Origin of the sequence: Serratia sp. X10 (assembly GCF_017811775.1) — a bacterium.
Lineage (GTDB): Bacteria > Pseudomonadota > Gammaproteobacteria > Enterobacterales > Enterobacteriaceae > Serratia > Serratia ureilytica.
This window is the reverse complement of the sequence record NZ_JAEIOH010000003.1, coordinates 735101-790549: the sequence shown is the minus strand read 5'-3', so window position 1 is coordinate 790549 and position 55449 is coordinate 735101. Positions and strand designations below refer to the sequence as shown.

General features: G+C 61.2%; 57 protein-coding genes and 1 tRNA gene (2 of these 58 only partly in view). 41 read left to right on the top strand and 17 right to left on the bottom strand.

Annotated elements, in window-relative coordinates; translation table 11 throughout:
- On the bottom strand, positions 1-1020 hold the 5' portion of the coding sequence (locus J9788_RS14230; protein ID WP_046897635.1) for a gamma-glutamyltransferase family protein. The gene continues 567 nt to the left of window position 1, outside the view; only the first 1020 of its 1587 coding nucleotides appear in the window; its start codon is at positions 1018-1020; its stop codon lies beyond the left edge, outside the window.
- Positions 1021-1162: 142 nt separating this feature from the next.
- Here J9788_RS14230 and J9788_RS14225 point away from each other — a divergent pair, with 142 nt between their 5' ends.
- The 7 genes from J9788_RS14225 (at position 1163) to hpxK (ending at position 7599) form a co-directional block, all read left to right on the top strand.
- Positions 1163-2002, top strand: coding sequence for a MurR/RpiR family transcriptional regulator (locus J9788_RS14225; protein ID WP_182265134.1), 840 nt, complete (start codon positions 1163-1165; stop codon positions 2000-2002).
- Between the two features lie 215 nt (positions 2003-2217).
- Positions 2218-3009 (top strand): transporter substrate-binding domain-containing protein, encoded by a 792-nt coding sequence (locus J9788_RS14220; RefSeq protein ID WP_046897636.1) that lies wholly within the window; start codon positions 2218-2220, stop codon positions 3007-3009.
- Positions 3010-3021: 12 nt separating this feature from the next.
- Entirely contained in the window at positions 3022-3687 is a 666-nt protein-coding gene (locus J9788_RS14215) for an amino acid ABC transporter permease (protein ID WP_046897637.1), read from the top strand.
- Positions 3687-4343 carry an amino acid ABC transporter permease gene (locus J9788_RS14210; RefSeq protein WP_033634111.1) on the top strand — a complete coding sequence of 219 codons (657 nt, stop codon included), beginning with the start codon at positions 3687-3689 and terminating at the stop codon, positions 4341-4343. The genes J9788_RS14215 and J9788_RS14210 overlap by 1 nt, the downstream gene beginning before the upstream one ends.
- Complete coding sequence (locus tag J9788_RS14205; RefSeq protein WP_033641954.1) at positions 4324-5067, top strand: amino acid ABC transporter ATP-binding protein; 744 nt, start codon at positions 4324-4326, stop codon at positions 5065-5067. The genes J9788_RS14210 and J9788_RS14205 overlap by 20 nt, the downstream gene beginning before the upstream one ends.
- Positions 5068-5113: 46 nt before the next feature.
- On the top strand, positions 5114-6358 hold the full coding sequence (locus tag J9788_RS14200; protein WP_182265073.1) for an alanine--glyoxylate aminotransferase family protein: 1245 nt from the start codon (positions 5114-5116) through the stop codon (positions 6356-6358).
- Positions 6355-7599 carry an allantoate amidohydrolase gene (hpxK, locus tag J9788_RS14195; protein WP_099785087.1) on the top strand — a complete coding sequence of 415 codons (1245 nt, stop codon included), beginning with the start codon at positions 6355-6357 and terminating at the stop codon, positions 7597-7599. The genes J9788_RS14200 and hpxK overlap by 4 nt, the downstream gene beginning before the upstream one ends.
- Here hpxK and J9788_RS14190 read toward each other — a convergent pair whose 3' ends face one another.
- Together J9788_RS14190 and J9788_RS14185 are read right to left on the bottom strand one after the other, a co-directional pair.
- Positions 7600-8373 (bottom strand): amidohydrolase, encoded by a 774-nt coding sequence (locus tag J9788_RS14190; protein WP_182265072.1) that lies wholly within the window; start codon positions 8371-8373, stop codon positions 7600-7602. It lies immediately after the preceding gene.
- Positions 8361-9521, bottom strand: a complete 1161-nt coding sequence (locus J9788_RS14185; RefSeq protein ID WP_182265071.1) for a pyridoxal phosphate-dependent aminotransferase — start codon at positions 9519-9521, stop codon at positions 8361-8363. The genes J9788_RS14190 and J9788_RS14185 overlap by 13 nt, the downstream gene beginning before the upstream one ends.
- 164 nt (positions 9522-9685) lie before the next feature.
- Between J9788_RS14185 and J9788_RS14180 the strand changes: the two genes are divergently transcribed.
- The 3 genes from J9788_RS14180 to J9788_RS14170 are packed head-to-tail and all read left to right on the top strand — an operon-like array spanning position 9686 to position 11525.
- Positions 9686-10300, top strand: coding sequence for a methylthioribulose 1-phosphate dehydratase (locus J9788_RS14180; RefSeq protein WP_033651006.1), 615 nt, complete (start codon positions 9686-9688; stop codon positions 10298-10300).
- Positions 10297-10986, top strand: a complete 690-nt coding sequence (gene mtnC / locus J9788_RS14175) for an acireductone synthase (RefSeq protein ID WP_046688277.1) — start codon at positions 10297-10299, stop codon at positions 10984-10986. Before J9788_RS14180 ends, mtnC begins: the two co-directional genes overlap by 4 nt.
- Positions 10983-11525 (top strand): acireductone dioxygenase, encoded by a 543-nt coding sequence (locus J9788_RS14170; RefSeq protein ID WP_182265070.1) that lies wholly within the window; start codon positions 10983-10985, stop codon positions 11523-11525. The genes mtnC and J9788_RS14170 overlap by 4 nt, the downstream gene beginning before the upstream one ends.
- Positions 11526-11541: 16 nt before the next feature.
- On the opposite strand, the gene mtnA is transcribed toward J9788_RS14170, so the two are convergent.
- Positions 11542-12570: an S-methyl-5-thioribose-1-phosphate isomerase gene (mtnA, locus tag J9788_RS14165; protein ID WP_182265069.1), complete on the bottom strand. Its 1029-nt coding sequence runs from the start codon at positions 12568-12570 to the stop codon at positions 11542-11544.
- Positions 12571-12716: 146 nt separating this feature from the next.
- On the opposite strand from mtnA, the gene mtnK reads away from it, so the two are divergent.
- The 10 genes from mtnK (at position 12717) to J9788_RS14115 (ending at position 21916) form a co-directional block, all read left to right on the top strand.
- The gene (gene mtnK, locus J9788_RS14160) at positions 12717-13916 is read left to right on the top strand and encodes an S-methyl-5-thioribose kinase (protein WP_046897644.1); all 1200 of its coding nucleotides are present in this window, start codon (positions 12717-12719) and stop codon (positions 13914-13916) included.
- Between the two features lie 510 nt (positions 13917-14426).
- On the top strand, positions 14427-14729 hold the full coding sequence (locus tag J9788_RS14155) for an urease subunit gamma (protein ID WP_025160087.1): 303 nt from the start codon (positions 14427-14429) through the stop codon (positions 14727-14729).
- Between the two features lie 49 nt (positions 14730-14778).
- Positions 14779-15225, top strand: a complete 447-nt coding sequence (locus tag J9788_RS14150) for an urease subunit beta (protein WP_182265068.1) — start codon at positions 14779-14781, stop codon at positions 15223-15225.
- 3 nt (positions 15226-15228) lie between these two features.
- On the top strand, positions 15229-16944 hold the full coding sequence (locus J9788_RS14145; protein ID WP_042783732.1) for an urease subunit alpha: 1716 nt from the start codon (positions 15229-15231) through the stop codon (positions 16942-16944).
- Positions 16945-16956: 12 nt separating this feature from the next.
- Positions 16957-17553: a hypothetical protein gene (gene ureE, locus J9788_RS14140; RefSeq protein WP_049189018.1), complete on the top strand. Its 597-nt coding sequence runs from the start codon at positions 16957-16959 to the stop codon at positions 17551-17553.
- Positions 17550-18236 carry an urease accessory protein UreF gene (locus tag J9788_RS14135; RefSeq protein ID WP_182265067.1) on the top strand — a complete coding sequence of 229 codons (687 nt, stop codon included), beginning with the start codon at positions 17550-17552 and terminating at the stop codon, positions 18234-18236. Before ureE ends, J9788_RS14135 begins: the two co-directional genes overlap by 4 nt.
- A gap of 19 nt (positions 18237-18255) precedes the next feature.
- Positions 18256-18891 carry an urease accessory protein UreG gene (ureG, locus tag J9788_RS14130; protein ID WP_182265066.1) on the top strand — a complete coding sequence of 212 codons (636 nt, stop codon included), beginning with the start codon at positions 18256-18258 and terminating at the stop codon, positions 18889-18891.
- Complete coding sequence (locus J9788_RS14125) at positions 18888-19835, top strand: urease accessory protein UreD (RefSeq protein ID WP_182265065.1); 948 nt, start codon at positions 18888-18890, stop codon at positions 19833-19835. The genes ureG and J9788_RS14125 overlap by 4 nt, the downstream gene beginning before the upstream one ends.
- Before the next feature lie 19 nt (positions 19836-19854).
- Positions 19855-20832 (top strand): urea transporter, encoded by a 978-nt coding sequence (gene yut / locus J9788_RS14120; protein WP_182265064.1) that lies wholly within the window; start codon positions 19855-19857, stop codon positions 20830-20832.
- Positions 20833-20872: 40 nt separating this feature from the next.
- Complete coding sequence (locus J9788_RS14115; RefSeq protein WP_046897651.1) at positions 20873-21916, top strand: HoxN/HupN/NixA family nickel/cobalt transporter; 1044 nt, start codon at positions 20873-20875, stop codon at positions 21914-21916.
- 73 nt (positions 21917-21989) lie between these two features.
- On the opposite strand, the gene J9788_RS14110 is transcribed toward J9788_RS14115, so the two are convergent.
- Together J9788_RS14110 and fadE are read right to left on the bottom strand one after the other, a co-directional pair.
- The gene (locus J9788_RS14110) at positions 21990-22142 is read right to left on the bottom strand and encodes a Hok/Gef family protein (protein WP_004930217.1); all 153 of its coding nucleotides are present in this window, start codon (positions 22140-22142) and stop codon (positions 21990-21992) included.
- Between the two features lie 284 nt (positions 22143-22426).
- Positions 22427-24883 (bottom strand): acyl-CoA dehydrogenase FadE, encoded by a 2457-nt coding sequence (gene fadE / locus J9788_RS14105; protein ID WP_182265063.1) that lies wholly within the window; start codon positions 24881-24883, stop codon positions 22427-22429.
- A 246-nt stretch (positions 24884-25129) separates the two neighbouring features.
- Between fadE and lpcA the strand changes: the two genes are divergently transcribed.
- Together lpcA and J9788_RS14095 are read left to right on the top strand one after the other, a co-directional pair.
- The gene (lpcA, locus tag J9788_RS14100; RefSeq protein ID WP_004930220.1) at positions 25130-25711 is read left to right on the top strand and encodes a D-sedoheptulose 7-phosphate isomerase; all 582 of its coding nucleotides are present in this window, start codon (positions 25130-25132) and stop codon (positions 25709-25711) included.
- 102 nt (positions 25712-25813) lie between these two features.
- Positions 25814-26617 carry a class II glutamine amidotransferase gene (locus J9788_RS14095; RefSeq protein WP_019454310.1) on the top strand — a complete coding sequence of 268 codons (804 nt, stop codon included), beginning with the start codon at positions 25814-25816 and terminating at the stop codon, positions 26615-26617.
- On the opposite strand, the gene dpaA is transcribed toward J9788_RS14095, so the two are convergent.
- Positions 26552-27319 (bottom strand): peptidoglycan meso-diaminopimelic acid protein amidase, encoded by a 768-nt coding sequence (gene dpaA / locus J9788_RS14090; RefSeq protein ID WP_046897653.1) that lies wholly within the window; start codon positions 27317-27319, stop codon positions 26552-26554. The genes J9788_RS14095 and dpaA overlap by 66 nt on opposite strands.
- 553 nt (positions 27320-27872) lie before the next feature.
- Here dpaA and J9788_RS14085 point away from each other — a divergent pair.
- The 8 genes from J9788_RS14085 to nqrM are packed head-to-tail and all read left to right on the top strand — an operon-like array spanning position 27873 to position 34982.
- On the top strand, positions 27873-29222 hold the full coding sequence (locus J9788_RS14085; RefSeq protein ID WP_182265062.1) for a Na(+)-translocating NADH-quinone reductase subunit A: 1350 nt from the start codon (positions 27873-27875) through the stop codon (positions 29220-29222).
- 3 nt (positions 29223-29225) lie between these two features.
- On the top strand, positions 29226-30467 hold the full coding sequence (locus J9788_RS14080; protein WP_015376730.1) for an NADH:ubiquinone reductase (Na(+)-transporting) subunit B: 1242 nt from the start codon (positions 29226-29228) through the stop codon (positions 30465-30467).
- Positions 30457-31251 (top strand): Na(+)-translocating NADH-quinone reductase subunit C, encoded by a 795-nt coding sequence (locus J9788_RS14075; RefSeq protein WP_015376731.1) that lies wholly within the window; start codon positions 30457-30459, stop codon positions 31249-31251. Before J9788_RS14080 ends, J9788_RS14075 begins: the two co-directional genes overlap by 11 nt.
- On the top strand, positions 31244-31873 hold the full coding sequence (locus J9788_RS14070) for an NADH:ubiquinone reductase (Na(+)-transporting) subunit D (RefSeq protein ID WP_004930232.1): 630 nt from the start codon (positions 31244-31246) through the stop codon (positions 31871-31873). Before J9788_RS14075 ends, J9788_RS14070 begins: the two co-directional genes overlap by 8 nt.
- A gap of 6 nt (positions 31874-31879) precedes the next feature.
- A complete protein-coding gene (gene nqrE / locus J9788_RS14065) occupies positions 31880-32476 on the top strand; it encodes an NADH:ubiquinone reductase (Na(+)-transporting) subunit E (RefSeq protein WP_015376732.1) in 597 nt (198 codons plus the stop codon).
- Between the two features lie 15 nt (positions 32477-32491).
- Positions 32492-33715 carry an NADH:ubiquinone reductase (Na(+)-transporting) subunit F gene (nqrF, locus tag J9788_RS14060; RefSeq protein ID WP_033634097.1) on the top strand — a complete coding sequence of 408 codons (1224 nt, stop codon included), beginning with the start codon at positions 32492-32494 and terminating at the stop codon, positions 33713-33715.
- The gene (locus tag J9788_RS14055) at positions 33716-34747 is read left to right on the top strand and encodes an FAD:protein FMN transferase (protein WP_182265061.1); all 1032 of its coding nucleotides are present in this window, start codon (positions 33716-33718) and stop codon (positions 34745-34747) included.
- Between the two features lie 7 nt (positions 34748-34754).
- On the top strand, positions 34755-34982 hold the full coding sequence (gene nqrM, locus J9788_RS14050; RefSeq protein ID WP_004930244.1) for a (Na+)-NQR maturation NqrM: 228 nt from the start codon (positions 34755-34757) through the stop codon (positions 34980-34982).
- 32 nt (positions 34983-35014) lie between these two features.
- Here the strand turns inward: nqrM and J9788_RS14045 are convergent, their stop codons facing one another.
- Positions 35015-35911: a glycerophosphodiester phosphodiesterase family protein gene (locus J9788_RS14045; RefSeq protein ID WP_182265060.1), complete on the bottom strand. Its 897-nt coding sequence runs from the start codon at positions 35909-35911 to the stop codon at positions 35015-35017.
- A gap of 183 nt (positions 35912-36094) precedes the next feature.
- On the opposite strand from J9788_RS14045, the gene dinB reads away from it, so the two are divergent.
- Entirely contained in the window at positions 36095-37156 is a 1062-nt protein-coding gene (gene dinB / locus J9788_RS14040; protein ID WP_021505001.1) for a DNA polymerase IV, read from the top strand.
- A gap of 41 nt (positions 37157-37197) precedes the next feature.
- Here dinB and pepD read toward each other — a convergent pair whose 3' ends face one another.
- On the bottom strand, positions 37198-38658 hold the full coding sequence (gene pepD, locus J9788_RS14035) for a beta-Ala-His dipeptidase (RefSeq protein ID WP_046897657.1): 1461 nt from the start codon (positions 38656-38658) through the stop codon (positions 37198-37200).
- 339 nt (positions 38659-38997) lie between these two features.
- Here pepD and gpt point away from each other — a divergent pair, with 339 nt between their 5' ends.
- From gpt to J9788_RS14000, 7 genes are all read left to right on the top strand, one after another.
- A complete protein-coding gene (gpt, locus tag J9788_RS14030; RefSeq protein WP_033651025.1) occupies positions 38998-39456 on the top strand; it encodes a xanthine phosphoribosyltransferase in 459 nt (152 codons plus the stop codon).
- A gap of 141 nt (positions 39457-39597) precedes the next feature.
- The gene (gene frsA, locus J9788_RS14025) at positions 39598-40845 is read left to right on the top strand and encodes an esterase FrsA (protein ID WP_154871228.1); all 1248 of its coding nucleotides are present in this window, start codon (positions 39598-39600) and stop codon (positions 40843-40845) included.
- A 60-nt stretch (positions 40846-40905) separates the two neighbouring features.
- Positions 40906-41307 carry a sigma factor-binding protein Crl gene (crl, locus tag J9788_RS14020; protein WP_033651027.1) on the top strand — a complete coding sequence of 134 codons (402 nt, stop codon included), beginning with the start codon at positions 40906-40908 and terminating at the stop codon, positions 41305-41307.
- A gap of 116 nt (positions 41308-41423) precedes the next feature.
- Positions 41424-42527 carry a glutamate 5-kinase gene (gene proB, locus J9788_RS14015; RefSeq protein ID WP_033651028.1) on the top strand — a complete coding sequence of 368 codons (1104 nt, stop codon included), beginning with the start codon at positions 41424-41426 and terminating at the stop codon, positions 42525-42527.
- Positions 42528-42536: 9 nt separating this feature from the next.
- Positions 42537-43790 carry a glutamate-5-semialdehyde dehydrogenase gene (proA, locus tag J9788_RS14010; RefSeq protein WP_046897659.1) on the top strand — a complete coding sequence of 418 codons (1254 nt, stop codon included), beginning with the start codon at positions 42537-42539 and terminating at the stop codon, positions 43788-43790.
- A gap of 194 nt (positions 43791-43984) precedes the next feature.
- A tRNA-Thr gene (locus J9788_RS14005) sits at positions 43985-44060 on the top strand.
- 195 nt (positions 44061-44255) lie between these two features.
- Positions 44256-44474: a TM2 domain-containing protein gene (locus J9788_RS14000; RefSeq protein WP_046897597.1), complete on the top strand. Its 219-nt coding sequence runs from the start codon at positions 44256-44258 to the stop codon at positions 44472-44474.
- 50 nt (positions 44475-44524) lie between these two features.
- Here J9788_RS14000 and J9788_RS13995 read toward each other — a convergent pair whose 3' ends face one another.
- A complete protein-coding gene (locus J9788_RS13995; RefSeq protein WP_015376762.1) occupies positions 44525-45058 on the bottom strand; it encodes a hypothetical protein in 534 nt (177 codons plus the stop codon).
- 456 nt (positions 45059-45514) lie between these two features.
- Positions 45515-46435 (bottom strand): LysR substrate-binding domain-containing protein, encoded by a 921-nt coding sequence (locus tag J9788_RS13990; protein ID WP_046897596.1) that lies wholly within the window; start codon positions 46433-46435, stop codon positions 45515-45517.
- 115 nt (positions 46436-46550) lie between these two features.
- Between J9788_RS13990 and J9788_RS13985 the strand changes: the two genes are divergently transcribed.
- Together J9788_RS13985 and J9788_RS13980 are read left to right on the top strand one after the other, a co-directional pair.
- Positions 46551-47273 (top strand): isochorismatase family protein, encoded by a 723-nt coding sequence (locus J9788_RS13985; RefSeq protein WP_046897595.1) that lies wholly within the window; start codon positions 46551-46553, stop codon positions 47271-47273.
- Between the two features lie 67 nt (positions 47274-47340).
- The gene (locus J9788_RS13980; RefSeq protein WP_370576338.1) at positions 47341-48456 is read left to right on the top strand and encodes a hypothetical protein; all 1116 of its coding nucleotides are present in this window, start codon (positions 47341-47343) and stop codon (positions 48454-48456) included.
- A gap of 3 nt (positions 48457-48459) precedes the next feature.
- Here the strand turns inward: J9788_RS13980 and J9788_RS13975 are convergent, their stop codons facing one another.
- The 6 genes from J9788_RS13975 to J9788_RS13950 all read right to left on the bottom strand — a co-directional run bounded on the left by J9788_RS13975 (position 48460) and on the right by J9788_RS13950 (position 54605).
- Complete coding sequence (locus J9788_RS13975) at positions 48460-49164, bottom strand: hypothetical protein (RefSeq protein ID WP_094141548.1); 705 nt, start codon at positions 49162-49164, stop codon at positions 48460-48462.
- A 16-nt stretch (positions 49165-49180) separates the two neighbouring features.
- Positions 49181-50356 carry a hypothetical protein gene (locus tag J9788_RS13970; protein WP_182265059.1) on the bottom strand — a complete coding sequence of 392 codons (1176 nt, stop codon included), beginning with the start codon at positions 50354-50356 and terminating at the stop codon, positions 49181-49183.
- Positions 50353-51639, bottom strand: coding sequence for a hypothetical protein (locus tag J9788_RS13965; protein WP_182265058.1), 1287 nt, complete (start codon positions 51637-51639; stop codon positions 50353-50355). Before J9788_RS13965 ends, J9788_RS13970 begins: the two co-directional genes overlap by 4 nt.
- Before the next feature lie 53 nt (positions 51640-51692).
- Entirely contained in the window at positions 51693-52217 is a 525-nt protein-coding gene (cybB, locus tag J9788_RS13960; RefSeq protein WP_182265132.1) for a cytochrome b561, read from the bottom strand.
- 277 nt (positions 52218-52494) lie between these two features.
- Positions 52495-54096 (bottom strand): ABC transporter substrate-binding protein, encoded by a 1602-nt coding sequence (locus J9788_RS13955; RefSeq protein ID WP_182265057.1) that lies wholly within the window; start codon positions 54094-54096, stop codon positions 52495-52497.
- 128 nt (positions 54097-54224) lie between these two features.
- Entirely contained in the window at positions 54225-54605 is a 381-nt protein-coding gene (locus tag J9788_RS13950; protein ID WP_046897591.1) for a helix-turn-helix domain-containing protein, read from the bottom strand.
- A gap of 84 nt (positions 54606-54689) precedes the next feature.
- Between J9788_RS13950 and J9788_RS13945 the strand changes: the two genes are divergently transcribed.
- A protein-coding gene (locus tag J9788_RS13945) for an NAD(P)H-dependent oxidoreductase (RefSeq protein WP_182265056.1) crosses the window boundary here: on the top strand, positions 54690-55449 show its 5' portion. Its footprint extends 8 nt past the window's final position; 760 of the gene's 768 nt are visible here — the first part of the coding sequence; its start codon is at positions 54690-54692; the stop codon falls past the right edge of the window.

Sequence of the window (55449 nt, the reverse complement as noted above, 5' to 3'; positions counted from 1 at the left end):
GCCGGGTCCTTTGCCCTGGCCCCAGTCGGCCGCTTTTTGGCCGTCGATGCGCCCGGCCAGCCTATCCAAATGTTCGGCCGCCAGCAGCGCCTGCGGATCCTGCGTCATGTGGCGCGGATCGGTGATGAAACGGTCGCGCAGATCGAACGCCAGCTTGGTGGCCTCGACCACGGCGTGCACCACGGCGCCTTCGCTCTGTCCGACCAGCGGCAGACGGTCGGTCAGCCCGAGGATGGCAAGCGACACCAGCCCTTGGGTCGGGGGAGCCAGATTGAATATTTCACCTTTTTGGTGTTCCAGGCGCAGCGGAGGACGGCGGCATGGCCGATAACTCGCCAGATCCTGAGCGGTAAGCGGCATGCCCAACATCGCCATGTCCGCCGCCATGCTTTCAGCCAGCGGGCCGCGATAAAAACTGTCGAGCCCGTCCTCACTCAGTGCGATCAGCGTATCGGCCAGCTGCGGTTGGCAGAATCGTTGGCCGGCAAGCGGGATCTTTCCCTGCGGCAGGTAAATGCGGGCGAAGGGGGCGAACTCCTCCAGCTCGTGGCGTTTGCTGCGCGTCGCCGCCTCTTGGGAGGCGGTGACCGGAATGCCGTCGGCGGCGTAGCGTATGGCGTCGGCGAGCAACCGCGACAGCGGCAGCGGCGTTTCGCCCAGTTCGGCCGAATAGGCCAACGCCTCCTGCCAACCGCCGACGGTGCCGGCCACGGTCAACGCCGCTTTTGGGCCGCGCTGCGGGATGCGGCTTTCTCCGGCGTACAGCGCCGGCGTCGCCAGCGAGCCGGCGGCGCCGCTGGCGTCGATGGTCAGCGGCTCGCCCTGCGGCGGCACGATCAGCCAGAAACCGTCACCGCCGATGCCGTTCATGTGCGGATAGACCACGGCGATGGTCGCGGCGGCGGCCACCATCGCCTCAATGGCGTTGCCGCCTTCGCGCAGCACCGCCAGCGCGCTTTGGCTGGCGAGATGGTGTGGAGTGACCGCCATGCCCTGTGGCGCGGTATTGCTGTTAATCATGTTTCTGCCCTTGTCTGAGGTGAGCGTTCGGGTAACAGAAGCAAGAGGCGTTCCACTTTTAATCAGGACGATTAATTGCTTGTCAGAGAGGGGCCGGGGCGTGCTATGTTCCGGTGAAACAAAAGTTACAGCGAGAGTGATGATGCAGCCCTTCGATGAACGCCTGCGCAACGAATATCCGCAATTGGCGCCGCAGGAACAGCGCGTCGCCGACTTTATCCTCGATCATTTCGACGACCTGATCAGTTACAACAGCGCCGAGCTGGCGCGCTTGAGCGGGGTTTCTAAAGCCACGGTCAGCAGGCTGTTCAAGCGGTTGGGGTATCGCAGCTACAAGGACATGCGCGCTGAGCTGCGCACCCTGCGCCAGAGCGGCATGCCGGTGACCGACGAGAGGCATGCGGTGCAGGGCAATACGCTGCTGGCGCGGCATTACAAGCAGGAAATGGCTAACCTCTCGCACTGGGTGAGCCATCTCGATGTGGAGCAATTCGGCGCGGTGATCGCCGCGCTGGCGCGGGCGCGGCGGGTCGCGCTGCTGGGGTTTCGCAACAGCTATCCGATAGCCATGCATCTGCGTCAGCAGCTGATGCAGGTGCGGGAGCGGGTGATGCTGATGCCGCAGCCCGGCCAGACGCTGGCGGAGGAGCTGGTCGATCTCGCGCCGCAGGATATGGCGGTGGTGGTGGCGTTTCGGCGCCGGCCGCGTCAGCTCAAGGCGATACTGACGCAGCTGCAGACTCGCCGGGTGCCGACGCTGTTGATCTGCGAACCGCAGGCGCAGGCGCTGATCCCGCTGGCGGACTGGCATTTGGCCGCTTCGCTGGACAGCGTCTCCGCCTTCGACAGCTATTCAGCCGCCATGAGCTTATGCAACCTGCTCAGCAACGCCCTGCTGCATGAGATGTTGGAGCAGGGGCGATCGCGTATTCATCATATTGCCGGTCTGTATCAGGATTTGGACGAACTGGAACCGCGCTAACCGGCGCTTTTTGGTGCTGATGCACATTTTTGGTGCATCTCTGGCCTGCCTGCTTTCCCTTTCTCCGTCGCCGGCTCGCTGAGGTCGGCAGGTTTTTTCTCGTTAATCAGTGCCAGTTAAGGCATGGGTTCGACGTATTTTCGATTGGCACATTAGTTGCAGAGCTTGTGGTGTAAGAATCTTTTGTTTCATCTTTTCACCATCGGGGATACGCTATGAACATCAAAAAAACGCTGTGGACGGTTTTCACCGGGATCGCCTTGCTGGCGCAGGCCGCGCCGACCATGGCGGATCAATTGCAAGAGATCCGGCAGCGCGGCGTCCTGCGCGTGGCTGTGCCGCAGGATTTCCCGCCATTCGGCTCGGTGGGCACCGATCTGCAGCCCCAGGGTTATGACATCGATATGGCGCGTTATCTGGCCGATAAGATGAAACTTAAGTTGCAGTTGGTGCCGGTCACCAGCGCCAACCGGGTGCCCTATCTGCAGACCAATAAAGTGGATCTGGTGATCTCCAGCCTGGGCAAAAATCCGGAGCGTGAAAAGACCATCGCCTTCAGCCGCGCCTATGCGCCGTTCTTCCTGGGGGTCTTTGGTCCGAAAGACGGCGCGTTGGCGAACATGGCGCAGCTCGATGGCAAGACCGTCGGCGTCACGCGCGGTGCGGTGGAGGATATGGTGCTGAGCGACGGCGCGCCTAAAGGGGCGCAGATCAAGCGTTATGAGGATAACAACACAACGCTGTCGGCCTATCTCTCCGGGCAGGTGCAGTACATCGCCACCGGTAACATGGTGGTGAGCGCCCTGGCGCGCCAGAATCCGGGCAAGGCGCCGACCGCCAAGTTCATGTTGAAAGATTCGCCGTGTTTCGTGGGGTTGCGCCAGGGAGAACCGGCCTTGAAAGCGGCGGTGGATGCGCTGATTGGACAGGCGCTGGCGGACAAGACGCTGAATGGCCTGTCGGAGAAATGGTTGAAGGCGCCGCTGCCCGATGGTTTTGGCGCATAACGGGAGCGGCGGATGACCTATCAGCTGAATTTCTCCGCGCTCTGGCCCTACATGCCTGAGCTGTTGGCGGGGTTACTGACGACGATGGCGCTGACGGCGCTGGCGACGTTGATGGGGGTTGCGCTGGGCATTTGCGGCGCGGCGATCCGCAGCGGCCGGGTCGGCGCGCTGAGCCGCCTTTGGGGCGTTTACGTCGAAGTAGTGCGCAACACGCCGTTCGTCGTGCAGTTGTTCTTCATCGTGTTCGGCCTGCCGAGCCTGGGCTGGAAACTGACGGCCGGGCAGGCGGCGCTGCTGGCGATGGTGATCAACCTTGGCGCCTACAGCACCGAAATTATTCGCGCCGGCATTCAGGTCACGCCGAAGGGGCAGTGGGAAGCGGGACGCGTGTTGGGGCTCAGCCGCAGCCAGACCTTTTTACGCATCGTACTGCCGCCGTCGCTGCAGCGTATTTATCCGGCGTTGGTGAGCCAGTGCATCATTGTGATGCTGGGATCCTCGGTGGTGTCGCAGGTCTCATTCGAAGAGCTGACCTTCGCCGCCAACCTGATCCAGTCGCGCACCTTCCTCAGCTTCGAAGTCTATCTGGTGACGGCGCTGCTTTATCTGTTGTTGTCGCTGTTGATGCGTCAACTGTTGCTGGCCGCCGGGCGGCGTTTTTTAGGGAGCCGGAACTGATGCTGACGTTTACCGATTGGGACATCGTGCGCAATCTGCTGTTGGCGGCTCGCTGGACGCTGCTGCTGTCGTTGACGGCATTTTTCGGCGGCACGCTGGTGGCGCTGCCGCTGGTGTTGATGCGCCTGAGCAAGCGCCGCTGGGCAATGCGTTTTGTCCGCGTTTACGCGGAACTGTTTCAGGGCACGCCGCTGCTGATGCAGCTGTTTTTGGCGTTTTTCGGTCTGGCGCTGTTCGGCGTCGACGTCAGCCCATGGACCGCGGCCGCGCTGGCGCTGACGCTATTCACCAGCGCTTTTCTGGTGGATATCTGGTCCGGCAGCATCGCCGCCTTGCCGAAAGGTCAGTGGGAGGCAGCCCGTTGTCTCGGGCTGAGTTTCGCGCAGACGCTGATGCGCGTCATCACGCCGCAGGCGGTGCGTATCGCCATTGCGCCGACCGTCGGTTTCTCGGTTCAGGTGATCAAGGGCACCGCCTTGGCGTCGATCATTGGCTTCGTCGAGCTGACCAAGGCCGGCACCATGCTGAACAATGTGACTTATCAGCCCTTCAAGGTGTTTGGTCTGGTCGCGTTGGGCTATTTCCTGATGTGCTATCCCTTGTCGCGTTACAGCCATTATCTGGAGAAGAAATGCCATGCCGATCATCACCATTAATCAGGTTCAAAAATATTACGGTCAGAATCATGTGTTGAAGGGCGTGGATCTGGATATCGACATGGGGCAGGTGGTCTCGATCATCGGCCGCAGCGGATCTGGTAAAAGCACGCTATTGCGCTGCATCAACGGGCTGGAAGGGTATCAGGAAGGGAGCATCAAACTGGGCGGCATGACCATCACCGATCGCGATTCGCAGGCGCGTGAAATCAGCCGCTCGATTGGCATGGTGTTTCAGAACTTCAACCTGTTCCCGCATATGACGGCGCTGGAAAACGTGATGCTGGCGCCGCGCCGGGTGCTGAAAAAAAGCGCTGCCGAGTGCCGCGAGTTGGCCGAACAGATGCTGAACAAGGTGGGATTGGGTGAACGCATGCATTACGCGCCGGCCAACCTTTCCGGCGGGCAACAGCAGCGGGTGGCGATCGCCCGGGCGCTGGCGATGAAACCGAAGGTGTTGCTGTGCGATGAGATCACCTCGGCGCTGGATCCCGAGCTGGTGGGTGAAGTCCTGAAGGTGCTGGAACAGTTAGCGCGAGAGGGCATGACGCTGATTCTGGTCACTCATGAAATGAGCTTCGCCCGCGAGGTGGGCGACCGGGTGGTATTCATGCACCAGGGCAAGGTGTGGGAGCAGGGAAATAGCCGCACGCTGTTCGCCAATCCGCAAACGCAGGAATTGAAACAGTTTATCGCTTCTGTGCGCGGGTTGTCAGAAGCCTGATTTCGGCAAATAAAATGACAAGTTATTAAGCTGGTAAGGAAATAACATGCTAACTACTCCGCAATTCGAACAGATTAACCCGCCGGCGCGCCTGCTGATGGGGCCGGGGCCGATCAACGCCGATCCGCGCGTGCTGCGCGCCATGTCGAGCCAACTGATCGGCCAGTACGATCCGGCAATGACCGGTTACATGAATCAGGTCATGGCGCTATATCGCGCGCTGTTCCGCACCGAAAACCGCTGGACGATGCTGGTGGACGGCACCTCGCGCGCCGGTATCGAGGCGCTGCTGGTTTCTGCCATTCGTCCGGGCGATAAGGTGCTGGTGCCGGTATTCGGCCGCTTTGGACATCTGCTGTGCGAAATTGCCCGCCGTTGTCGCGCCGAGGTACACACGATCGACGCGCCGTGGGGCGAGGTGTTCAGCGCCGATCGCATCGAAGACGCGATTAAGCGGGTGCGCCCGCGCCTGCTGCTGACGGTGCAGGGCGACACGTCCACCACCATGCTGCAGCCGCTGCATGAGCTGGGCGATATCTGCCGCCGCCACGGCGTGCTGTTCTATACCGATGCGACGGCGTCTTTTGGCGGGAACCCGCTGGAGACCGACGCCTGGGGGCTGGATGCGGTCTCCGCCGGGCTGCAGAAGTGCCTGGGCGGCCCTTCAGGCAGTTCGCCGATCACCCTCAGCCCGCAGTTTGAAGAGATCGTACGCCGTCGCAAATGCGTGGAGGAGGGGATCCGCACCGCCGAACATGCCGACGGCGACGACGAGATGATCTACTCCAACTATTTCGACCTCGGCATGATCATGGATTATTGGGGGCCGGAACGCCTGAATCACCATACCGAAGCCACCAGCATGTTGTTCGCGGCGCGAGAATGCGCGCGGGTGATCCTCAAGGAAGGGCTGGATCAGGCCATTGCCCGCCACCGGCTGCACGGCGCGGCGATGCTGGCGGGCATCCAAGGCATGGGGCTGGCGGTGTTCGGCGATCTCGAGCACCGCATGAATAACGTGCTCGGCGTGATGATCCCGCCGCAGGTGCACGGCGAGCAGGTGCGGCAGATGATGCTGAACGATTTCGCCATCGAAATCGGCACCTCGTTCGGCCCGCTGCAGGGCAAGATCTGGCGCATCGGCACCATGGGCTACAACGCGCGCAAAGATTGCGTGCTGCAAACGCTGGCGGCGCTGGAGGCGGTGTTGAACCGGTTGGGCTTCGCCACGCAACAGGGGGAGGCCCTCCAGGCGGCCTGGAACCTGTACGATGCAGGACGGCCAGAATGACGCCGCAGGAAGCGCAGCAGGCCGCCGCGCGGGTGATGGCGCGCTGTGATGAGCTGGCGGCGATCAGCGCGGAGCCCGGTAAACTGACGCGTCTTTATCTGTCTGCGGAACATCGGCGCGCCAACGTTCTGGTGGGCGAATGGATGCGCGAGAGCGGCATGCGGGTGTGGCAAGACAGCGTCGGCAATATCTGTGGCCGTTATGAAGGCCTCACGCCCGGCGCCCCCGCGCTGCTGCTCGGTTCGCATCTGGACACGGTGCGCAACGCCGGGCGTTATGACGGCATGCTCGGCGTGCTCACGGCGCTGGAAACGGTGGCGCAATACCACCGCCAGGGGCGCCGTTTGCCGCTGGCGCTGGAGGTGATCGGCTTTGCCGACGAAGAGGGCGCTCGCTTCGGCGTGACGTTGCTGGGCAGCCGCGGCTTGACCGGCCAATGGCCGCAGGAATGGCTGGCGCAGACTGACGCGGACGGGGTGAGCATCGCGCAGGCCATGCGCGATTTTGGGCTGGAGCCGACGGCGATCGCGCAGGCGCGCCGCGCGCCGCAGGAAATCCGCGCTTATCTGGAATTGCATATCGAACAGGGCCCATGTCTGGAGGCGGCCGACCTGGCGCTGGGGGTGGTGACGGCGATCAACGGCGCGCGTCGGCTTAACTGCGTCTTTAGCGGGGAGGCGGGCCATGCCGGTACGGTGCCGATGGGGCAGCGCAAAGACGCGCTGGCGGCCGCGGCGGAATGGATAACGGCGGTTGAAACGTTGACCCGCGCCGCCGATCCGCATCTGGTGGCCACCGTCGGCTGCATCGAGAGCCTGCCGGGCGCGGCCAACGTGATCCCGGGCGAAGTGCGATTGACGCTCGACGTGCGCGGCCCGCAGGATGCGCCGCTGGCGGCGCTGTTGGCGACGTTGCTGGCGCAGGCGCAGACGATCTGCGCACGCCGCGGAGCGCGCTTCGCCAGCGAGGAGTTTTACCGCATTGACGCCACCGCCTGCGATAGCGATCTGCAGCGCCGCTGGCAGGCGGCCGTCGAGCAGGTACAGGGGCAGAGTCTGGCGCTGCCGAGCGGCGCCGGTCATGACGCCATCGCCGTGGCGGCGCAATGGCCGGTCGGCATGCTGTTCGTGCGTTGCGCCGGCGGCGTCAGCCATCATCCGGCTGAAGCGGTGCGGCAGGCGGACGTCGCGCTGGCGATCCAGGCCTATTGCCTGACGATCGCCGGCTGGGATCGCGTTTAATCAATCAAGACGCAGAAAGCTGTCGGCATCGCGCCAGGCCGGGAAGGCGCTGCGGTAACTCTGCAGGGTTTCCAGCGACAGCTCGGCGTCCAGCCGCGCGGCTGCGCCGGGCTCGGCATCCGCCAGGATCTCGCCCTGCGGGCTGATGATCAGGCTGTCTCCGCTGTAGTTCAGGCCGTTCGGATCGTCGCCCACCCGGTTGCAGCCCGCCACATACACCTGATTTTCAATCGCCCGCGCCGCCAGCAGCGTTTGCCAGTGTTTGCTGCGTGGCGCCGGCCAGTTGGCGACGTACAGGGCCAGATCGTAATCCTGTTGGTAACGCGCCCAAACCGGGAAACGCAGGTCGTAGCAGATTTGCGGCAGGATGCGCCAGCCGCGCCACTCGAAAATTTCACGCCGGTTGCCGGCCTGGTAGTGCAGGTGTTCGCCGGCCATGCGGAACAGGTGGCGTTTGTCATAGGTGTGCACCTGGCCGCCCGGCTCCACCAGCAGGAAACGGTTGACCGCACCTTCGGCGGTTTTCAACGCCACGCTGCCGCCGATTAGCGCGTGGCTTTTCACCGCCCAACCGTGCAGCCAGTCGATCACCTGCTGTTCGGGTAGGGCGCTCTCGCCGGCATCCATGGCAAAACCGGTGGTGAACATTTCCGGCAAGACGATGAGATCGCGCCCGACGATCGGTGCCAGCAACGCGTCGAAGGCGGCCAGGTTAGCGGGGCCGTCGCGCCAGACCAGAGGTTGCTGCAACAGGGTAATTTTTAAAGTCGACATAACCGCTCCGCAGCTGCATCCAGCGTGGCGTCCTGTTTAGCGAAGCACAGCCGGATCAATTTATGGGGGAAAGGATCGGCACAGAAGACCGACAGCGGAATGGCCGCCACGCCCACGTGCTCGGTTAACCAATGGCAGAACGCCACATCGTCCAGATCGGAGATGGCGCTGTAGTCCGCCAGCAAGAAGTATGTACCGGCGCAGGGTAAAATTTCCAGTCGGCTGCTCGCCAGCGCTTGCACGAAGCGATCGCGCTTGGCGCGGTAGAATGCCGGCAGCTGTCGCCAGTGCTCCGGCTCGGCGCGCAGGCTATCCGCCAGCGCCAGCTGCGCCGGGGTGTTGACCGAAAAGGTCAGATATTGATGCACCTTGCGCACCTCGGCGCTCAGCGCGGTGGGCGCCACGCAGTAACCCACTTTCCAGCCGGTCATGTGGAAGGTTTTACCGAAGGAGGACACCGCGATCGCCCGTTGGCGCAGCTGTGGGTGGGCTAATACGCTGGCGTGCCCGCCTTTGGCGAAGCAGATGTGTTCGTAGACTTCGTCGCTGAGCACGTAGATCTCGCGTTCGGCGATGGCGTGCCACAGCTGCTGCATGTCTTCCGCCTGCCAGGCAGTGGCGGACGGATTGTGCGGCGTATTGACGATCACCAGGCGGGTGCGCGGCGACAGCGCGGCGGCGAACCGTTGCCAATCCACGGCAAACGCGGGCGGCTGCAGGGCGAGGCGTTTGAGTACGCCGCCGGCCAGCGTCACTGCCGGCGCGTAGCTGTCGTAGCTCGGATCAAAACAGACCACCTCATCGCCGGGGCGCACCAGCGCCGTGATGGCGGCGAACAGCGCTTCGGTGGCGCCGGCGGTGACGGTCACTTCGCTGCCGGCATCCGGCTGCCAGCCATATAGCTCGGCGGTTTTGTCGGCGATGGCTTCGCGCAGCGCCGCCACGCCGGTCATTGGCGCATATTGGTTGGCGCCCTGGGCGACGTGCCAGGCCAGGCGTGCTTTCAGGTAGTCCGGCCCGTCAAAATCAGGGAAGCCCTGTGACAGGTTGATCGCCTGATGCTGCTGCGCCAGCGCGCTCATCTGGGTGAAGATGGTGGTGCCCAGGGCGGGCAGTTTACTGTCGGGAATCAATGCGGAAGTGCTCATAGCAGGTGAATACTCCAGGCGCTTATATTGCCGTCAATATAACACGATGCTAGTATTTGGCAATCAAGACGCTTAGATGGCTAAATGCGAAAAAGTGCTTAGCCTGTCGCGCAGCTGGCTAAGCTTCACCTGCTGACCGCTATACCGAACGGGAAACGATAACAATGACGGAGAATCCGCAACTTAACGCATTACTGGCGGCCTGCCACTGGATTGGCGACAAAGGCTGGTGTCCGGCGACCGGTGGCAACATGTCGCTGCGCCTCGACGAACGCCAGTGCCTGGTCACCGAGTCCGGCAAAGACAAAGGGAGTCTGAGCGCCGCCGATTTTCTGCGGGTGGATATCGCTGACAATCACGTGCCGAGCGGCCGTACGCCGTCGGCGGAAACCGGGCTGCATACGCTGCTCTATCGCTTGTACCCGCACCTTGGCGCGGTGTTGCATACCCATTCCGTCAACGCCACCGTGTTGTCGCGGGTGGAACGCGGCGATGCGTTGGTGCTGCAGGGGTACGAAATGCAAAAGTCGCTCGCCGGTCAGCGCAGCCACCTGGACAGCGTGGCGATCCCCATTTTCGATAACGATCAGGACATTCCCCGGCTGGCGTCGCGCGTCGCGGCCTATGCCGAGGTCACGCCGCTGCAGTACGGTTTTCTGGTGCGCGGCCACGGTCTTTATTGCTGGGGAAGCCAGGTGGCGGAAGCCCGCCGCCATCTCGAAGGGCTGGAATTCCTGTTCCAGTGTGAACTGCAACGTCGCTTGCTGGAGGCGAAATGATCCGCGCTATCGTGACCGATATTGAAGGCACCACCAGCGATATTCGCTTCGTGCATCAGGTGCTGTTTCCCTATGCCCGCGAGCGGCTGGCGGATTTTGTACGCCGTCACGCCACGGAGAGCGAAGTCGCCGCGCCGTTGGCGGCGCTGCGCGCTGAAATTGACCAGCCGCAGGCGGATCTCGACGCGCTGATCGCCGCGCTGTATCGCTTTATGGATGAAGATCGCAAATCCACCGCGCTCAAGGCGCTGCAGGGCATCATCTGGCGCAGCGGCTATCGCGAGGGCGACTTCCGCGGACATCTTTATCCGGAGGTCGCCGGGCAATTGGCCGCCTGGCAGCGCCAGGGGCTGAAGCTTTACGTTTATTCTTCCGGTTCGGTGGAGGCGCAAAAGCTGCTGTTCGGCCACAGCGACGCCGGCGATCTGCAGCCGCTGTTCAGCGGCTATTTCGACACCCGCGTCGGCGCCAAGCGTGAAACCGCGTCGTACCGCAACATCGCGCAGGCTATCGGTATCGCGCCCGACGAACTGCTGTTCCTGTCCGATATTCACCAGGAGCTGGACGCCGCGCAGGCCGCCGGCTGGCATACCTGCCAGCTGATCCGCGATGAGGCGGACGCACAGAGCCGGCATCCGCAGGTCAGCCGTTTTGATCACATCGATTTAGGGGAGTTTGTCTCATGAGTGGATTGACCATTTTCAGTGATACAGCACCGCAGCAGCCGCTGTGGCAGAGCCGCGACGCGCAGGAAATCCAGCGCCAGCTGGCGCAGATCGGCGTGCGCTTTGAGCGTTGGCAGGCGGATCGCGAGTTGGGCGACAACCCGCAGCCGGAGGCGGTGATCGCCGCCTACCAGCATGAGATCGACCGGCTGGTGGCGGAAAAGGGCTACCAGAGTTGGGACGTGATCAGCATGCGGCCGGACCATGAGCAGCGTCAGGCGCTGCGCGAAAAATTCCTGTCCGAACACACGCACGGCGAGGATGAAGTGCGCTTTTTCGTTGAAGGGTCGGGGCTGTTTTGCCTGCATCTGGACGGCAAGATCTTCCAGATCCTGTGCGAAAAGAACGATCTGATCTCGGTGCCGGCCAACACCCGTCACTGGTTCGATATGGGCTCGGCGCCGCACTTTACCGCGATCCGGGTATTTGACAACCCGGAAGGCTGGGTGGCGCATTTCACCGGCGACACGATCGCCGATGCCTATCCGCGCCTGGACTGATCTCAACCGGCGGGCGTTAACCCAGCGCCCGCTGGAAAATCCCCGCTTCAACCTGCTGCGGCGTGATCACGCCGCTATCGAACACCCACCCGCTGATAAGCTTGGTCGGCGTGACGTCGAACGCCGGATTGCAGACCGGCGCATCGGCCGGCGCCCACTGGCAGGCGCCGAAGCTGCCTGAAACGCCGGTGACTTCGGCCGCCGCGCGTTGCTCGATCGGGATGGCGGCGCCGTCCGGACAGTGCGGATCGTGGGTGGTATGCGGGGCAGCCACGTAGAATGGAATGCCATGGTAGTGCGCCAGCACCGCCAGGCTGTAGGTGCCAATCTTGTTGGCGACGTCGCCGTTGGCGGCGATGCGATCCGCGCCGACCCACACCGCATCGACCTGGCCCTGCGCCATCAGGCTGGCGGCCATCGAATCGCAGATCAGGCGATAGGGAATACCCAGCTCGCCCAGCTCCCAGGCGGTCAGACGGCCGCCCTGCAGCAGCGGCCGGGTTTCATCGACCCATACCTGTTGCACTTTGCCCTGCTGGTGGGCGCGCAGCAGCACGCCGATGGCGGTGCCGACGCCGGCGGTGGCCAATCCACCGGTATTGCAGTGGGTCAGCAGGCGGCTGCCGGGCTTGACCAGCCCAGCGCCGTGATCGGCGATGCGATCGCACAGCTGGCGATCTTCCTCCACCAGCCGCAGCGCTTCGTTCACCATCGCCGGCGCCCAGTCAGGCTCCGCCAGCGCCAGCTTCATGCGATCCAGATTGTTCATCAGGTTGACCGCCGTCGGGCGGGCGGCGCGCAGCGTGTGCAGCGCCTGTTCCAGCTCGGCGCGCGGCACACCGCGTTCCGCCAGCAGCGCCAACAGCAGGCTGGCGGACAGCCCGATCAGCGGCGCGCCGCGCACCCGCAGGCTGTGAATGTGCCCGACCAACTCCTCCACGCTGTCGCAGGCGCGCCACCGCTTTTCCTGCGGCAGGGCTTGCTGATCGAGGATCCAAAGGCGGTTGTCCCGCAGGGACAAACTGGTGGTGTTAAGCGCTTGCATCGGCGGTTAATTCCTTGTTGCGAGGTTATTGCATCTGAAACGCTATTCTGCCAACATGACTTCCAGATGTATAGACGTCCAAATGCTTTTACGTCTAAATAAACAGAATCGCTGGGGTCAGTGAAAGAGAACAGAGGGGTTGGGGAATGTCGCTTTATCGTACGTTTACGGCTGCCGATGCCGTTGAATACGCCCGCCAATACGGGCAGGTGGCCGATCCGCAAGCGCTGGTCAGCGCCGACGAGATCGGCGACGGCAACCTGAACCTGGTGTTCAAGATCCGCGATCGCGAAGGCGTGAGCCGGGTGATCGTCAAACAGGCGTTGCCATACGTGCGCTGCGTGGGCGAATCCTGGCCGCTGACGCTGGATCGGGCGCGCATCGAAGCGGAAACGCTGTTGATCCACGGCGGTTTCTGCCCGCGACATACGGTAAAAGTCCTGCACCACGATCCCGAGTTGGCGGTGATGGTGCAAGAAGATCTCTCCGATCATCGCATCTGGCGCAGCGAACTGGTGCAGGGGAACTATCATCCGCTGGCGGCCGGTCAGCTGGCGGAATACCTGGCGCAGACGCTGTTCCACACCTCCGATTTTTATCAGTCGGCGCAGCAGAAAAAAGCGGAAGTCAGCCGCTTCACCAACCCCGAGCTGTGCCAGATCACCGAAGATCTGTTCTTTACCGATCCCTATATCGACCATGAGCGCAATCAGTTCGAGGCGGCGCTGTTGCCGCAGGTGCAGGCGCTGCGTGAGGATGCGCCGCTGAAGCTGGCGGTCGCCGGCCTGAAACACCGCTTCCTCAGCAAGGCGGAGGCGTTGTTGCACGGGGATATCCACAGCGGTTCAATTTTCGTGGCGGAAGGGCGATTGAAAGCGATCGACGCTGAATTCGGTTTCTACGGCCCGATCGGTTTTGATGTCGGCACTGCGTTAGGCAATCTGCTGCTCAACTATTGCGGCCAGCCTGGGCTGTTCGGGCCGCGCGACGCCGCCGCCGGGCGCGAGCAGCGTCTGCAGGATGTGCGCGAGTTGTGGCTGATCTTTGCCGATCGTTTCCTGGCGCTGTGCCATCAGCAAAGCCGCGATGCGGCGCTGGCGACGCCGGGTTACGCCGAGCAGTTCCTGCAGCAGGTCTGGACTGATGCGGTAGGGTACTGCGGCACCGAGCTGATTCGGCGCACTATCGGCCTGGCGCACGTCGCCGATCTGGACAGCATCGCCGACGCCGACATGCGCCTCGACTGTCAGCGTCATGCGCTGGGTTTGGGGCGCACGCTGATCGTCAATGCGCCGCAGATCGAGCATATCGACGCGCTGCTGGCGCGCATTCGTCAGCAAGGCTGAAGAGCCCGACAGTAATGAGGCAAACCCGGCTGCGGCCGGTTTTTTTTTAATAACTTATTGGCATCAGTAACAGAACAGATAAATTGTTTTTAACTAAAAAGGTATTTTCACTCGCATCTTATTTGTAAATTTAATTATATTTTTTGACCGTTGGTTACATGTCTTTAATATTAATGCCATCCATAAAGAGAGTGCTTATTTATCTGGCTTTCATGGCAGTGAGTAAAATAAAAAAACGCCATCCGTTCTTTTTTTGATCGTTTTATTGTGGGAGTGGGAAGGTGAAAAAAGACTTTTTATCGATAAAAGCTATCATGTCGTCGTTACTTTTTTAGGAAATGGGATGGCTCATGCTTGGGTTTGAATAAAGCAGCGGGTTGATTATCTCAATATTACCTCCTAGATTATTCGAGTGCCTGACAACCGTAAATAAATAACGCAAGGTTATTAATTATAAGTAACCTTTGGCCTCACTTTGTCTGATTATTTCTATCGAGATCGGAGTGCTCCATGCAATTAACGCCAAGAGAAATCGAAAAGCTGATGGTCTATACCCTGGCTGACGTCGCATTAAAACGAAAATCCAGAGGGATAAAGCTTAATTATCCCGAGGCGGTGGCCATTATTACCACCGCGGCGCTGGAAGGCGCCCGCGAGGGAAAAACGCTGGAAGAAGTCATGAACGACACGCGGCAGGTTTTGAGCCGCGATGACGTCATGGACGGCGTGGCGGACTTGATCCCGCATGTGCAGGTCGAGGCGATATTCAGCGACGGCAGCCGCCTGGTGACGGTGCACGATCCGATCCAATAAGCGCGTCCTCTGAGAGCCACGGATAAACTTTATCAGCACAGGTATTCCGATGAAAAAGCATGACAAAGAAAAGCACGTGCCGCCAGGCGGCTATATCCTGTCCGAAAATCCCATCACCTTCAATGAAGATCGCGAGACGGTTATTTTAACGGTGCGCAATACCGGAGACAGGCCTATTCAGGTCGGCTCACACTTTCATTTCTTCGAAGCCAACAAAGCGCTGCAGTTCGATCGCGCCGCCGCCTTTGGTAAACGGTTAAATATCACCGCCACGACGGCGATCCGTTTTGAACCCGGCGATGAAATCGAGGTGGCGCTTATTGCCATCGGTGGCAAGCAAACGGTTTATGGTTTTAATAATCTGGTGGACGGTTGGGCGGGCGACAGCCCGGTAGCCGCCGGTGAAAGAGTAAAGAAAACTATAGATGTAAAGCGAGCTATTGAGCTGGGTTATAAAAACCGCGACCAGGCGCCCATCAAGACGGACGAGGAATAAAGCATGCCAACGATCTCCAGGCAGGAATATGCCGGGCTGTTCGGCCCGACCACCGGCGATAAAATTCGCTTGGGCGATACGCAACTGTTTATTGAAATAGAAAAAGATCTGCGCGGTTACGGTGAGGAATCGGTCTACGGCGGCGGTAAGTCGCTGCGCGACGGCATGGGCGCCGATAACCGATTAACCAGCGATAATGTGTTGGATCTGGTCATTACCAATGTGACCATTCTGGACGCCCGGCAAGGGGTGATCAAGGCGGACGTCGGCATTAAAAACGGCCTGATCGCCGGCATTGGCAAAAGCGGCAACCCGGCGATGATGAACGGCGTCACGCCCGGCATGGTGGTGGGGGTCAGCACCGACGCCATCTCGGGCGAACACCTGATCCTGACCGCCGCCGGCATCGATACGCACATTCATTTCATTTCGCCGCAGCAGGCCGCACATGCGCTCTCCAACGGCGTGACGACCTTCTTCGGCGGCGGCGTCGGGCCGACCGACGGTTCCAACGGCACCACGGTGACCGCCGGGCCCTGGCATATCCACCGCATGCTGCGCGCCTTCGAGAACATGCCGGTCAACGTGGGGATGCTCGGCAAGGGGCACGCTTCGCACGCTGCGCCGTTGGTCGAACAAATCGCCGCCGGCGTGGCCGGACTGAAAGTGCATGAGGACTGGGGCGCCACCAACTCGGCGCTGCGCCACGCGCTGCGGGTGGCCGACGACATGGATATTCAGGTGGCGGTGCATACCGACAGCCTGAACGAGGGCGGCTACGTCGAGGACACCATCGACGCCTTCGAAGGGCGTACTATCCACACCTTCCACACCGAAGGCGCCGGCGGCGGGCACTCGCCGGATATAATCAAGGTTGCCGCGCAGATGAACGTCTTGCCGAGCTCCACCAACCCCACACTGCCGTTCGGCATCAACAGTCAGGCCGAACTGTTCGACATGATCATGGTGTGCCACAACCTCAACCCCAATGTGCCGGCCGACGTGGCGTTTTCTGAAAGCCGGGTGCGGCCGGAAACCATCGCCGCGGAAAACGTGCTGCACGACATGGGCGTGCTGTCGATGTTTTCCAGCGACTCCCAGGCGATGGGGCGGGTTGGCGAAAACTGGCTGCGGGTGATGCAGACGGCGCACGCGATGAAAGCCGCGCGCGGCAAGCTGCCGGAAGATGCGGCGGAACACGATAACTTCCGCGTGCTGCGCTACGTGGCGAAGATCACCATCAACCCGGCGATCGCGCAGGGCATCAGCCACGTGCTGGGTTCGGTCGAGGTCGGCAAGATGGCCGATCTGGTGCTGTGGGAGCCGCGCTTCTTCGGCGCCAAGCCGAAGCTGGTGATCAAGGGCGGGATGATTAACTGGGCGGTGATGGGCGATCCCAACGCGTCGTTGCCGACGCCGCAGCCCACGTTCTACCGACCGATGTTCGGCGCCATGGGCAAATCGCTGCAGGAAACCTGCGTCACCTTCGTCTCCGGCGCGGCGTTGCACGACGGCATCAAAGAGAAACTGGGGCTGGAGCGGCAGGTGATGGCAGTGCATAACTGCCGCGCGATCTCCAAACAGGACATGGTGCGCAATGCGGAAACGCCGCACATCGAGGTGGACCCCGAAACCTTCGCCGTCAAGGTCAACGGCGAACACGCCACGGTGAAACCGATCGCCACCGCCGTGCTTAATCAACGCTACTTCTTCAGCTAGGAACCGCCGCTCATGATCGTGATTGAAAAGATACTCGGCAATATCAAACGGGATGCCGACTGGCGTGAGCGCTTGCAACACGCCTCGCTGGACGTGCTGGCGCTTTCGCAGTGGGAGGCGCAGAAAAGCCGCTGCCGCAAAACCACCCGCGATGGTCAGGATCTCGGCATTTCCCTCGATCGTCACCAGGTGCTGGCCGACGGCGATGTGCTGCTTTGGGACGAAGCGAACCGCAGCGCGGTGGTGGTGCAGATGAACCTGCGCGACGTGATGGTGATCCACCTGCAGTCGCTGTTGGCGACCGATATGGCGACGGTGCTGAAGACCGCGTTCGAATTGGGGCATGCGCTGGGCAATCAGCACTGGAAGTCAGTCATCAAGGGCGATCGCATCTTTATTCCGCTGACGGTGGCGACCAAGGTGATGGATTCGGTGATGAAAACCCACGGCTTTCATGCGCTGCCTTATTCGTTCGTGAAGGGTGAAAGCATTTTGCCGCATCTGACCCAGCCGGAAGCGCGCCTGCTGTTCGGCGGCGCGGAGGATTCCGCCACCCATGTACATGTCGATAGCCCGTTTCTCGGCCAGCATGTGATCACGCTGAAATGAACGCCGTTCAGCTGATTCGCATCCTGCAATTTGCCGATTCGGTGCTGCCGGTGGGGGCGTTTGCCTTTTCCAATGGCGTCGAGTCGGCGATCCAGGCCGGCATCGTGCGCGATGTCGACACGCTGAAATCGTTCACCCGCACCGCTTTGCAACAGGCGGCGGGCGGCGACGGCCGGGCGGTTGCGGCGGCCTGCCGGGCGCTGCAGGGGGGCGATCGCGAGGCGGTTATCGGGCACGACTGGGCGCTGTTCAACCGCAAGCTGAATGAAGAAGGCCGCAGCATGGTGGTGAGGATGGGAAAGAAGCTGGCGGAAATGACGGCGGCCATCTGTGATGAGCCCCAGGTGATCTGGTGGCTTGAGCAGATCAAAACCGGCCGCGCCGCCGGCACCTATCCGGTGACGCAGGCGGTAGTGATGACGGCGCTGGGCGCGGGGCCGCGCGAGGTGGCGGTGATGCACCAGTACGGCGTAGCGATGACCATGCTCAGCGCCGCCATGCGCCTGATGCGCGTCACTCATATCGACACCCAACGCATCCTGTTTCAACTCAACCGGGACATCGACGTTTTTTGTGACGAAGCCGAACGCGGCGGCGTTGAACAAATGGCCTCTTACGCGCCGGTGACCGACGTCCTGGCCGCGCTGCACGTCGGCGCATTTACCCGACTGTTCAGCAACTAATGACAAAGGAACGAGCAGAGTGAAGAAAATTACCCGCATTGGCATCGGCGGCCCGGTAGGCTCGGGCAAGACCGCGATTATCGAAGTCATTACGCCGCGCCTGATCGAACGGGGCATCAGCCCGTTAATCATCACCAACGACATCGTCACTACCGAAGACGCCAAACAGGTCAAGCGCACGCTCAAGGGGATCCTCGACGAGGAGAAAATTCTGGGCGTGGAAACCGGCGCCTGCCCGCATACCGCGGTGCGCGAGGATCCGAGCATGAATATCGCCGCGGTGGAGGAGATGGAGGCCCGTTTCCCGGGTAGCGACGTGGTGATGATCGAGAGCGGCGGCGATAACCTGACGCTGACCTTCAGCCCGGCGCTGGCGGACTTTTACATCTACGTTATCGACGTCGCCGAAGGGGAAAAGATCCCGCGCAAAAACGGCCCGGGCCTGGTGCAGGCCGACATCCTGGTGATCAACAAAATCGATTTGGCGCCGTACGTCGGCGCCAGCCTGGCGGTGATGGAGCACGATACGCGCGTGGTGCGCGGCGAGCGGCCTTATATCCTCACCAACTGCAAAACCGGTGAAGGTATCGACGAACTGGTGGACATGATCATGCGTGATTTCCTGTTCACCCACGCGCCCTCGGCGGCGGTATGACAGCGGTCAGCGAAGCGGCGAGGCGCGTTGCGCAGCTCGGCGCCGACGCGCCGGAGTTGGCCGACTATCAGGATGAGCCGCCGCAGATGGCCAGCGGTGGCGTAGGCAAAACCGGTTATCTGCGGCTGGAGTTCGCGCTAAACGGGCATCGCAGCGTGCTGCGGCAAATGGAGCGGCGCGTGCCGTTTCTGGTGCAGCGGGCGCTGTATTGGGACGAGGCGCTGCCGCAGATGCCGTGCGTATTCGTCATCTCCACCTCGGGGTGCATCTTGCAGGGCGATCGCCTGACGCTCGAGGTGCAGGTCGCCCCCCAGGCCTGCGGGCATGTCACCACTCAATCGGCGACCAAGATCCACGCCATGGAAAATAACTACGCGGCGCAGATGCAGACGCTGACGCTCGAAGAGGGCAGCTATCTGGAGATGATGCCCGATCCGGTGATCCCTCACTGCGGCTCGCGCTTCATTACCGATACCCGCATTACGCTGCACCCCACGGCGACGCTGCTCTATGGCGAGATCCTGATGTCGGGGCGCAAACACCATCAGGCGGATCGCGGTTTCAGGTTCGACGTTTACTCTTCGCGCATCAGCGCCTGTCGCCCCGAGGGCAACACGCTGTTTGTCGAGCGCTATGTGCTGGAACCGCATAAACACCCGCTGAACGGGGTCGGCGTGATGGGGGCGTTCGATGTGTTCGGCAATGTGATCCTGCTGACGCCGCCCGAGCATCATCAGCGGATCCTCGATCGCATCGCGCCCCGCTATGACGAGGCTGAGGGGATCGCCAGCGGCGTCAGCCGGTTGCCCAATGAGTGCGGGCTGATCTTTAAGGCATTGGGCAAAGAGGCGCGCCAGGTGAAGGCGGCGGTTCGCGCTTTCTGGCGCGTCGCCCGGGAGGAGATCCTGGGCGTGACGCTGCCTGAGCCTTTTATCTGGCGCTAGTCTGCAGCGGGAAGCGGTCATGACGACAAAGTGGAGTTGGGCGGCGTTGTGCGCCCGCAGCCGAATAGCGGCGGTGACGGATGCGGTGCTGCGCGGCTGTTCGCAGGTGATGTTTCAAAATAACCCGTTGACTGGATTATTGTTTTTCATCGCCATTTTCGTGGGCACCTGGGAAGAGGGGCTGCCGCAGGTGGCCTTCGGCTGCCTGCTGGGCACGGCGGCGGCGACGCTCAGCGCGGCGTGGTTGGTGGACGAGCGCGCAGCGTTGCGCACCGGTCTCTATGGCTACAACGGCTGCCTGGTCGGCGCCGCGCTGCCGACCTTTTTGCTGCCCTCTGTCTGGCTGTGGATCGGCGTGATCTTCAGCTGCGCGATCTCGGTGATCGTCACCGTCGGCCTCAATCGGCTGCTGCGCACCTGGAAGATCGCCGCGCTGACCGCGCCTTTCGTGCTGACCACCTGGACGGTGCTGCTGGCCAGCTACCCGTTCAGCCATCTGCGGCATGTGCGGTTGCCGCCGGCTGCCATCCCGGCGGACGGCGCGGTGTTCAACCCACATCCCGACCTGGCGGAGGTGTTGAGCGGCGCGTTGCACGGTGTCTCCCAGGTCTTTTTGTGCAGCAGCGTGAGCGGCGGCGTGCTGCTGTTGCTCGGGCTGGCGGTTTCGTCGCCACGCGCGATGCTGCTGGGTTTTTTCGGCGCCCTGCTGGCGGTGATCACCGCGCTGGCGATCGGCGCCGATCCGCAGGCGGTCTTCGCCGGGCTGTATGCTTTCAGCGCGGTGCTGACGGCGGTGGCGCTGGGTTCCGTCTTCAACCCGCCCGGCCGGCGGGTGCTTATCTATACGCTGCTCGGCGTGATTTTCACGGTGCTGGTGCAGGGGGCTTTCAATACCTTGCTGGCTCCGCTGGGGATGCCGTCGCTGACCATGCCGTTCGTGATCGCGTCCTGGTTGTTTTTGAGCGCCAATCCGGCGGTGATCGCGGCGCGGCGCTAATCCATTGATTTCAACATAACGAGAAAACGGGAGTGTGGGTATGGCGGTAATTTCCGAAGGATTGCATGGCGCGGCCCGGCGGCGGGCGGTAGCCCTGCTGCTGGGGCTGGTGGCGGTCAACGTCGTTGTCTGGCTGCTGGCGCTGGCGGTGTTCAAAGACAATGCGGCGCTGATGGGCACCGCCTTGCTGGCCTACAGTTTTGGTCTGCGCCATGCGGTGGATGCCGATCACATCGCCGCGATCGACAACGTGACCCGCAAGCTGATGCAACAGGGCAAAACGCCGGTGGCGGTCGGCACCTTCTTCTCGCTCGGCCACTCGACCATCGTGGTGCTGGCCTCGGCCGCCATTGCCGCCACGGCGATGATGTTCAGCCGACAGATGGGCTGGTTTCACGAAACCGGCGGTTTGATCGGCACGCTGGTGTCCGCGCTGTTTCTGCTGACGGTGGCCTTTATCAACCTGCTGGTGCTGATCTCCGTGTGGCGCGCTTTCAGGCAGGTGAAGGCGGGCGAGCTGCCTGCGCATCAATCGCTGGATCTGTTGATGAGCGGCGGCGGTGCGCTGGCGCGCTGCTTCCGCCCGCTGTTCAGGCTGGTGAATCAGAGCTGGCACATGTACCTGGTGGGCTTCTTGTTTGGCCTGGGCTTCGACACCGCCACCGAGGTCGGGTTGCTGGGGATTTCGGCCGCCGGCGCCGGCCACGGCATGAACCTGTGGAGCATCATGCTGTTCCCGGCGCTGTTCGCCGCCGGCATGGCGCTGATCGACTCCATCGACAACTTCGTGATGATTGGCGCTTACGGCTGGGCGTTCTCCAAACCGATCCGCAAACTGTACTACAACATGACCATCACGGCGGCGTCGGTGATCATCGCGGTGTTTATCGGCGGCATCGAAGCGCTCGGGCTTATCGCCGACAAGCTGGCGCTGTCCGGCCCGCTGTGGGACGCCGTCGCGCGGCTCAACGATCATCTGGGGGAGATGGGCTATTGGGTGATCGCCGTGTTCATTTTCTGCTGGCTGGTGTCGGTGGTGAATTACCGCCTGCGCGGCTATGACAAGCTGACGGTCAGCGGCTGAAAAGGCGGGTGCTCGTGGATCCTGCCCGACACCATCAGCCAACGGGCGGGGCGAACCCCGCCGTTGGGTTGCCTTACCGTTCGGATTCGTAAGCCAAAGTGGCCGCAACCTCCGAGTCTCCCAACCTGATGCGCAGTTCGCACAGCGAACCGCGGGTTAGCCAGATGAACGCGATCAGCGTCATACAGACGATCACCAGCTTAAGCACGACCCGTTTTTGCTGCATTTTTGACCTCCCTATCCTTGCCTTGCGGCGGGTAAGAGGCTAACCTGATGTTGTTGGGCATCAGAGTGGCCTCGGGTTGATAATATCGACTCGGGGCCTTTCTCTTTCTCTCCTTTGCCAAGGCGCCGGACAGAAAGATCCAGAGCACCCGCTGCGCAGTCTACCCGAACTTCCTTCCCGTTAAATCCGCCGCTGCGCCAACCTGCGGCGCGGTGCGCAGTTTGTCATGAAAGCAAAAGAAAAAGGGGCGATGATGATCGCCCCTTGGATGCGTGAAGTGAACGTTAAGCCGCTTCGGTCTGCTGCTGGCGCTTAGACTGCGCCGCCGGCTTTTCCGGCTTGGCGGCCGCCAACGCATCCGGCGCAAAGTCGTCCACGTTGATGGAGCGCAGGCGGCTCTCTTCGGCTTTCACCAGGATCTTCGCCTCGTCGGCGCTGATCTTGCCTTCTTCCAGCGCGCGCTCCGCCAAACGATCCAGACGGGTGAACGGCAGGTTTTTGCCGACCGCCTTGCACAGGCGTTCGTGAATCGGCTCGGCGGCCATCACGTCGGCCAGCGCCGCTTCCAGCAGGCCGATTGGGTTATGCTCGCTCGGCGTCAGGTACTGGCCGCGCCCCAGACGGCTGCGGGTGGCGGAAGGCACCTGCAGGATCTTGGCCAGCTGATGATCCAGGCGATCGGACGGTGCGGTATGCACGCGGCCGAACGGGAAGACCACGAAGCGCAGCGCGCCGGCGATAAAGCGGTTCGGGAAGTTGCGCAGCAGATCATCCAGCGCCTGTTCGGCTTTATGCAGGCTGTCTTGCACGCCCCAATGCACCAGCGGCAGATCTTCTTTCTGACGGCCTTCGTCGTCAAAGCGTTTCAGCACGGCGGAAGCCAGGTACATCTGGCTGAGGATATCCCCCAGGCGAGCGGAGATGCGCTCGCGGCGCTTCAGGCTGCCGCCCAGCACGCCCATGGAAACGTCCGACAGCAACGCCAGGTTGGCGCTCAGGCGGTTCAACTGCTGATAGTAACGACGGGTCGCGTCCTTGGTCGGCGTGGCGCTGGTGCGGCCGTTGGTCAGGCCCAGCCAGAAGCTGCGTATCTTGTTGCTGCCGACGTGGCCCAGGTGGCCGAACAGCGATTTATCGAAGGCATTCAGATCGTTGTTCTGCGCCGCCGCCATTTCATCCAGCACATAAGGATGGCAGCGGATCGCGCCCTGACCGAAGATCATCATGGTGCGGGTCAGGATGTTCGCGCCTTCCACCGTGATGGCGATCGGTGCGCCCTGATAAGCGCGCGCCAGGAAGTTGGATTCGCCCAGCATGATGCCTTTACCGCCGGCGATGTCCATGGCGTCAACGATCGACTGCTGGCCGCGGTGCGTACAGTGGTATTTGACGATGGCCGACAGCACGGCCGGTTTCTCGCCCTGCACCAGTGCATAGGTGATCAATGAAGCGGCGGCGTCCATCACATAGGTGTTGCCGGCGATGCGCGCCAACGGCTCTTCGATCCCTTCCATCTTGCCGATGGAGATCTTGAACTGACGGCGAATGTGCGCGTAGGCGCCGGTCGCCAGGGCGATGGATTTCAGGCTGCCGGTGGAGTTGGACGGCAGGGTGATGCCGCGACCGACCGACAGGCATTCAACCAGCATGCGCCAGCCCTGGCCGGCCATTTTCGGGCCGCCGATGATGTAATCGATCGGCACGAACACGTCGGTGCCGCGGGTCGGGCCGTTCTGGAACGGCACGTTCAGCGGGAAGTGGCGGTTGCCGATTTCCACGCCCGGCGTGCTGGTCGGGATCAGCGCACAGGTGATGCCCGGGGATTCGTTGTCGCTCAGCAGGCGGTTCGGATCATGCAGTTTGAATGCCAAACCCAGTACGGTGGCGACCGGCGCCAGCGTGATGTAGCGCTTGTTCCAGGTCAGGCGCATGCCCAGCACCTGCTTGCCTTGCCATTCGCCCATGCACACGGTGCCCACGTCCGGGATCGCGCCGGCATCGGAACCCGCTTCCGGGCTGGTCAGCGCGAAGCAAGGGATCTCGTCGCCGCGCGCCAGGCCCGGCAGGTAGTGGTTTTTCTGTTCTTCGGTACCGTAATGCTGCAGCAGTTCGCCTGGGCCGAGGGAGTTCGGCACGCCGACGGTGATCGCCAGGATGCCGGAAACGCCGGCCAGTTTTTGCAGCACCATCGCCTGAGCGTATGGGGAGAATTCCAGACCGCCGTACTCTTTCTTGATGATCATCGCGAAGAAGCGGTGTTCTTTCAGGTACGCCCAGAGTTCAGGCGGCAGATCGGCCAGTTCGTGAGTGATCTGGAAGTCGTTGGCCATGCGGCAGGCTTCTTCCACCGGGCCATCGATAAACGCCTGCTCTTCTGCCGTCAGATGCGGTTTCGGGTAGTTGTGCAGCTTGTTCCAGTCCGGCGCGCCGCGGAACAGATCGCCTTCCCACCAGGTGGTGCCCGCGTCGATCGCTTCCTTCTCGGTGGTGGACATCGGCGGCATCACTTTGCGGAAGGCGCGCAGCGCCGGCGCGGAGAGCAGAGAGCGACGCACAGAGGAAAGGTTCAGCGGCAGTAGCACGATAGCCAACGGCAGCAACAGCCAGAAGCTCCACAGGCCGATCGCGCCCATGGCGGCGGTGTACGCCACCAGTATCAGGCTGCTGAGGGTAAGGTTCACTCGGTGGTAGAACACCACGCCGAGGAGAGCCAGGAAAACGACGATACTAAGAACCATCATAAGAAGCTCCGAAGTAGTAAGAGGTCTGACCTGTTGTGTGTATGTAATAGGTTTTAGTACAAGGCAGAATTTTTATCAATGCGTTTACAGTTTAATTACAACTCAGGTCACAAACTGACAGCACCAATCATCAAAAACCTCTCCGCTTCCTTAACCGGCGCGCTGTTTGGCTGAGAATGCTTCTCGCTGTTTCCGCGATCCGGTACACTGCGGAGCGGAAGATTTGACGATAACAAGAGGTTCCTCATGTACCACGACCTTATTCGCAGTGAACTGAACGAAGCGGCTGATACTCTGGCGAAATTTATCAATGACGACGCCAACATCGACGCCATCCAACGCGCGGCGGTGCTGCTGGCGGACTCCTTCAAAGCCGGCGGTAAAGTGATCTCCTGCGGCAACGGCGGTTCCCATTGCGACGCGATGCACTTCGCCGAAGAGCTGACCGGCCGCTACCGTGAAAACCGCCCGGGCTACCCGGCGATTGCCATCTCGGACGTGAGCCATCTGTCCTGCGTCAGCAACGACTTCGGCTATGAGTATGTGTTCTCCCGCTATGTGGAAGCGGTGGGCCGCGAAGGCGACGTGCTGCTGGGCATTTCTACCTCCGGCAACTCCGGCAACATCATCAAGGCCATCGACGCGGCGCGCGCCAAGGGGATGAAAGTGATCACCCTGACCGGCAAGGACGGCGGTAAAATGGCGGGTTCCGCCGATGTGGAAATCCGTGTGCCGCACTTCGGCTACGCCGATCGCATTCAGGAAATCCACATCAAAGCGATTCACATCTTGATTCAGCTGATCGAAAAAGAGATGGTTAAGGCTTGATAGCCTTCGGGGGGCTGCGGCTCCCCCAGAAATAAGACAGTGGGCGCCGCATGCATGCCGCGCCCGCACAGCGTATGTCAGTGTGGTTAAGGAGTGCTGGCGATGTGTGAACTGCTCGGGATGAGCGCAAACGTACCGACCGATATCTGCTTCAGCTTTACCGGCCTGGTACAGCGCGGCGGCCGCACCGGGCCGCATAAGGATGGCTGGGGCATTACCTTCTATGAAGGGAACGGTTGCCGCACATTCAAGGATCCGCAGCCGAGCTTCAACTCGCCGATCGCCCGCCTGGTGCAGGACTATCCGATCAAGTCTTGCGCGGTGGTGTCCCATATTCGCCAGGCCAACCGCGGCGAAGTGGCGCTGGAAAACACCCATCCGTTCACCCGCGAACTGTGGGGCCGCAACTGGACCTACGCGCACAACGGTCAATTGAAAGGCTATCGCCAGTTGGATACCGGCACGTTTCGCCCGGTCGGCCAGACCGACAGCGAATACGCGTTTTGCTGGCTGCTGCATCAGCTGGCGTTGAAATACCCGCGCACCCCGAGCCAGTGGCCGGCGGTGTTCCGCTATATCGGCCTGTTGGCGAGCCAGCTGCGCAAGAAAGGGGTATTTAACATGCTGTTGTCGGACGGGCGCTTCGTGATGGCCTATTGCTCCACCAACCTGTATTGGATCACGCGCCGCGCGCCGTTCGGCAAGGCGACGCTACTGGATCAGGACGTGGAGATCGATTTTCAGCAGCAGACCACACCGAACGATGTGGTCACGGTGATCGCCACCCAACCGCTGACCGCCAACGAAACCTGGCACAAGATTGAGCCAGGCGAGTTCGCGTTATTTCACTTCGGTGAGCGGCTTGTTCTGAGCGAAGGGATTGGTGTTGGGCGTCGGGCTGGCTGACGCGTACTGCGTCATCTGGCCGCTGCTCATCAACGGTTGACCCAGCACATACTGGCCGTTGTCCACGGTCATCATCGGCGGCTGGTGGTTCTTCGCGAAGTAATCATAGCCCGGCTTCAGCTGGCGCCAGAAGGCGATATAGCTGGATGACGCATGGCGTTTGAGATTCTGATCGGTCATGCGGAACGGGTAGATGCTGATGTCGACGCGGCTTTGGCCATAGGCGAAGGCGGCTTCGACGTAGCGATAGATCTCATCCATATAGGTGTTGGTCATCGCGTAACAGCCGATCGATTTACATTCGCCGTGGATCATCAGATAAGCGCCGGAATAGCCCTGCGACTTATCGTAATCATTAGGGAAACCGATATTGATCGCCCGGTAATACTTGCTGTCGGGTTTCAGATGGCGCGCGTCAACGCTATAAAAGCCTTCCGGGCTTTTAAAGTCGCCTTCACGACGTTTAGGACCCAGCCCGCCGGAGAAATTACAGATCGGGAACGTATTGACCAAGCGGAATTCATTGCCCATTTTGGCATACAATTCCAGCTTGCGTTCCTCTTTGAAGATCTGAATATAGACCGGCGACCCCAATAATTGCTGTTTAACTACCGGCGCTTCGGGTACCTGCTCGCTGGCGCTGCAGGCCGTGATCATCGGCATAGAAACAAGCATCGCAAACAACAGCGCGATTTTGCTCATTATTATTCCTGCTTATATTTATCTGCCGGCGCAATGGGATTGGCCAGCGTGCCACTGATTATTGTTTTTACTGCTGCAAAACACCGCCAGATTACCAGCGCGTTTATTTTTAGCAATACGTGATATGTATAAAAAAACGACAAAGCTCGATAAAAGTGAAATGACCGGCAGATTTTAACGATAAGTAGTGAAAAACAGGCGAAATTTAATTGCGTTTGCTTGACACAAGTCACGACGGAACGCAGAACAATGTTGCGAACAATGTTAATATTCTCTCTTCAATTTAACGCGCTGTGGCGATTGAAGCGGCAAGAGTTATTGCATATAACCCGGCCGTTTTGGTGGTTATTTGGCTACAGACCGTTAACACATCGATTGTCACGCAAACAACGGAAAGGGGGAATCAAGGGAATGCGCGTTACCCCATATATTCACTGCGAGAAAGTTCATGTTGGGCGTGCCGTCGTGCGCACTGCCCGGCAATCCTGGCATCGTCCGCACCCGCCTCTGGGGCCGGTCAGACGTGTAAACCAAACTACATCGTATAAATCCTATGATTAAGATCAGAAAAGGGTTAGATCTGCCGATAGCCGGGGCTCCGGTTCAGGCGATCCAAGACGGCCCGAACATTCAGCATGTCGCCCTGCTTGGGGAAGAGTATGTCGGAATGCGCCCCTCCATGCTGGTGCAGGAAGGCGATACCGTTAAGAAAGGCCAGGCGTTGTTCGAAGACAAGAAAAACCCCGGGGTTTTCTTCACGGCTCCCGCCAGCGGCCGCATCGCCGCGATTAACCGCGGCGAGCGGCGCGTCTTGCAATCGGTGGTGATTGCGCTGGAAAACGGCGGCGACGATCAGCTCGAGTTCGCGCACTACCCGCTGGATGAACTGGCCCAGCTGTCGCGCGAGCAGGTCGAGAGCGAACTGATCGCCAGCGGCCTTTGGACCGCGCTGCGCACCCGCCCGTTCAGCAAGACGCCGGCTCCCGGCAGCGAACCGCGCGCCATTTTCGTCACCGCGATGGATACCCAACCGTTGGCCGCCGATCCGCAGGTGATCATCGCCGAACAGCAGGCGGCGTTCAACGCCGGGCTGGTGGTCTTGGCGCGCCTGACGGCGGGTAAGGTACACGTATGCCACGCCGCCGGCGCCTCGGTTGGCCAGCAGAGCGGCCCGCAGATCGCCTACAGCGAATTTGCCGGCCCGCATCCCGCCGGGCTGGCGGGCACCCACATTCACTTCCTTGAACCGGTCAGCCTGAAGAAAACCGTTTGGCACATCGGTTACCAGGACGCGATCGCCATCGGCACCCTGTTCACCACCGGTAAGCTCGATACCCAACGGGTCGTGGCGCTGGCCGGGCCGCAGGTGGCGCAGCCGACGCTGCTGCGCACCCGCCTGGGAGCCAGCCTCGATGAGCTTACCGCCGGCCGCCTGAAAGAGGGCGAGAACCGGGTGATCTCCGGCTCGGTGCTGAACGGTATGCAGGCCGCCGGGCCGAACGCCTGGCTGGGCCGTTTCCACTCGCAGGTGTCGGTGCTGGAAGAAGGGCGCGACAAAGAGCTGTTCGGCTGGATCGTGCCGTCGCCGAACAAGTTCTCCATTACCCGCACCACGCTGGGCCACTTCCTGAAAAACAAACTGTTCGCCTTCTCGACCACCACTAACGGCGGCGAACGCGCCATGGTGCCGATCGGCAACTACGAGCGGGTGATGCCGCTGGATATTTTGCCGACGCTGCTGCTGCGCGATCTGCTGGCGGGCGACAGCGACAGTGCGCAGGCGCTGGGCTGCCTGGAGCTGGACGAGGAAGATCTGGCGTTGTGCACCTTCGTTTGCCCCGGCAAGTATGAGTACGCGCCGGTGCTGCGCGAGGTGCTGACCAAGATTGAGCAGGAAGGATAACCAATGGGCCTGAAGAATTATTTTGAGAAGATAGAGCATCACTTCACGCCGGGCGGCAAACTGGAAAAGTGGTACCCGCTGTATGAAGCGACCACCACGGTGTTTTACACCCCCGGCACGGTGACGCGCGGCGCTTCGCACGTGCGCGACGCCATCGATTTGAAACGCATGATGATCCTGGTGTGGCTGGCGGTGTTCCCGGCGATGTTCTGGGGCATGTACAACGTCGGCCAGCAGGCGATCCCGGCGCTGCACCATCTGTACAGCGGCGACGCGCTGCAACAGGTGCTGGCGGGCGACTGGCATTATCGCTTGGCGCAGTGGCTCGGCGCCTCGCTGGCGGCCGACGCCGGCTGGGTCAGCAAGATGGTGCTGGGCGCCTGTTACTTCCTGCCGATCTACGCCGTGGTGTTCGTCGTCGGCGGCTTCTGGGAAGTGCTGTTCGCCATCATCCGCAAGCATGAGGTCAACGAAGGTTTCTTCGTCACCTCTATCCTGTTCGCGCTGATCGTGCCGCCGACCCTGCCGCTGTGGCAGGCCGCGCTGGGTATCACCTTCGGCGTGGTAGTGGCCAAAGAGATCTTCGGCGGCACCGGGCGCAACTTCCTCAACCCGGCGTTGGCCGGCCGCGCTTTCCTGTTCTTCGCCTATCCGGCGCAGATCTCCGGCGACTTGGTGTGGACTTCCGCGGACGGTTTCTCCGGCGCGACGCCGCTGGCGCAGTGGAGCGCGGGCGGGGCGCACAGCCTGAGCAACGTCGCCACCGGCCAGTCCATCAGCTGGATGGACGCTTTCCTCGGCAACATTCCCGGCTCCATCGGTGAGGTGTCCACGCTGATGATCCTGATCGGCGGGGCGATTATCCTGTTCGGCCGCGTGGCCTCCTGGCGCATCGTCGCCGGCGTGATGCTCGGCATGGTGGCTTCCGCCATGCTGTTCAACGCCATCGGTTCGGACACCAACCCGATGTTCGCCATGCCGTGGTACTGGCATCTGGTGCTGGGCGGCTTCGCCTTCGGCATGATCTTTATGGCGACCGACCCGGTTTCCGCCTCCTTCACCAATAAGGGGAAATGGTGGTACGGCATTCTGATCGGCGTGATGTGCGTGCTGATCCGGGTAGTCAACCCCGCCTATCCGGAAGGTATGATGCTGGCGATCCTGTTCGCCAACCTGTTCGCACCGCTGTTCGATTACCTGGTGGTGCAGGCCAACATCAAGCGGAGAAAAGCCCGTGGCGAATGAAGCGAAAAACGACGGCATCGGTAAAACGCTGCTGGTAGTGCTGCTGCTGTGTCTGGTGTGTTCAGTGGTGGTGGCGGGCTCCGCCGTCGGCCTGAAGTCCAAACAGCAGGAGCAAAAGCTGCTCGATAAGCAGCGCAATATTCTCGACGTAGCCGGCCTGTTGCAGCCGAAAATGGAGAGCGAGCAGGTCAAGCGCCTGTACAGCGAGCGCATCGAACCGCGCCTGGTGGATCTGAACAGCGGCGAGTTTGTCGCCGGCAAGGCGGCGGCGTTCGATCTGGGCGCCGCGCTGCGCGACGACGCCAAAAGCGTGGCGCTGGCGGCGGGCGACGATCCGGCCGGCATCAAGCGCCGCAGCAACCAGGCGGAAATCTACCTGGTGCGCGATGAAAGCGGCCAGGTGAACAAGATTGTGCTGCCGGTATACGGCACCGGTCTGTGGTCGATGATGTATGCCTTTGTGGCATTGGATAACGACGGCAACACGGTCAAAGGCATCACCTACTACGACCAGGGGGAAACGCCGGGGCTGGGCGGTGAGGTCGAGAACCCGTCCTGGCGCCAGCAGTGGGTCGGCAAGCAGCTGTTCGACGACAACGGCCAGCCGGCGATCCGCGTGGTGAAAGGCGGCGCGCGCCAGGGGGATGTGCACGGGGTGGACGGCCTGTCCGGCGCCACGCTGACCTCCAACGGCGTGCAGCATACGTTTGATTTCTGGTTGGGCGAGCACGGCTTCGGCCCGTTCCTGAAAAAAGTTCGTGAAGGAGCGCTGAAAAATGGCTGATTCCAAAGAGATAAAGCGGGTCCTGCTGGGGCCGCTGTTCGACAATAACCCGATCGCCCTGCAGGTGCTGGGCGTCTGTTCGGCGCTGGCGGTGACCACCAAGCTGGAAACGGCGGTGGTGATGACCATTGCGGTGACGCTGGTGACCGCGTTCTCCAGCTTCTTCATCTCGCTGATCCGTCATCATATTCCCAACAGCGTGCGCATCATCGTGCAGATGGCGATCATCGCCTCGCTGGTGATCGTGGTCGATCAGCTGTTGCGCGCCTATGCGTTCGAGATCTCCAAGCAGCTGTCGGTGTTCGTCGGCCTTATCATCACCAACTGCATCGTGATGGGGCGCGCCGAGGCCTACGCCATGAAGTCGCCGCCGATCGAGAGCTTTATGGACGGCATCGGCAACGGGCTGGGCTACGGGGTGATCCTGGTGCTGGTCGGTTTCCTGCGCGAGCTGATCGGCTCCGGCAAGCTGTTCGGCGTTCCGGTGCTGGAAACGGTGCAGAACGGCGGCTGGTATCAGCCGAACGGCCTGTTCCTGCTGGCGCCGAGCGCGTTCTTCATCATCGGCCTGCTGATCTGGGTGTTGCGCACCCTGAAGCCGGCGCAGATCGAAAAGGAGTAAAGGCCGATGGAACACTATATCAGCCTGTTTGTGCGCGCGGTGTTCGTCGAGAACATGGCGCTGGCGTTCTTCCTCGGGATGTGTACTTTCCTGGCGGTGTCGAAGAAGGTGTCGACCGCCTTTGGCCTGGGCATCGCGGTGACCATCGTGCTCGGCATTTCAGTGCCGGTGAACAACCTGGTCTACAACCTGATCCTGCGCGACGGCGCGCTGGTGGAAGGCGTCGATCTGAGCTTCCTCAACTTCATCACCTTCATCGGCGTGATCGCAGCGCTGGTGCAGATTTTGGAGATGATCCTCGATCGCTTCTTCCCGTCGCTGTATAACGCGCTCGGCATCTTCCTGCCGCTCATCACCGTGAACTGCGCCATCTTTGGCGGCGTGTCTTTCATGGTGCAGCGCGACTACAATTTCGCCGAATCGGTGGTGTACGGCATCGGCTCCGGCACCGGCTGGATGCTGGCGATCGTCGCCATGGCGGGGATCCGCGAAAAACTCAAGTATGCCAACGTGCCGGCAGGGCTGCGCGGTCTGGGCATTACCTTTATCACCACCGGACTGATGGCGCTGGGCTTCATGTCCTTCTCCGGTGTTCAGTTGTAAAGGCGGGAAGAATTTATGGAAATTATTTTAGGCGTAGCGATGTTCACCGCCATCGTGATGGTGCTGGTGTTGCTGATCCTGTTCGCCAAATCGAAGCTGGTGAACACCGGTGACATCGCGGTGGAAATCAACGGCGATCTGGATAAGAGCTTCCATGCGCCGGCGGGCGACAAGCTGCTCAACGTGCTCTCCAGCCAGGGGATCTTCGTCTCCTCGGCCTGCGGCGGCGGCGGCTCCTGCGGCCAGTGCCGGGTGGTGATCAAAGAGGGCGGCGGCGATATCCTGCCGACCGAGCTCTCGCACATCAACAAGCGCGAAGCTAAAGAGGGTTGCCGCCTGGCGTGCCAGGTGAACGTGAAGCAGAACCTGAAGATCGAGCTGCCGGAAGAGATCTTCGGCGTGAAGAAATGGGAGTGTGAGGTTATCTCCAACGATAACAAAGCCACCTTTATCAAAGAGCTGAAGCTGAAGATCCCCGATGGCGAAGACGTGCCGTTCCGCGCGGGCGGTTTCATCCAGATCGAAGCGCCGGCGCACGACATCAGTTACGCCGACTTCGACGTGCCGCAGGAGTATCGCGGCGACTGGGACAAGTTCAACCTGTTCCGCTACCGTTCGACGGTGAACGACACCACGGTGCGCGCCTACTCGATGGCCAACTACCCGGAAGAGAAGGGCATCATCATGCTCAACGTGCGTATCGCCACGCCGCCGCCGAACAATCCGGACGTGCCGCCGGGCATCATGTCTTCCTATATCTGGTCGCTGAAGCCGGGCGACAAGGTGACCATCTCCGGGCCGTTCGGCGAGTTCTTCGCCAAGGACACCGACGCCGAAATGATCTTTATCGGCGGCGGCGCTGGCATGGCGCCGATGCGTTCGCACATCTTCGATCAGCTCAAGCGTTTAAACTCGAAACGCAAGATCACCTTCTGGTACGGCGCGCGTTCGCTGCGCGAGATGTTCTATGAAGACGACTTCAACCAGCTGCAGGCGGAGAACGAAAACTTCACCTGGCACGTGGCGCTGTCGGATCCGCAGCCGGAAGATAACTGGACCGGCTACACCGGCTTTATCCATAATGTTCTGCTGGAGAACTACCTGAAGAACCACCCGGCGCCGGAGGACTGCGAGTTTTACATGTGCGGGCCACCGATGATGAACGCCGCGGTGATCAAGATGCTCAAAGATCTGGGCGTCGAAGACGAAAACATCATGCTGGATGACTTTGGTGGCTAAATGCGCGCATTGGCGATGAAGAACTGGCTGACGGGCGTGGCGCTGAGCGCCACCCTGCTGCTGACCGGCTGCGGGCCGGAACAGGTGGACCTGACGGGTAAAACCATGGGCACCTCGTATTCGATCCGTTACGTGACCGGCGAAGATACGCCGTCGGCGCGCGAGATACAGGCGGGGATCGACAAACGGCTGGAGCAGGTGAACGATCAGATGTCCACCTACCGGCCGGATTCCGAGCTGAGCCGCTTCAACGCCAGCCGCGACATTGACCGGCCGTTCCCGGTTTCGCCGGCCACCGCCGAAGTGGTGCGCGAAGCGCTGCGCATCAACCGCGTCACCGATGGCGCGCTGGACGTGACCGTCGGGCCGCTGGTCAACCTGTGGGGCTTCGGCCCGGAAGGACGGCCGGACAAAGTGCCGAGCGAGGCGGAGCTGGAGCATCGTCGCGCCTGGACCGGCGCCGACAAACTGTCGGTGCAGGGCAGCGCGCTGGTGAAAAGCATCCCTGAGCTGTACGTCGATCTGTCGTCGATCGCCAAAGGGTATGGCGTGGACGTGGTGGCGGAATACCTGCAATCGCAGCACGTGCAAAACTACATGGTGGATATCGGCGGCGAAGTGCGCACGCGCGGGCATAACGGCGAACAAAAGCCGTGGCGCATCGCCATCGAGCGCCCGACCGCCGGTACGCAGCAGCAGGCGCAGCTGGTGATCCAACCGGGAGAGATGTCGATCGCCACCTCGGGTGACTATCGCAACTACTTCGAGCAGGACGGGGTGCGCTATTCGCACACTATCGATCCGGTTACCGGCCGGCCCATTCATCACCGTTTGGTGTCGATCACCGTGCTGAGCCCGACCTGCATGACCGCCGACGGCCTGTCCACCGGCCTGAACGTGATGGGGCCGGAGCGCGGCATGGCGCTGGCCAACCTGCTCGGCATCCCGGTGTTCATGATCGTGAAAACCGCCGACGGCTTTGAGGAGCGTTATTCAGACGCGTTCAAGCCCTATCTGAAAAAGCGTTCGTGAGGTTGCTATGTTGACGGTATTCGCCGCTACCTTCGTGTTGTTTCTGCTGATCGTCGGCGGCATGTCGCTGGGCTATGTGTTCAAACGCAAAAGCCTGCAGGGCAGCTGCGGCGGCATCACCGCGCTGGGTATGGAGAAAGTCTGCGACTGCCCGGAGCCGTGCGATGCGCGCAAAAAGCGCGAAGCCAAAGCGGCGCAGCGGCGCGAGCAGTTGGACAAGCACCGCATTCTGTAGCTGTAGCGAAAACCCGGCCTTGGCCGGGTTTTTTATTTCGCCTTGCGGAAGCTTTTCGCCTCGGCTGGGGAGTTAACCATCACGCCGTCGGCGCCCAGCGCCAGCGCCTGCTGATATTCCTGCGGCGAGTTGACCCCGAACAGGATAATGTGCGCCGGGCCCTGCGAGCGGAAACAGTCCATCGACTCTTTATCCCAGGTCAGAAACGCCTTCGAACGCCCTTCGCCGAGGGTATATTTCTCTACCACCTCCACCTCGCGCTTCAGCTCCAGCCCGTACCAGCGCGGCTGCCGGTTGTCCGGTTTGACGTCGCACTGGTGCGCCATGGTGACGTTGGCCAGCAGCGTGCGGGTCTCGTCGCGGTTTTCAAAGCGGGGGATGGCCGGCGGCAGCGCCTGCAGGTATTTGGCGTCGGTAGAGTAGACGCGGATGCGGTTCAGGCTGTCGGTGCTTTGCAACGTCGCCAGCAGCGCCTGGCCAAACTGCGCCGGATCGGCGTCCGGGGATTTGATGTCCAGATAAAAGGTGACGTGCGGAAACGCCTTCAGCACGTCGTCGAGGCGCGGAATGCCGATGCCCCGGCCGCGGAACGGGTGGGCGTCACCCTTGGCGAAGGCCCAGCCGGCATCGGTCTCGGCCAGCTGCGCGGCGGTATAGCCAGAGACCGGGCCCTGCCGGTTGGTCAACGCTTTCAGATCCGAGGGGCGATACAGCACGATGACGCCGTCTTTGGATTCTTGCAGGGTGATCCAAATGGCGTCGGCGCCGTTTTTCAACGCCGTTTCGATAGCGATGCGGGTGTTTTCCGGCGCATCGGCGGTGCCGCCGCGATGGGCGACGATCGCCGGCGCATGACCGGCGGCGGCGCTGGCCGCCAGCGCGCTCAGCGACAGCGCGGAAGCCAGCAGCCAATGAGAAAATCTGATCATGTAGAGTACCTTGTCGTTATCGTTGTGGTGAGCCGCACGGGATGGCGGAAATCATACTATTGAAAAATTAAGCTTTTTTAACAACGCGGAAATATCTGGCGGAAACGGCGCTTTCATCGAAGCCTGCGGCCTTGAGCTTTCGGTATCTGACTGTATACTTATACAGTGTTACTGGAGGGTGCGATGCGTAAAATCATTCATGTCGATATGGACTGCTTCTTCGCGGCGGTGGAAATGCGCGACGATCCCAGCCTGCGCGATATTCCGTTGGCGATTGGCGGCAGCGCCGATCGGCGCGGGGTGATCAGCACCGCCAACTATCCGGCGCGGCGCTACGGCGTACACAGCGCCATGTCCACGGCGATGGCGCTCAAGCTGTGCCCGCATCTCACCCTGCTGCCGGGGCGCATGGCGGCCTATAAAGAGGCTTCGCTGCACATCCGTGAAATCTTCGCCCGCTATACCCCGTTGATCGAGCCGTTGTCGCTTGATGAAGCCTATCTCGACGTGACAGACAGCCCGCAATGCAACGGTTCGGCGACGCTGATCGCTCAGGAGATCCGTCAGGCGATTGCCGACGAGCTGAACCTGACCGCGTCGGCCGGCGTGGCGCCGATCAAGTTTCTCGCCAAAATCGCCTCCGAGATGAACAAGCCGAACGGGCAATACGTGATCACGCCGGCGCAGGTGCCGGCGTTTTTACAGCAGCTGCCGCTCAGCAAGATCCCCGGCGTCGGCAAGGTGACCGCCAAACGGCTGGAGGAAGTGGGGCTCATCACCTGCGCCGACGTGCAGCAATACGATTTGGCGCAGCTGCTCAAGCGCTTCGGCAAGTTTGGCCGGGTGTTGTGGGAGCGGTGTCAGGGCATCGATCGGCGCGAAATCTCGGCGGAGCGGCTGCGCAAATCGGTGGGGGTGGAGCGCACGCTGGCGGAAGATATTCACGACTGGGAAGACTGCGAAACGCTGATTATCGACAAACTCTATCCCGAGCTGGAGATGCGGCTGCGCAAGGTAAAGCCGGATCTGCACATCGCCCGGCAGGGCGTGAAGCTGAAGTTTCAGGATTTTCAGCAAACCACCCAGGAGCACGTGTTCCCGGTGCTGAATCAGCAGGATTTGCTGGCGGTGGCGCGGCAGGCGTGGCGCGAGCGGCGCGAAGGGCGCGGCGTGCGGCTGGTGGGGCTGCATGTGACGCTGCTCGATCCGCAGCTGGAGCGGCAGCTGGCGCTGCCTTGGGAATAAAAAGCCGGCGAGTCGCCGGCTTTTTGCGTTAAGCGCGCAGATTACGCGCGCTCAGGGATCGCTTTCAGCAGCGAGGTCAGCAGCTTCCAATACAGACCGACGCTTTCGATATGCACTTGCTCATCCGGCGAGTGCGGGCCGGTGATGGTTGGCCCGATCGATACCATATCCATGTTTGGATACGGCTTTTTGAACAGGCCGCATTCCAGGCCGGCGTGGATCACCATGATGTTCGGCGTCTTGTTGAACAGCTCCTGATACAGCTCGCGCACCAGGTGCATCACCGGCGAGTCGGCGTCCGGCTGCCAGCCCGGGTAGCCGCCCTTCGGCGCCACGTTGGCGCCGGCCAGCTGGCCCAGCGCGGTCAGCATCTCGACCACGTAATCTTTGCCGCTGTCGATCAGAGAGCGGATCAGGCAGATGATTTCCGCTTCGTTTTCGCTGGTGGTGACCACGCCGACGTTCAGCGAGGTTTCCACTACGCCTTTGACCGCGTCGCTCATGCGGATCACGCCGTTCGGCGTGCCGTTCAGCAGCGCCAGGAAGCGTTGCTGGCTGTCGGCGCTCAGCGCCTGCGAAGCGCTGGTGACCGGCTCCAGCAGCACGGTGATGTTCTTCTCTTTGGCGGAGAGTTCGTTCTGCAGCACGGCCAGGAACTCCTGGCTCAGCGCTTTCAGCGCGTCGGCTTTGTCCGCCGGCACCGCAACTACCGCGGAGGCTTCACGCGGAATGGCGTTGCGCAGGGTGCCGCCGTTCAGGTCCAGCACGCGCAGGTTCAGCGCCGCCGCATGGGCGAACAGGAAGCGCGCCAGCAGTTTGTTGGCGTTGCCCAGCCCGACGTGGATCTCGGCGCCGGAATGGCCGCCTTTCAGGCCCTTGAGAGTCAGCTTCAGGGTTTGGTAACCGGCCGGCACCGCTTCGCGCTGCAGCGGCAGGGTAGTGATGAAGTCGATACCGCCGGCGCAACCCATGTAGATTTCGCCTTCTTCTTCGGAATCGGTATTGATCAGGATGTCCGCCTGCAGCCAGTTCGGCTGCAGCCCGAAGGCACCGTCCATCCCCGCTTCTTCGGTCATGGTCAGCAGGACTTCCAGCGGGCCGTGCTCAACGCTGTCGTCGGCCAGCACCGCCAGGGCGGAGGCCATGCCGATGCCGTTATCGGCGCCCAGCGTGGTGCCGCGCGCTTTCACCCACTCGCCGGCGATATAAGGCTGGATCGGATCCTTGGCGAAGTCGTGCACGGTGTCGTTATTCTTTTGCGGCACCATGTCCAGGTGCGCCTGCAGCGCCACCGGCTTGCGATTTTCCATGCCTTTGGTGGCCGGTTTGCGCAGCAGGATATTGCCGACCTGATCGCGCTCGGCGTGCAGGTTCTTTTCTTTGGCCCAGGTGAGGATGTGCTGCGCCAGCGCTTCTTCATGATAAGAAGGGTGTGGGATAGAACAGATCTTGGCGAAAATATCCCACAGCGGCTGTGGCGAAAGCTGAGACAATTCAGACACTATAAGTCTCCTGTGACGGCAGGCTCCGACAGGACGGGCGTGCCGCGCGGTTAAGGTGAGTGGGCATCTGTGCGTCGTGGCACGATCGTCAGAGAATATCACTTTATTTCCGGCGGTGCGCGCCCCGTATTGTGCGGTTTAAGCGCTTGATCACACGGCTTCGCGGCGGGAACGCTCGTTTTTTCAGCATCAATCACCGAAAAGCCGCCCGGCGGAAATCGCGAGGTTTTCCTCGGTACAGCTGGAATTCAACGCGGCCAGTCTCTATAATCTCGCGCAACCTTTTTTCCCCTGAACTATAAAGTAAGCCGCTTCACCAGCCGGCTGGGACACGATTCTATGAGCGAAAAATACGTTGTTACCTGGGATATGCTGCAAATACACGCACGCAAGCTGGCGCACCGCCTGCTGCCTGCCGACAAATGGACGGGCATCATTGCCGTCAGCCGCGGCGGCCTGGTGCCGGCGGGTCTGCTGGCGCGTGAGCTGGGCATCCGCTATGTGGATACCGTCTGCATTTCCAGCTATGACCATGACAACCAGCGCGAAATGAAAGTGCTCAAGCGCGCCGAAGGCGACGGTGAAGGTTTCATCGTGGTGGACGATCTGGTGGATACCGGCGGCACCGCGAAAGCGATCCGCGACATGTACCCGAAAGCGCATTTCGTCACCATCTTCGCCAAGCCGGCGGGCCGTCCGCTGGTGGACGACTACGAGGTCGACATCCCGCAGGATACCTGGATCGAACAGCCGTGGGACATGGGCGTCAGCTTCGTTCCCCCTATCGGCGGTCGCTAAGCCCAGCCAGTTCCAGCCCAACGCCCGGTTATGCCGGGCGTTTGCGTTATCTTGGTTTATCCCGCCAGAGTTAGGTACACTACCTCCAGTTAAGTAGGCCTTTTGCGGCCTATCGCCAGATTTACGGAGGCTGTTGTTACCATGGCACAGGCCAACCTTTCTGAAATTCTTTTCAAGCCCAAATTCAAACACCCTGAAACCTCGACGCTGGTGCTGCGCGCGCGCAACAAAGTGAGCGCCGCCATGCATTCCGCATTGGAAGGCGACACTACCGGCAGCTGGTATCGCATGCTGAACCCGCTGCTGTGGGCCTGGCGCGGCGTCAGCCCGATCGAAATCCACGAAGTGCTGGCGCGTATCGCCGCCTCGGACGCCGAGCGCAGCAATCCGCAGCGGCTGGATACCGTGGTGGGCTACCGCAACGGCAACTGGATCTACGAGTGGATCCATCAGGGCATGCAGTGGCAGCAGCGGGCGACGGAGCAGCAGGATCCGCTGGTCGGCGGCGAGTACTGGCTGAAGGCCGCGAGCCTGTACAGCATCGCCGGTTACCCGCACCTCAAGGGCGACGAGCTGGCCGAACAGGCGGAGATGCTGGCTAACCGCGCTTACGAAGAGGCGGCGCTGCTGTTGCCGTATCAGCTGAAAGAGCTGGAGTTTCGCATCGAAGGCGGCGGCAGCGTCACCGGTTTCCTGCACATGCCGGAGAAGGGCGAAGCGCCGTTCCCGACGGTGCTGATGTGCGGCAGCCTCGATACGCTGCAGACCGACTATCACCGTCTGTTCCGCGACTACCTGGCGCCGCACGGCATCGCCATGCTGACGCTCGACATGCCGTCGATCGGCTCCTCCTGCAAATGGAAGCTGACGCAGGATTCCAGCTACCTGCATCAGCAGGTGCTGATCCAGCTGGCCTCGGTGCCGTGGGTGGATCATCAGCGGGTCAGCGCCTTCGGCTTCCGTTTCGGCGCCAACGTGGCGGTGCGATTGGCCTATCTGGAGCCGCAGCGGCTGCGCGGCGTGGCCTGCCTGGGGCCGGTGGTGCATCGCCTGCTGTGCGACAGCAGCACCCAGCTGAACGTGCCGGACATGTATATGGACGTGCTGGCCAGCCGCATGGGCATGGCTAACGCTTCCGACAACGTGCTGAAGGTGGAGCTGAACAGCTACTCGCTGAAAATGCAGGGGCTGCTGGGGCGCCGTTGCCCGACGCCGATGATCTCCGGCTACTGGGAGCGCGATACGCTCAGCCCGAAAGAAGAGTCGCAGCTGATCGTCACCTCTTCGGTGAGCGGCAAGCTGATCGCCATCCCGCGCACCCCGGTTTACGACAGCTTCCACCGGGCGTTGCTGCAGATGTCCGGTTGGCTGAAGGATAAAATGCGTTAATTAGTTGCTAAATTTTAACAATTTGTTAAAAAGAGTGGTCTACATTGAGGAGGTTAGAGAATGACGTTACCGAGTGGTCACCCTAAAAGCCGACTAATGAAACGTTTTGCCAGCTTGGGGCCGTACCTGCGTGAAGGGCAATGTGAGAACGACCGGTTTTTCTTTGATTGTTTGGCCGTCTGCGTCAATGTAAAGCCCGCTCCGGAGAAGCGTGAGTTCTGGGGCTGGTGGATGGAGCTGCAGGCGGAAGAGGCGCGCTTCACCTATTCGTACCAATTCGGCCTGTTCGACAAGGAAGGCAACTGGACGACGCAAAACATTAAGGATGATGAAGTGAACGCCAAACTGGAAGACACCCTGCGCGACTTCCATCGCCGCCTGGGCGAACTGCTGGCGACCATGGAACTGGGGCTGGAACCCGCCGATGATTTCAAAGAAAAACTGATCAAACTCTCCGCCTGACCCCGTTTGACCACGTATTGTGCTGATTTCGCGTTGTGCCTGTTGGCATAACGCGTCTCTCCTGTTACAAAGACCTTTGCACTCTTCTTCTCATCATTACACACGGCAGAAATACTATGAACGGCAGCCAGACATTGGTTGTGAAATTGGGCACCAGCGTGTTGACTGGCGGATCGCTGCGTCTGAACCGCGCCCACATCGTCGAATTGGTGCGCCAGTGCGCGCAGCAACACGCCGCGGGCCACCGCATCGTCATCGTCACCTCCGGCGCCATCGCCGCCGGGCGCGAGCACCTGGGCTATCCCGAGCTGCCCGCCACCATCGCCTCCAAGCAGCTGCTGGCGGCGGTGGGGCAGAGCCGGCTGATCCAGCTGTGGGAACAGCTGTTCTCCATTTACGGCATCCACGTCGGGCAGATGCTGCTGACGCGCGCCGATCTGGAAGACCGCGAGCGCTTCCTCAACGCGCGCGACACCATGACGGCGCTGCTGGACAACCGCATCGTGCCGGTAATCAATGAGAACGACGCCGTCGCCACCGCCGAAATCAAGGTAGGCGACAACGATAACCTGTCGGCGCTGGCGGCCATTCTGGCCGGGGCCGATAAACTGCTGTTGCTGACCGATCAGCAGGGCCTCTACACCGCCGATCCGCGCAACAACCCGCAGGCCGAACTGATCCGTGAGGTGCACGGCATTGACGACGCGCTGCGCGCCATCGCCGGCGACAGCGTCTCCGGTCTGGGCACCGGCGGCATGGGCACCAAGCTGCAGGCGGCCGACGTGGCCTGCCGCGCCGGCATCGACGTGGTGATCGCCGCGGGCAGCAAGCCGGGCGTGGTGGCGGACGTGATCGAAGGCAAACCGGTGGGCACCCGTTTCCACGCGCTGGAAACCCCGCTGGAGAACCGAAAGCGTTGGATCTTCGGCGCGCCGCCGGCCGGCGAGATCACCGTCGACGACGGTGCGGTGGAAGCGATGATGGCGCGCGGCAGCTCGCTGCTGCCGAAAGGCATCCGCGAAGTGAAGGGCGACTTCTCGCGCGGTGAAGTGATCCGCATCCGCAACCAGGCGGGGCGCGATCTGGCACACGGCGTCAGCCGCTACAACAGCGACGCGATGCGCATGATCGCCGGGCACCACTCGCAGGAAATCAGCGAAATCCTCGGTTATGAATACGGTCCGGTGGCAGTGCACCGCGACGATATGATTGTCAGTTAAGGAGTGAGCATGCTGGAGCAGATGGGGAAGGCCGCCAAGCAGGCCTCCTGGCAGCTGGCGGTGCTGAGCACGGCGAAGAAGAATCAGGTGCTGTCGGTGATGGCCGACAGGCTGGAAGCCAACAGCGAAGCGATCCTGCTGGCGAACGAACAAGACATGGCGCAGGCGCGCGCCAGCGGCATGAGCGAAGCGCTGCTCGATCGCCTGCTGCTGACCCCGGCGCGGCTGGCGGCGATCGCCAACGACGTGCGCCAGGTATGCCGCCTGAACGATCCGGTCGGTCACGTGCTGGACGGCAACCTGCTGGACAGCGGGCTGAAGCTGGAGCGCCGCCGGGTGCCGCTCGGCGTGATCGGCGTGATTTACGAGGCGCGGCCGAACGTTACCATCGACGTCGCTAGCCTGTGCCTGAAAACCGGCAACGCGGTGATCCTGCGCGGCGGGAAAGAGACGCACAATACCAACCAGGCGACGGTGAAAGTGATCCAGCAGGCGCTGGAACAGTGCGGCCTGCCGGCGGCGGCGGTGCAGGCGATCGATAGCCCGGATCGCGCGCTGGTGAACGAACTGCTGCGCCTGGATCGCTATGTCGACATGCTGATCCCGCGCGGCGGCGCCGGCCTGCACAAGCTGTGCCGCGAGCAATCGACCATTCCGGTGATCACCGGCGGCATCGGCGTGTGCCATACCTACGTGGATGCCGACGTCGACTTCGACAAGGCGCTGACGGTGATTGAAAACGCCAAGATCCAGCGCCCGAGCGCCTGTAACTCGCTGGAGACGCTGCTGGTGAACCGCAGCATTGCCGCCGAGTTCCTGCCGGCGCTGAGCGCCAAAATGGCGGCGGCGGGCGTGACGCTGCACGCGGCGGAAAACGCGCTGCCGCTGCTGCAGGGCGGCCTGGCGACGGTGGTGCCGGTGAATGCGGAGGATTACGACGACGAATGGCTGTCGCTGGATCTGAACGTATTGCTGGTGGACGATATCGATCAGGCCATCGACCACATCCGCACCCACGGCACCAACCACTCCGACGCGATCCTCACCCGCTCGCTGAGCAGCGCCGAGCACTTCGTGCGCGCGGTGGACTCCTCGGCGGTGTACGTCAACGCCAGTACCCGCTTCACCGACGGCGGCCAGTTCGGCCTGGGCGCGGAAGTGGCGGTGAGCACCCAGAAACTGCACGCCCGCGGCCCGATGGGCCTGGACGCGCTGACCACCTACAAATGGATCGGCTACGGCGACGATCTGGTGCGTAGCTAAGGCCGCATTGCGGTCATTCATAAAGAGGTCAGGGCGCAGCATGCTGCGCCCTGATTGTTTTTGGAAAAGGGGGACTGCACGACAGTCTGGTTGCTTGTAAAACGACCAAACGCCCCGGCGGCTCTTGACTCATTTCGTGCACAGGTCTACCTTGTTCAACGCACTTCCGGCTTGCCCCGCAGGCCCGGCTCGATGCCGATATAGCTCAGTTGGTAGAGCAGCGCATTCGTAATGCGAAGGTCGTAGGTTCGACTCCTATTATCGGCACCACTCCCTCTCCAGACTCCATTTGCTTACCCTTTCGCCGGTTAAACAACCGTTTAATTAATCACTGTTATAATTACCCCTGTTGAGCCTTGATGGGTGAATGTTTTCCTCCTCAAGCATTGCGATGCGGCGCTCTGTGGAGCGGCATCCGTTTTTGGATATGCCGGTGGTTCGGTGAGAAGTAAGGAGAAGTGAACTATGAGCAGAAAAGACAAGCTCGCGGCGGCCCTGTTGGCCATCTTCCTGGGCGGACTGGGCATTCACAAGTTTTACCTGGGGATGAAGTGGTGGGGGCTGTTCTACCTGCTGTTCTGCTGGACGGGGATCCCATCGATTGTCGGCTTTATTGAAGGCATTATTTATCTGTTCCAATCGGAAGAGAAGTTCAACCAGAAATACAATTCTGGTCTGATTTAAGGCTTTTCTGACGGCGCTTCCTGTTGCGGGAAGCGCCGTTTTTCATTCCGTTACTGTTTCTTCATCATCATCTTGCCGCGCATCTCTTTGCTCATCATTTTATTCGAGCTGGAGATCACGCAGTTATATTGCTTGCCTTGGTTAATGACCATAAAGGTGCTGACCGGATCTTTAAAATTCTTGTCGATGGTGAAATAAATATACGCCTGTGGCAGCGCAGCCGGTTTAAAGGCGCCGAAGGCATACACATCCGCCAGGCCCAGCGCGGAGAGATCGACCGTCAGCTCCATCGGTTTCATGGAATCCGGCGATGGGAACATCGATTTGGCCGACATCATCATGGTGCTGCTGTTGATGGTGTAATCGGTTTTAACCTTCATGCCCATATATTTCGATTCCGGCATGGAGAGTTCTTTTTTGCAGGCGGCGTCGTGCTGCGGCGCCGGGCTGCCGTTTTCCATCACGGCGTGCACATGTTCCAGCGTCACTTCCGCGTTGCCGGTGGTAGGTTGCGCATCGGCCGCGTAAGCCGCGCCGCTGAAGGCGGCCACAGAGGTAAAGATAATGCCCGTAACGATTTTCATTGTCGGTCTCCGGAATGCTAATAATGATATTAATTGCGGTGTGTAGCCTATTGGCTTGATAAAACGCAAAGTGACCCGTTCCATGGAGATAAAGCCTCCTCGGAATATTGTTGATAAAATATTTCCTCGCCCGCTAAAAAACGGACTTTTTAATTGCTGTCAGTGTCTTTGTCCAACTGCATATAAATAGTCTGTCTAAACATAGTCAATGTTTGGAATATGCACAAATTATTGCAGTTTTTTTTCTTTGTTTGTGCCTTTTGCTTTTGGGTTGAGAGAAATATCTCATTGCGATACAGAGGGTTGTGTTTTTAACGTGAATTCTTATGTGAAACGTTATTTATGTGAAACGTTATTTATGTGAGCGGTATGGTCACATAAACGATGCGCTAAGTGATTATATATTGTCAGGCTTATTATTGACGTTATTAAAGAATAACGCGGCGAGAGCCGCGTTTAACGGTCATTCAGCAACGGCGGGATTTCCTGGTAAAAAAAGTCGATCAGCGCTTTTACCGCTGGCGGCACCCCGCGGCGCGAGGGATAAAGCAGTACCAGCTCGCCGTTTTGCGGATGCCACCCGCGCAGCACCTCTTGCAAATCGCCACGCGCAAGTGCCTGGCGGCAGGCGTAATAGGGAATGCCGCAGATGCCTTGCCCATCAAGGGCGGCGCGCAGGATCACCTGCAAATTATCGCTGCTTAAGCGGGGCGAGAAGGGCACGTTGACGATGGCGTTTTGTGGCCCGTAGAGCCGCCAGCTCGGCGCCCCCTGTTGAGGCGGGTAAAGCAAACAGGGCATATCGCTCAGATGTTGTGGCGATGACGGCGCGCCGTGTCGCGCCAGCCATGTCGGGCTGGCGGCCAACAGCCATTTAGCGGTGCCGAGCCGCCGCTGGATAAGCCCTGCGGCCTCGTTGGCGATGCCAAGCCCGCGGACAGTGAAGTCCAATCCTTCCTCCAACAGATCTATCCGTCGGGCGGTGACGTGGGTTTCTACGTTCACTTTGGGAAAGCGCGCCATAAATGCCGGCAGGAGCGGAGCGATCACTTCGTCCGCCAACAGCGGCGACGCGCTGAAACGCACGGTGCCGTTCGGTTCCGCCAGCGTGCGCAGCGCCGCCTGCTGCGCCTGATGCGCTTGCTGCATCATGGCGACACAGTGCAGATAGACCTGGTGGCCCACCTCGGTAAGCTGAATACGCCGCGAGGTTCTTTGCAGCAACCGCAGGTTGAGTTGACGTTCCAACTGCGCCACCTGACGGCTCAGACGAGAGGTCGGGATGCCCAGCGCTGTACCGGCAGCGGTAAAGCCTTTGTGCTCAACCACCTGAGTGAAAAAATACATGGCGTTGAGATCGAGTGGAAATACCGTCATCACAGACTCCATCATGATCATTTTTGCAATGATAGCTTCTATTGTCGCCTATTTAACCCTGATCGATGCGGTTTTATCCTGCAGATACACCATTGTTGAAACGAGGATAAACATCATGAAAAACCTTTACCGCACTTTGGCTCTGACTATCGCCATGGCCGGGGCGGCGCAACCGGCCTTCGCGGCGCCGGCAGCGCCACAGCCGCATACCCAGGCGCAGCCGGCGTCCGGCCCTTTGCAGCTGTTGGATCGCCACAACTCGGTGCTGCTGTTGGTCGACCATCAGATCGGTCTGATCACCGGCGTGCGCGACATGGAGAGCGCAACGCTGAAACATAACGTCGTGGCGCTCGCCAAGGCGGCCCAGGTGATGGGCATTCCGGTGATCGTGACCTCGACCGGCGCCAACGGTCCGTTCGGGCCGATCATTCCGGAACTTAAGGCCGCGCTGCCGGGGGTGAACATTATCGATCGCCACAGCGTCAACGCCTGGGACGACGCGAACGTGCGCAAAGCGGTTGAGGCCACCGGCCGCAAAAAGATCGTGATCGCCGGCGTATCGCTGGAAGTGTGCGCCGGCTTCCCGGCGATCACGGCCAAAGCGGCGGGATACGACACCTATGTGGTGATCGACGCTTCCGGCACGTTCAATCAGTCCAAACATGAGGCGGGCATGGCGCGGCTGGTGCAGGCCGGAGTGATCCCGACGGATTACGGTACGGTGGGAGTAGAGTGGCTGGGGGATAACGGCGATGCCAAAGCCGGTGAGCTGTACGGCGCGCTGGATATGCCGGCGACGACTTTGGTGAATCAGCTGTTCCAGGCCAAGGGCAAATAGCGCCTGGCCTGATAGCGATATTTTTCAACCCCACTAACCGCCTGAGCTAGAATCAGGCGGTTTTCTCGTGGAAAAGGATATCGCCATGGCCGCCTGGGCACTTTTGATCGTCGGTTGGTTATTGATTTGGCAGGATTACCCGGTTTGGGGTGTGCTGTGCATCGCGCTGTTTGCCGTGCTGCAATGGGCGAAGTACGCCGCTAAAAGCGGGCAAGAACCTGAAGAAGCGGCAGAGTGGCGCAAGACCGACTGGCGTTCGCAGCCGATTGAGATGGTGCACGCCGGCGACAGCGATCGGCAGATTGGCGGCGTGGGGGAACTGGGCATGGGCGGCCCCAACTTTTGGACGCTGCTGCTGCGCGACGGAGCGGTGGTGCATGGCGCCTGTGCCGCGCCGCAGGACGTGGATGATGGCAAGCTGCGCCTGATCCCGACCCGCAGTCGTGAGGGTGAGGGGCTGACGGTGTACGAGCCTGCCGCCCGGATGATGTACGCGCTGCCTGCGTTGACCGATCGCGAGCAGGACGCCTTGGCCGCCGGTGCCGCTGAGGCGCTGGCGCGGCTGCGGGCGAGGTGTCGGCAGGCGGAGGCCACGTCGCTGCACCTTGTGCGCGGTCTGTGGGTGCCGCAGTGGGTAGCGGATCCGGCGGATCGGCTGGAGATCACCTTGCCCAGCGGCCGCGTGCTGGCGGCGCGCTCGATGTTGCCGGCGGATCTGCGCCAGGCGGACGATCCCGCCGCGCTGCTGCACGCGCCGCCTTATGAGCTGTTGCTGGATAACAGGCCGACCGATCGCTTCGTGCGCGATCTCGAACGCGTGGCGGAATCCCCGACGGGTGACGGTTTTAGCGTCGGCGGCTGCCAGTTCCGCGGCGAGCATATCGTCGATGGCCTATACCATCTCTACTTTGCCGGCGAGTGGTTCAGCCTGCTCTCTTATGCGCATAAACCGGCGGGCGGGCGCGGTTCGGACACCACCTTTTTCGTCGAGCGGGTCGAGCCGCAAGACGGCGGGGTGTTTGTGATTGAATGGGATGCCTACAGCGTGGGGCCGGACGGGCGCGAGCCGCGCGTGCCGGCCCCGCCGGTATTGGTTATCGCGGTAAGTTGGCAGGAAACGCCGCTGCAGTTGCCAACGGCCAACAACCGCGTGACCGTGCGCTTGCCCAACGCCGCGGCGTAAGGCTTAAGGCAGCACCCTGACTTCGCCGTTGTGCAAGGTCAGCACCGCGATCGGGCTGCCGGAGAAGCACTCCCTAAAGATCCAGTCGCTGGGCCGAAACGCCGCCGCAGGCAGCCCGGCCTGCCACTCCTCCCACTGCGGGATCGGCTTATCCGGCGGTAAAGAGAAAGAGACCAGCCAACCGGCTTGGCAGTGCGCCGTTTGGCCGGTTGGACGGGTGAAGGTATGCGCACCTGCCAGCTCCATCACCGGCGGTAAAACCTCGAAGGCGATGATCGGCACGCCGGCCACGTTCTGTGGCTGAGGAAAACGCACGGCGGTCACGCCGTCCATTGTGATGGGGCTGTCTTCGGTGCCGGGCTGGCGTGGTTCCTGGCGGTTTACCCAGCTTCCCTTTGGCAGGGTGATTTCGCCGAACGGCCTGGCCGCCTCGAGCGTCAGGTAGCTGCGCTGATTCCAGCGTTCTTCCGCCCGCTGGCTCTTGATATCCTGGATGGCGATGTCGATCAGCATCAGCGCGAACGCCACCGGGTAGATCGCCAACGCCGAGGCCAACAGATAACCGCCCCAGGAAAGCGGCGGGCGCGGGCGGCGGCAGCGGGCGGCGGCGTAGCGCCAGCCCCACCAGGCGAGCAGGATGCCGGCGAGCAGCAGCGCCAACAACAGCGCCACCAGCCCCGCGACGCCGGCGCCATAGCCTAACAGCATGGCAGGTTCCTCATGTTCATGGCGTGGTGGAGCGATAGCGAACGAAGTAGGGCAGCGCCGGGGTCTCCCCGTCATCGCCATAGTGGCTTTCCGGTTCGATCACGGTTTGGCGTGCGTCGTCGCGCCCGTTGTAGCGGTACTCCAACGGCTGTCGGTAGCGCACTGAGGATGAACGCAGATCGAAAATCAGCGAAAGGCGCGCATCGCCGTTATCCGTTTGGGCGACCAGCTTGTCGTTGCCCGCCCACAGCTGATACAGCGATTTATCGCCGTTTTCCAACAGCACCGCCAACTGCCCGTCGGATTGATAGCGCAGAAGCTGATACAGCCCTCTGTCCAGCGTTTGGGCGATCAGGTAGATGCCGCCATCCGGAGCCTGCGCGCTTTCCTTGACGCGCACCGTTAGCCAATGCAGTTCGGCCACCTCGCCGGTTTTGCCGTTAACGGCGATGTGCAAGGCGCCGGAACCGAGCACCGGGTTCATCCAAAACAGCACGCGATCGCCATCAACGGCGGTAAAGATCTCGGGCATGGATTTGCGAACAGCTCTGCCGAAACGCGTCGATGACTCCTCCTCGCCGCGCTCAAAGCCCAGCAGCTGTCGCTCATCCAACAGCGCCGGCAGATCCAGCGTCTGCCGCCAATGGGCGCCAAAGTCCGGGCTGTAGAATACGCCTTCGGTGCTGATAAAATACAGCGCGCGCTTTCCCGACAGCGCCACCAGTTTGCCGCCGATCAAGAAAGGCTGGTTGTCGTCGCCCTCCGGCCAAGGGATCAGCGCCCCGATGGTGCCCTGCTGCACATCGACCAGCCGGCGTCCCTTGGAAAGAAAAAGCACGCACTCCTGCTCGACGCAAACCGCATCGTAGATTGATTCGTCGAGTTGCCCCAGCATCTGCAACCCCTTCGGGCCGGTGAATAACACCTGGCTGAAGTAGTTGGCCGCCCTGCCGTAGACGCTGTTGTAGGCGCTGGTCTCACTTCTTTTGCTGATGAGCAGCAGAGCGCCGTCCTGCGCCGGGTAGCTGTGGATGAGATCGTAACGGGCTATTGTCGGCAACGCCTCGTCGCTTTGGGTCCATTGCCACTGCGCATAGCGTTGTTCAGGAGCGAGGAAATAGGCGCCCAGCGCGCTGGCCAAAAACAGCGTCAGGATAATAAGGGGTCTTTTATAAAGCGCTAGCGTCATCATTTCAGCTCCGTCACCTGTTCCTGCCGCCATAGCCTGCGGCGCAGATTGCGCAGGTATTTGAACGTCTTAAACGTGCGGTGCTGCTCAAAAGCGTAGAGGCGGCAGATCTGGGCGAAGCCCTCGATCAGCAGCGCCAGGCCGCTGACCATCAGCATCATCAGCAGCAGAATCGGCGGCAACTCACTGCCGAGGCGCTTCAGGGTCCAGGCATCCAGGTAAAAGCCCGCTGGGGTATCGGCGTTATCCCACACGATCAGGCCGAGCATCAAACACATCATGATCGCGCCCAGGATGAAAACGACACGCGCGCTCAGGTTAAGGCCGGCTTCGGTGAAGTAGCGATTGCCGCCGATGAGATAGGTCTGGCGGTCGCGATGATTGATGATCCCGCGCACCGTCGGCAATTCGGGGACGGTGTTGTTCTCGCAGTACAACACCTGCAGCGGATCGCCCTTAGCGATGAAAAGCGGATGCTGCCGACGAAATACCGGATGCAGTTTGGTCGTGAGGACGTTGAGCGCGCGGGTCGTCACCGCGAAGTGCGTCTCGTTCTGACGCCACGTGTAAGTGTCCAAATACTGCACCTGCTGTGGGATCTCATAGTGGCTGAGTTTGTAGCTCAGGGCATTGACCGTCTCGATGCCGGAGGCCTCGACGCCGTCCGGGAGGGGAGGCGCGGTCTGCAGCGGTGCGGTCGTCGGCACGGCGTCTGCGCGGACGGCCCGGTATCTGATGCCGGGGATTTTCAGGCTGAGCGAGCCGGGCGGGGTGACGTCTTGCCCCAGCAGCACGCGATCCAGCGCCCTGAGCAGGCGCCTGCGGCCACGGTGCCCGATCAGCAGAAGCTCTGAACCGACGAACAACACCATGCCAACACCGATAAGACCGGCGATGATGGCGATAAAGAACAGGACGAGGGCCAGCCAGGAATCTTCCCGGTCCATGATGAAAACGGCGGCCGGGAAGCCGCAGGCCAGCGCCGCGCCCAGCAGCAGCAGGACGAAGTATTTCAGCTTGTATTTCAGCGTTCTGTCGGGCTCCAGCCGGCCTTTCGTGTCGTGCAGCAGCCAGTGTAGCCAGTAGCTGCCGTCCCGCAGGCGGTGAGCGCCGATCTTCACCCGATCGCCGGCGGCGAGCGTGGCCAGCAGATTTTTGCTGTCGCTGAAGTCGTCACGGTAAAAAAAGAACGTCTGGCCGGAGGCGATGATCCTCACCAGATTGTTGGGCGCCGTCTGCTGGTAGGCGCATTGTTCGACGGTCACATTAAAAAATTGGGTTTGCATGTCATTCCCTGTTAGCGGGCGGGGCCCGAAAATTCATCCCTGGCGCCGGATATTCAGCGCTTTTTCATCAACGGCAGCATGCGCACCAGCGCATTGTCCTTGACGATGTAGTGGTGGAACAGCGCGGCGGCGGCATGCAGGCCGATCAGCCAGTAGCCGAATGACGCCAGCGTTTTGTGCCAGCCGATAATCATCCGCGCCCGCGGCCGATCGGCCACCTCGGCGAACGGCATCGGCAGGCCGAACAGGTACCACTCTTTGCCGCCCAGATAGCGCGAATACACTCCCAGTACCGGCAGCGTCAACAGTAGCAGGTAAATCAGGGTATGCGTCAGGTGGGCCATGCCGGTTTGCCACTTCGGCGGTTTGGGCTCGATGGCGGGCGAGGCGTGGCGCCGGCGCAGGAGCAGGCGGGCCAGCATCAGCGCAAACACCGTCACGCCGCAGCTGAAGTGGGTGACGACCAGCGCGTACCACGGTGCGCTGCCCGGTTCGGCAAAGCCCCGCAGCTCGATGGTGACGCAGGTGATGGCCAGCAGGATCGCCACCAGCCAGTGCAGGCGAATTTGCCACGGCATGTAGGTGTTCTGCACCGGGTTACCTTTTGATGTTAAACGGGCTGTGCGCCGATGGTAACGAAATGTTACATCGGAGGAAAGCGCGTGCGCGCAATTTAGGCAAAACGCCAGGCTCAACTCACTTATTAAGCTATTGGTTTAGTGGGTTATGCGCCTGATGGCAGGGGAGGCCGTGAACGTCGTAAGGTATGAAGTTAACAGGCGGTAGATTCCGAGGCCGGCAGCTTATCAAGCGATGAGGCGGGTTGCGCCGCAGCCCTCGCTGCGGCGCCTGGGATCAGTTCAATTTGGCCTTGGCGAAATCGCTGCCATTCACGTCCACCACGTAGCCGCTCAGGTTGCTGCGGGTGGCGTAGAACACTTTGCCGGTGGCCAGCGGCAGCCACGGCGCCTGTTTGGCGAAGATCACCTGCGCCTGTTGATACAGCTTGGCGCGCGCCTGCGGCTGGTTCTCCTGGATCGCCTGCTGGATCAGTTTGTCGTAATCCTTATCGCACCAGCGCGCCACGTTGGCGCCGCTCTGCACGCCGGCGCAGCCGAGCAGGGTGGCGAAGTTATCCGGATCGCCGTTGTCCGATACCCAGCCGTACAGCGCGCTCTGCTGCTCGCCTTTGCGCAGCCCGGCCAGATACTGGCCCCACTCCCAGGTGACGATCTTGGCCTTCACGCCCACCTTCGCCCAGTCGCTCTGGATCATCTCGGCGATGCGCTTCGAGTTCGGGTTGTAAGGGCGCTGTACCGGCATCGACCAGATGTCGGTCTCAAAACCCTGCTCCAGCCCGGCCTGCTTCAACAGCTCGCGCGCCTTTTGCGGATCGTAGGCGTATTCCGGCAGCTTGTCGTTGTAGCCCAACATGCCCGGCGGCAGCAGCGAATTGGCCGGTGTGCCGCTGTCTTTGAACACCGCGGCGACGATCGCTTTCTTGTCCACCGCGTAGCTCAGCGCCTGACGTACCAGCAGATTGTCGAACGGTTTTTTCTGGGTATTGAACGCCAGATAGCCGACGTTCAGCCCGGTGATGTCGTGCAGCTGCAGGTTGCCGTCGGCCTTGATGGCGGCGAACTGTTCCGGCAGCGGCGCGGGGATGATCTGGCATTCGTTGGTTTTCAGCTTGGCCAGCCGGGTTTGCGGATCCGGCGTAATGGAGAAGATCAGGTGCTTGCTGGCCACTTCGCCCTGCCAGTAGTGCGGGTTGGCGATGTAGCGGATCAGCGAATCCTGCTTGTACTGCTGCAGCGCAAACGGCCCGGTGCCGATCGGCCAGTTGTCGACGTATTCCGGCGTGCCCTTTTTCAGCATCGCGTCGGCGTACTCGGCGGACAGGATCGAGGCGAAATCCATCGCCCAGTCGGCGACGAAGGCGGCGTTGGGCTGGCTCAGCGTGAAGCGCACGTGGTGCTCGTCCACCGCTTCCACCTTGGTGATTAGCTTATCCAGACCCATATCGGTGAAGTATTCATAGTTGCCGCCGGAGACCTTGTGATACGGGTTGGCAGGATCCTTCTGCCGCATCACGGTGAACACCACGTCTTTGGCGTTGAAGTCGCGTGTCGGAGTGAAGTATTTGTTGCTGTTGAATTTCACCCCCTGGCGCAGGGTAAAGGTGTAGGTCTTGCCGTCCGGGCTGACGCTCCACTCGGTGGCCAGCGACGGGGCAGGCGTTTTATCGCTTTCGCGCAGCGTCACCAAACGGTTGTACAGCACCTGCGAGGTGGCGATAAAGGTCGGGCCAGAACTGGAGAGCTGCGGGTTGAACGATTCCGGCGAGGCAACGGTGCAGTACACCAGCGCATCGGAAGCGGCCAGCGCGCCGCCCGCCGACAACAGGCCGCAGCCGGCCAGCGCCAGCGCGGCGATTGGGTGTTTTGAAAACGTCAAGGCAAGATCCTCAGGTGGAGTGGGCCGTTACCGGCGAATTGAATTAACTATAGATAACGGATGGCGAGACCGGGAACAAGCGTCTCACCTGCGCATTCTGTGCGCCGCGCGTTGCTTGCCAAACCGCTTTACTCGGTCTCGCGCTTGCGGTCTGCATCATAGCGCTCGCGGGCGGCGTCCAGCTCGGGGAAATGGTATTCCGCCCAGCGGTCCAGCGCCGTCAGCGTCTCGACCAGCGAGCAGGCGACGGCGCTGAGCCGATATTCCACATGTGTCTGATTCTTTTCACTTAAATCCAGCCGTTCGAGCAGCCCGTTGCGTTCCAACTGGCGCAGCGTTTGCGTCAGCACCTTCTGCGAAATGCCGTCTATGCGGCGCAGCAGTTCGCCGTTGCGCATTGGCCGCTGCGCCAGCGCAGGCAGGATCAACATCACCCACTTGCCGGAAATCAGCGCCAGCGCATCGCGCGCAGAGCACTTGCTCGAATAGACGTCGCCGGGATAAGCCATTGGGGGTTACCTTCAGGTGCGTAATTGCCAAGGGTGCGGTAAAGCCACAGCATAGCAGCACCACCATACAACGGGAGAAACAGGATGAACGTGCTGATTGTGCTGGCTCACCCCGAGCCGCATTCCTTCAATGCCCATTTGGCCGAACAGGCGCGGCAGGCCTGCCTGGCGCAGGGGCATCAGGTGAAGATGGTCGATCTGTATCAGGAGGGATTTGATCCGCGCGAGGGCGCCGGCCATTACCCCAGAAGAAAGCAGGCGGACAGATTTGATGCGATGCAGGAGCAGCGCCATCACTGGACGACTCAGGCGCTGCCGGCGGAGATCCGGCGGCATATCGAGCTGCTGCAGTGGGCGGATACGCTGGTGCTGCAGTTTCCCTTCTGGTGGTTCGGCGCGCCGGCCATCATCAAAGGCTGGATGGATCGGGTGTTCGTTTACGGCGGGATCTACGACAGCCGCCACCGCCATGAGAACGGCGTAATGCGCGGCAAACGGGCGCTGCTGACCGTCACCGCCGGCGCTTCCGCACAGGCCTGCGCGCCGAACGGGCGCGACGGTGACATGCGGCTGATGCTGTGGCCGCTCATGCATGCGCTGCACTATATCGGCTTTAGCGTGCTGGAGCCGTTCCTGGTCTATGGCGTGCGCGGCGGGTTGGCGGGCGAGGCTCTGCAGGCGCAAAACGCCGCGTTGGCGCAGGTGACGCAGGCGTACCGGGACGGTTTGAACGCGTTTTCCGCCTGGCCGGCGGTGCCGTTCAACCGCAATGAAGATTTTGACGCCGATCTGGCGCTGAAGCCCGGCGCGCCGGTGTATAGCCCGTTCGTGCGACACTGCGATT

Bases quoted from the DNA above. Each gene is read 5' to 3' on its own strand.
- proB (WP_033651028.1), top strand. From the start codon at position 41,424: ATGAACGGCAGCCAGACATTGGTTGTGAAATTGGGCACCAGCGTGTTG.
- frsA (WP_154871228.1), top strand. From the start codon at position 39,598: ATGGCACAGGCCAACCTTTCTGAAATTCTTTTCAAGCCCAAATTCAAA.
- mtnA (WP_182265069.1), bottom strand. From the start codon at position 12,570: ATGCAAGCGCTTAACACCACCAGTTTGTCCCTGCGGGACAACCGCCTT.
- J9788_RS14135 (WP_182265067.1), top strand. From the start codon at position 17,550: ATGAACGCCGTTCAGCTGATTCGCATCCTGCAATTTGCCGATTCGGTG.
- fadE (WP_182265063.1), bottom strand. From the start codon at position 24,883: ATGATGGTTCTTAGTATCGTCGTTTTCCTGGCTCTCCTCGGCGTGGTG.
- J9788_RS14150 (WP_182265068.1), top strand. From the start codon at position 14,779: ATGAAAAAGCATGACAAAGAAAAGCACGTGCCGCCAGGCGGCTATATC.
- J9788_RS14055 (WP_182265061.1), top strand. From the start codon at position 33,716: ATGCGCGCATTGGCGATGAAGAACTGGCTGACGGGCGTGGCGCTGAGC.
- J9788_RS13950 (WP_046897591.1), bottom strand. From the start codon at position 54,605: ATGGCTTATCCCGGCGACGTCTATTCGAGCAAGTGCTCTGCGCGCGAT.
- J9788_RS14205 (WP_033641954.1), top strand. From the start codon at position 4,324: ATGCCGATCATCACCATTAATCAGGTTCAAAAATATTACGGTCAGAAT.
- J9788_RS14125 (WP_182265065.1), top strand. From the start codon at position 18,888: ATGACAGCGGTCAGCGAAGCGGCGAGGCGCGTTGCGCAGCTCGGCGCC.
- J9788_RS13995 (WP_015376762.1), bottom strand. From the start codon at position 45,058: ATGAAAATCGTTACGGGCATTATCTTTACCTCTGTGGCCGCCTTCAGC.
- mtnC (WP_046688277.1), top strand. From the start codon at position 10,297: ATGATCCGCGCTATCGTGACCGATATTGAAGGCACCACCAGCGATATT.
- dpaA (WP_046897653.1), bottom strand. From the start codon at position 27,319: ATGAGCAAAATCGCGCTGTTGTTTGCGATGCTTGTTTCTATGCCGATG.
- yut (WP_182265064.1), top strand. From the start codon at position 19,855: ATGACGACAAAGTGGAGTTGGGCGGCGTTGTGCGCCCGCAGCCGAATA.
- crl (WP_033651027.1), top strand. From the start codon at position 40,906: ATGACGTTACCGAGTGGTCACCCTAAAAGCCGACTAATGAAACGTTTT.
- J9788_RS14095 (WP_019454310.1), top strand. From the start codon at position 25,814: ATGTGTGAACTGCTCGGGATGAGCGCAAACGTACCGACCGATATCTGC.
- J9788_RS14115 (WP_046897651.1), top strand. From the start codon at position 20,873: ATGGCGGTAATTTCCGAAGGATTGCATGGCGCGGCCCGGCGGCGGGCG.
- J9788_RS13965 (WP_182265058.1), bottom strand. From the start codon at position 51,639: ATGCAAACCCAATTTTTTAATGTGACCGTCGAACAATGCGCCTACCAG.
- J9788_RS14045 (WP_182265060.1), bottom strand. From the start codon at position 35,911: ATGATCAGATTTTCTCATTGGCTGCTGGCTTCCGCGCTGTCGCTGAGC.
- nqrF (WP_033634097.1), top strand. From the start codon at position 32,492: ATGGAAATTATTTTAGGCGTAGCGATGTTCACCGCCATCGTGATGGTG.
- J9788_RS14190 (WP_182265072.1), bottom strand. From the start codon at position 8,373: ATGTCGACTTTAAAAATTACCCTGTTGCAGCAACCTCTGGTCTGGCGC.
- nqrE (WP_015376732.1), top strand. From the start codon at position 31,880: ATGGAACACTATATCAGCCTGTTTGTGCGCGCGGTGTTCGTCGAGAAC.
- J9788_RS14085 (WP_182265062.1), top strand. From the start codon at position 27,873: ATGATTAAGATCAGAAAAGGGTTAGATCTGCCGATAGCCGGGGCTCCG.
- J9788_RS14170 (WP_182265070.1), top strand. From the start codon at position 10,983: ATGAGTGGATTGACCATTTTCAGTGATACAGCACCGCAGCAGCCGCTG.
- ureE (WP_049189018.1), top strand. From the start codon at position 16,957: ATGATCGTGATTGAAAAGATACTCGGCAATATCAAACGGGATGCCGAC.
- nqrM (WP_004930244.1), top strand. From the start codon at position 34,755: ATGTTGACGGTATTCGCCGCTACCTTCGTGTTGTTTCTGCTGATCGTC.
- J9788_RS13985 (WP_046897595.1), top strand. From the start codon at position 46,551: ATGAAAAACCTTTACCGCACTTTGGCTCTGACTATCGCCATGGCCGGG.
- J9788_RS14220 (WP_046897636.1), top strand. From the start codon at position 2,218: ATGAACATCAAAAAAACGCTGTGGACGGTTTTCACCGGGATCGCCTTG.
- J9788_RS14180 (WP_033651006.1), top strand. From the start codon at position 9,686: ATGACGGAGAATCCGCAACTTAACGCATTACTGGCGGCCTGCCACTGG.
- J9788_RS14215 (WP_046897637.1), top strand. From the start codon at position 3,022: ATGACCTATCAGCTGAATTTCTCCGCGCTCTGGCCCTACATGCCTGAG.
- J9788_RS14000 (WP_046897597.1), top strand. From the start codon at position 44,256: ATGAGCAGAAAAGACAAGCTCGCGGCGGCCCTGTTGGCCATCTTCCTG.
- J9788_RS14110 (WP_004930217.1), bottom strand. From the start codon at position 22,142: ATGCAGCAAAAACGGGTCGTGCTTAAGCTGGTGATCGTCTGTATGACG.
- lpcA (WP_004930220.1), top strand. From the start codon at position 25,130: ATGTACCACGACCTTATTCGCAGTGAACTGAACGAAGCGGCTGATACT.
- J9788_RS14200 (WP_182265073.1), top strand. From the start codon at position 5,114: ATGCTAACTACTCCGCAATTCGAACAGATTAACCCGCCGGCGCGCCTG.
- J9788_RS14155 (WP_025160087.1), top strand. From the start codon at position 14,427: ATGCAATTAACGCCAAGAGAAATCGAAAAGCTGATGGTCTATACCCTG.
- J9788_RS14225 (WP_182265134.1), top strand. From the start codon at position 1,163: ATGCAGCCCTTCGATGAACGCCTGCGCAACGAATATCCGCAATTGGCG.
- J9788_RS14210 (WP_033634111.1), top strand. From the start codon at position 3,687: ATGCTGACGTTTACCGATTGGGACATCGTGCGCAATCTGCTGTTGGCG.
- dinB (WP_021505001.1), top strand. From the start codon at position 36,095: ATGCGTAAAATCATTCATGTCGATATGGACTGCTTCTTCGCGGCGGTG.
- J9788_RS14070 (WP_004930232.1), top strand. From the start codon at position 31,244: ATGGCTGATTCCAAAGAGATAAAGCGGGTCCTGCTGGGGCCGCTGTTC.
- J9788_RS13975 (WP_094141548.1), bottom strand. From the start codon at position 49,164: ATGCTGTTAGGCTATGGCGCCGGCGTCGCGGGGCTGGTGGCGCTGTTG.
- J9788_RS13990 (WP_046897596.1), bottom strand. From the start codon at position 46,435: ATGACGGTATTTCCACTCGATCTCAACGCCATGTATTTTTTCACTCAG.
- J9788_RS13970 (WP_182265059.1), bottom strand. From the start codon at position 50,356: ATGATGACGCTAGCGCTTTATAAAAGACCCCTTATTATCCTGACGCTG.
- mtnK (WP_046897644.1), top strand. From the start codon at position 12,717: ATGTCGCTTTATCGTACGTTTACGGCTGCCGATGCCGTTGAATACGCC.
- J9788_RS14145 (WP_042783732.1), top strand. From the start codon at position 15,229: ATGCCAACGATCTCCAGGCAGGAATATGCCGGGCTGTTCGGCCCGACC.
- cybB (WP_182265132.1), bottom strand. From the start codon at position 52,217: ATGCCGTGGCAAATTCGCCTGCACTGGCTGGTGGCGATCCTGCTGGCC.
- J9788_RS14185 (WP_182265071.1), bottom strand. From the start codon at position 9,521: ATGAGCACTTCCGCATTGATTCCCGACAGTAAACTGCCCGCCCTGGGC.
- gpt (WP_033651025.1), top strand. From the start codon at position 38,998: ATGAGCGAAAAATACGTTGTTACCTGGGATATGCTGCAAATACACGCA.
- hpxK (WP_099785087.1), top strand. From the start codon at position 6,355: ATGACGCCGCAGGAAGCGCAGCAGGCCGCCGCGCGGGTGATGGCGCGC.
- J9788_RS14080 (WP_015376730.1), top strand. From the start codon at position 29,226: ATGGGCCTGAAGAATTATTTTGAGAAGATAGAGCATCACTTCACGCCG.
- proA (WP_046897659.1), top strand. From the start codon at position 42,537: ATGCTGGAGCAGATGGGGAAGGCCGCCAAGCAGGCCTCCTGGCAGCTG.